At 69.4% G+C, this 56,612-nt stretch carries 53 protein-coding genes and 1 other RNA gene (1 of these 54 running past the window's edge); 29 read left to right on the forward strand and 25 right to left on the reverse strand.

The features are described from left to right. Nucleotides 1-136: 136 nt before the first annotated feature. On the reverse strand, nucleotides 137-916 hold the full coding sequence (locus ON31_RS09555) for a GTP-binding protein (RefSeq protein WP_039811748.1): 780 nt from the start codon (nucleotides 914-916) through the stop codon (nucleotides 137-139). Nucleotides 917-1,045: 129 nt separating this feature from the next. Between ON31_RS09555 and ON31_RS09560 the strand changes: the two genes are divergently transcribed. Both ON31_RS09560 and ON31_RS09565 read left to right on the forward strand, forming a co-directional pair. Beyond that, the gene (locus tag ON31_RS09560) at nucleotides 1,046-1,492 is read left to right on the forward strand and encodes a Zn-ribbon domain-containing OB-fold protein (protein ID WP_029932667.1); all 447 of its coding nucleotides are present in this window, start codon (nucleotides 1,046-1,048) and stop codon (nucleotides 1,490-1,492) included. Next, a complete protein-coding gene (locus tag ON31_RS09565) occupies nucleotides 1,485-2,684 on the forward strand; it encodes a lipid-transfer protein (protein WP_039811752.1) in 1,200 nt (399 codons plus the stop codon). The genes ON31_RS09560 and ON31_RS09565 overlap by 8 nt, the downstream gene beginning before the upstream one ends. A 263-nt stretch (nucleotides 2,685-2,947) precedes the next feature. Here the strand turns inward: ON31_RS09565 and ON31_RS09570 are convergent, their stop codons facing one another. From ON31_RS09570 to ON31_RS09590, 6 genes are all read right to left on the reverse strand, one after another. After that, on the reverse strand, nucleotides 2,948-4,651 hold the full coding sequence (locus tag ON31_RS09570) for an HNH endonuclease signature motif containing protein (protein WP_051037035.1): 1,704 nt from the start codon (nucleotides 4,649-4,651) through the stop codon (nucleotides 2,948-2,950). Between the two features lie 181 nt (nucleotides 4,652-4,832). Then, nucleotides 4,833-5,324 carry a hypothetical protein gene (locus ON31_RS36570; protein ID WP_147287174.1) on the reverse strand — a complete coding sequence of 164 codons (492 nt, stop codon included), beginning with the start codon at nucleotides 5,322-5,324 and terminating at the stop codon, nucleotides 4,833-4,835. After that, nucleotides 5,305-11,364, reverse strand: a complete 6,060-nt coding sequence (locus ON31_RS34575; RefSeq protein ID WP_051037036.1) for a putative T7SS-secreted protein — start codon at nucleotides 11,362-11,364, stop codon at nucleotides 5,305-5,307. Before ON31_RS34575 ends, ON31_RS36570 begins: the two co-directional genes overlap by 20 nt. 6 nt (nucleotides 11,365-11,370) lie before the next feature. Continuing rightward, nucleotides 11,371-12,045 carry a hypothetical protein gene (locus ON31_RS35205; RefSeq protein ID WP_039811755.1) on the reverse strand — a complete coding sequence of 225 codons (675 nt, stop codon included), beginning with the start codon at nucleotides 12,043-12,045 and terminating at the stop codon, nucleotides 11,371-11,373. 21 nt (nucleotides 12,046-12,066) lie between these two features. Then, nucleotides 12,067-12,405, reverse strand: a complete 339-nt coding sequence (locus tag ON31_RS34585) for a YbaB/EbfC family nucleoid-associated protein (RefSeq protein ID WP_147287173.1) — start codon at nucleotides 12,403-12,405, stop codon at nucleotides 12,067-12,069. 95 nt (nucleotides 12,406-12,500) lie between these two features. Then, on the reverse strand, nucleotides 12,501-12,887 hold the full coding sequence (locus ON31_RS09590) for a subtilase-type protease inhibitor (RefSeq protein ID WP_051037038.1): 387 nt from the start codon (nucleotides 12,885-12,887) through the stop codon (nucleotides 12,501-12,503). A gap of 81 nt (nucleotides 12,888-12,968) precedes the next feature. Between ON31_RS09590 and ON31_RS09595 the strand changes: the two genes are divergently transcribed. From ON31_RS09595 to ON31_RS37805, 4 genes are all read left to right on the forward strand, one after another. Then, the gene (locus ON31_RS09595) at nucleotides 12,969-14,060 is read left to right on the forward strand and encodes a serine hydrolase domain-containing protein (protein ID WP_051037039.1); all 1,092 of its coding nucleotides are present in this window, start codon (nucleotides 12,969-12,971) and stop codon (nucleotides 14,058-14,060) included. Nucleotides 14,061-14,150: 90 nt separating this feature from the next. After that, nucleotides 14,151-15,629, forward strand: coding sequence for a glyceraldehyde-3-phosphate dehydrogenase (locus tag ON31_RS09600; protein ID WP_051037056.1), 1,479 nt, complete (start codon nucleotides 14,151-14,153; stop codon nucleotides 15,627-15,629). Between the two features lie 67 nt (nucleotides 15,630-15,696). Continuing rightward, complete coding sequence (locus tag ON31_RS37800; RefSeq protein WP_255222037.1) at nucleotides 15,697-16,671, forward strand: MSMEG_1198 family transcriptional regulator; 975 nt, start codon at nucleotides 15,697-15,699, stop codon at nucleotides 16,669-16,671. A gap of 292 nt (nucleotides 16,672-16,963) precedes the next feature. Beyond that, nucleotides 16,964-17,461 carry a WD40 repeat domain-containing protein gene (locus tag ON31_RS37805; RefSeq protein ID WP_255222041.1) on the forward strand — a complete coding sequence of 166 codons (498 nt, stop codon included), beginning with the start codon at nucleotides 16,964-16,966 and terminating at the stop codon, nucleotides 17,459-17,461. A 208-nt stretch (nucleotides 17,462-17,669) separates the two neighbouring features. On the opposite strand, the gene ON31_RS09615 is transcribed toward ON31_RS37805, so the two are convergent. Then, nucleotides 17,670-18,608, reverse strand: a complete 939-nt coding sequence (locus ON31_RS09615) for an alpha/beta fold hydrolase (RefSeq protein ID WP_051037040.1) — start codon at nucleotides 18,606-18,608, stop codon at nucleotides 17,670-17,672. A gap of 63 nt (nucleotides 18,609-18,671) precedes the next feature. Between ON31_RS09615 and ON31_RS09620 the strand changes: the two genes are divergently transcribed. Beyond that, nucleotides 18,672-19,412, forward strand: a complete 741-nt coding sequence (locus tag ON31_RS09620; RefSeq protein WP_063821456.1) for an AraC family transcriptional regulator — start codon at nucleotides 18,672-18,674, stop codon at nucleotides 19,410-19,412. Between the two features lie 17 nt (nucleotides 19,413-19,429). Here the strand turns inward: ON31_RS09620 and ON31_RS09625 are convergent, their stop codons facing one another. Beyond that, complete coding sequence (locus ON31_RS09625; protein WP_051037042.1) at nucleotides 19,430-20,440, reverse strand: hypothetical protein; 1,011 nt, start codon at nucleotides 20,438-20,440, stop codon at nucleotides 19,430-19,432. A 128-nt stretch (nucleotides 20,441-20,568) separates the two neighbouring features. Between ON31_RS09625 and ON31_RS09630 the strand changes: the two genes are divergently transcribed. From ON31_RS09630 to ON31_RS09640, 3 genes are all read left to right on the forward strand, one after another. Next, the gene (locus ON31_RS09630) at nucleotides 20,569-20,961 is read left to right on the forward strand and encodes a YciI family protein (RefSeq protein ID WP_039811908.1); all 393 of its coding nucleotides are present in this window, start codon (nucleotides 20,569-20,571) and stop codon (nucleotides 20,959-20,961) included. A 2-nt stretch (nucleotides 20,962-20,963) separates the two neighbouring features. After that, the gene (locus ON31_RS09635) at nucleotides 20,964-22,190 is read left to right on the forward strand and encodes an RNA polymerase sigma factor (RefSeq protein ID WP_039811760.1); all 1,227 of its coding nucleotides are present in this window, start codon (nucleotides 20,964-20,966) and stop codon (nucleotides 22,188-22,190) included. Nucleotides 22,191-22,413: 223 nt separating this feature from the next. Beyond that, nucleotides 22,414-23,772, forward strand: a complete 1,359-nt coding sequence (locus ON31_RS09640) for a lipase family protein (RefSeq protein WP_081592332.1) — start codon at nucleotides 22,414-22,416, stop codon at nucleotides 23,770-23,772. Between the two features lie 2 nt (nucleotides 23,773-23,774). On the opposite strand, the gene ON31_RS09645 is transcribed toward ON31_RS09640, so the two are convergent. Next, on the reverse strand, nucleotides 23,775-25,016 hold the full coding sequence (locus ON31_RS09645) for a serine hydrolase domain-containing protein (protein WP_039811763.1): 1,242 nt from the start codon (nucleotides 25,014-25,016) through the stop codon (nucleotides 23,775-23,777). Between the two features lie 87 nt (nucleotides 25,017-25,103). Next, nucleotides 25,104-25,643, reverse strand: coding sequence for a helix-hairpin-helix domain-containing protein (locus ON31_RS37810; protein WP_039811766.1), 540 nt, complete (start codon nucleotides 25,641-25,643; stop codon nucleotides 25,104-25,106). Between the two features lie 217 nt (nucleotides 25,644-25,860). Between ON31_RS37810 and ON31_RS09655 the strand changes: the two genes are divergently transcribed. From ON31_RS09655 to ON31_RS09670, 4 genes are all read left to right on the forward strand, one after another. After that, nucleotides 25,861-27,639 carry a cutinase family protein gene (locus tag ON31_RS09655; RefSeq protein WP_039811913.1) on the forward strand — a complete coding sequence of 593 codons (1,779 nt, stop codon included), beginning with the start codon at nucleotides 25,861-25,863 and terminating at the stop codon, nucleotides 27,637-27,639. Nucleotides 27,640-27,753: 114 nt separating this feature from the next. Continuing rightward, complete coding sequence (locus ON31_RS09660; RefSeq protein ID WP_255222038.1) at nucleotides 27,754-28,590, forward strand: 1-acyl-sn-glycerol-3-phosphate acyltransferase; 837 nt, start codon at nucleotides 27,754-27,756, stop codon at nucleotides 28,588-28,590. 47 nt (nucleotides 28,591-28,637) lie between these two features. Beyond that, nucleotides 28,638-29,111 (forward strand): MarR family winged helix-turn-helix transcriptional regulator, encoded by a 474-nt coding sequence (locus ON31_RS09665; protein WP_039811768.1) that lies wholly within the window; start codon nucleotides 28,638-28,640, stop codon nucleotides 29,109-29,111. Further along, nucleotides 29,108-29,485, forward strand: coding sequence for a DUF5313 family protein (locus tag ON31_RS09670; protein ID WP_039811771.1), 378 nt, complete (start codon nucleotides 29,108-29,110; stop codon nucleotides 29,483-29,485). Before ON31_RS09665 ends, ON31_RS09670 begins: the two co-directional genes overlap by 4 nt. Before the next feature lie 10 nt (nucleotides 29,486-29,495). Here ON31_RS09670 and ON31_RS09675 read toward each other — a convergent pair whose 3' ends face one another. Then, entirely contained in the window at nucleotides 29,496-30,332 is an 837-nt protein-coding gene (locus ON31_RS09675; RefSeq protein ID WP_218007302.1) for an amidohydrolase family protein, read from the reverse strand. Between the two features lie 122 nt (nucleotides 30,333-30,454). Here ON31_RS09675 and gnd point away from each other — a divergent pair, with 122 nt between their 5' ends. After that, a complete protein-coding gene (gnd, locus tag ON31_RS09680) occupies nucleotides 30,455-31,897 on the forward strand; it encodes an NADP-dependent phosphogluconate dehydrogenase (RefSeq protein WP_039811776.1) in 1,443 nt (480 codons plus the stop codon). Nucleotides 31,898-31,932: 35 nt separating this feature from the next. Here gnd and ON31_RS09685 read toward each other — a convergent pair whose 3' ends face one another. Next, on the reverse strand, nucleotides 31,933-33,624 hold the full coding sequence (locus tag ON31_RS09685) for a hypothetical protein (RefSeq protein ID WP_039811779.1): 1,692 nt from the start codon (nucleotides 33,622-33,624) through the stop codon (nucleotides 31,933-31,935). A 204-nt stretch (nucleotides 33,625-33,828) separates the two neighbouring features. Between ON31_RS09685 and ON31_RS09690 the strand changes: the two genes are divergently transcribed. Genes ON31_RS09690 through ON31_RS09700 form a run of 3 tightly spaced genes read left to right on the forward strand, consistent with a single transcriptional unit; the run spans nucleotide 33,829 to nucleotide 36,353 of the window. Then, nucleotides 33,829-34,212 carry a hypothetical protein gene (locus ON31_RS09690; RefSeq protein ID WP_157533627.1) on the forward strand — a complete coding sequence of 128 codons (384 nt, stop codon included), beginning with the start codon at nucleotides 33,829-33,831 and terminating at the stop codon, nucleotides 34,210-34,212. A 12-nt stretch (nucleotides 34,213-34,224) separates the two neighbouring features. Next, nucleotides 34,225-35,130, forward strand: coding sequence for an SGNH/GDSL hydrolase family protein (locus tag ON31_RS09695; protein ID WP_039811784.1), 906 nt, complete (start codon nucleotides 34,225-34,227; stop codon nucleotides 35,128-35,130). Then, entirely contained in the window at nucleotides 35,130-36,353 is a 1,224-nt protein-coding gene (locus tag ON31_RS09700) for an acyltransferase family protein (protein ID WP_051037044.1), read from the forward strand. The genes ON31_RS09695 and ON31_RS09700 overlap by 1 nt, the downstream gene beginning before the upstream one ends. On the opposite strand, the gene ON31_RS09705 is transcribed toward ON31_RS09700, so the two are convergent. The 4 genes from ON31_RS09705 to ON31_RS09715 form a co-directional block, all read right to left on the reverse strand. Continuing rightward, nucleotides 36,322-36,960, reverse strand: coding sequence for a TetR/AcrR family transcriptional regulator (locus ON31_RS09705; protein WP_039811786.1), 639 nt, complete (start codon nucleotides 36,958-36,960; stop codon nucleotides 36,322-36,324). The two genes, ON31_RS09700 and ON31_RS09705, sit on opposite strands and share 32 nt — an antisense overlap. A gap of 120 nt (nucleotides 36,961-37,080) precedes the next feature. Next, complete coding sequence (locus tag ON31_RS37260; RefSeq protein WP_162836502.1) at nucleotides 37,081-37,254, reverse strand: hypothetical protein; 174 nt, start codon at nucleotides 37,252-37,254, stop codon at nucleotides 37,081-37,083. Nucleotides 37,255-37,396: 142 nt separating this feature from the next. Further along, a complete protein-coding gene (locus tag ON31_RS09710; RefSeq protein ID WP_029932607.1) occupies nucleotides 37,397-37,912 on the reverse strand; it encodes a gamma carbonic anhydrase family protein in 516 nt (171 codons plus the stop codon). Between the two features lie 21 nt (nucleotides 37,913-37,933). Beyond that, complete coding sequence (locus tag ON31_RS09715) at nucleotides 37,934-38,905, reverse strand: GlxA family transcriptional regulator (RefSeq protein WP_039811789.1); 972 nt, start codon at nucleotides 38,903-38,905, stop codon at nucleotides 37,934-37,936. Nucleotides 38,906-38,976: 71 nt separating this feature from the next. Between ON31_RS09715 and ON31_RS09720 the strand changes: the two genes are divergently transcribed. Both ON31_RS09720 and ald read left to right on the forward strand, forming a co-directional pair. Further along, on the forward strand, nucleotides 38,977-39,771 hold the full coding sequence (locus ON31_RS09720) for an MBL fold metallo-hydrolase (RefSeq protein WP_051037045.1): 795 nt from the start codon (nucleotides 38,977-38,979) through the stop codon (nucleotides 39,769-39,771). A gap of 109 nt (nucleotides 39,772-39,880) precedes the next feature. Then, complete coding sequence (gene ald / locus ON31_RS09725) at nucleotides 39,881-40,996, forward strand: alanine dehydrogenase (RefSeq protein WP_039811924.1); 1,116 nt, start codon at nucleotides 39,881-39,883, stop codon at nucleotides 40,994-40,996. Nucleotides 40,997-41,009: 13 nt separating this feature from the next. Here ald and sigJ read toward each other — a convergent pair whose 3' ends face one another. The 3 genes from sigJ to ON31_RS09740 all read right to left on the reverse strand — a co-directional run bounded on the left by sigJ (nucleotide 41,010) and on the right by ON31_RS09740 (nucleotide 44,222). Next, entirely contained in the window at nucleotides 41,010-41,945 is a 936-nt protein-coding gene (gene sigJ, locus ON31_RS09730) for an RNA polymerase sigma factor SigJ (protein ID WP_039811791.1), read from the reverse strand. A gap of 131 nt (nucleotides 41,946-42,076) precedes the next feature. Next, nucleotides 42,077-43,036 (reverse strand): cobalamin biosynthesis protein, encoded by a 960-nt coding sequence (locus tag ON31_RS09735; RefSeq protein ID WP_039811793.1) that lies wholly within the window; start codon nucleotides 43,034-43,036, stop codon nucleotides 42,077-42,079. Between the two features lie 58 nt (nucleotides 43,037-43,094). Beyond that, nucleotides 43,095-44,222, reverse strand: a complete 1,128-nt coding sequence (locus ON31_RS09740; protein ID WP_039811795.1) for an FG-GAP repeat domain-containing protein — start codon at nucleotides 44,220-44,222, stop codon at nucleotides 43,095-43,097. 257 nt (nucleotides 44,223-44,479) lie between these two features. Here ON31_RS09740 and ON31_RS09745 point away from each other — a divergent pair, with 257 nt between their 5' ends. Beyond that, nucleotides 44,480-44,800 (forward strand): GerW family sporulation protein, encoded by a 321-nt coding sequence (locus ON31_RS09745; protein ID WP_039811797.1) that lies wholly within the window; start codon nucleotides 44,480-44,482, stop codon nucleotides 44,798-44,800. A 70-nt stretch (nucleotides 44,801-44,870) separates the two neighbouring features. Here ON31_RS09745 and ON31_RS09750 read toward each other — a convergent pair whose 3' ends face one another. Both ON31_RS09750 and ON31_RS09755 read right to left on the reverse strand, forming a co-directional pair. Next, nucleotides 44,871-45,770, reverse strand: a complete 900-nt coding sequence (locus ON31_RS09750; protein WP_039811927.1) for an SURF1 family cytochrome oxidase biogenesis protein — start codon at nucleotides 45,768-45,770, stop codon at nucleotides 44,871-44,873. A gap of 14 nt (nucleotides 45,771-45,784) precedes the next feature. Continuing rightward, nucleotides 45,785-46,282, reverse strand: a complete 498-nt coding sequence (locus tag ON31_RS09755; RefSeq protein ID WP_039811799.1) for a low molecular weight protein-tyrosine-phosphatase — start codon at nucleotides 46,280-46,282, stop codon at nucleotides 45,785-45,787. 257 nt (nucleotides 46,283-46,539) lie between these two features. On the opposite strand from ON31_RS09755, the gene cobC reads away from it, so the two are divergent. After that, nucleotides 46,540-47,610, forward strand: coding sequence for an Rv2231c family histidinol phosphate aminotransferase CobC (gene cobC / locus ON31_RS09760; RefSeq protein ID WP_051037057.1), 1,071 nt, complete (start codon nucleotides 46,540-46,542; stop codon nucleotides 47,608-47,610). Nucleotides 47,611-47,664: 54 nt separating this feature from the next. Next, a complete protein-coding gene (locus ON31_RS09765) occupies nucleotides 47,665-48,795 on the forward strand; it encodes a Nif3-like dinuclear metal center hexameric protein (protein ID WP_039811933.1) in 1,131 nt (376 codons plus the stop codon). Nucleotides 48,796-48,833: 38 nt separating this feature from the next. Here ON31_RS09765 and ON31_RS09770 read toward each other — a convergent pair whose 3' ends face one another. Next, nucleotides 48,834-49,274 carry an OsmC family protein gene (locus ON31_RS09770; RefSeq protein WP_039811802.1) on the reverse strand — a complete coding sequence of 147 codons (441 nt, stop codon included), beginning with the start codon at nucleotides 49,272-49,274 and terminating at the stop codon, nucleotides 48,834-48,836. Between the two features lie 143 nt (nucleotides 49,275-49,417). Here ON31_RS09770 and ON31_RS09775 point away from each other — a divergent pair, with 143 nt between their 5' ends. The 3 genes from ON31_RS09775 to ON31_RS09785 all read left to right on the forward strand — a co-directional run bounded on the left by ON31_RS09775 (nucleotide 49,418) and on the right by ON31_RS09785 (nucleotide 52,522). After that, on the forward strand, nucleotides 49,418-50,155 hold the full coding sequence (locus ON31_RS09775; RefSeq protein WP_039811805.1) for a zinc ribbon domain-containing protein: 738 nt from the start codon (nucleotides 49,418-49,420) through the stop codon (nucleotides 50,153-50,155). Nucleotides 50,156-50,183: 28 nt separating this feature from the next. Continuing rightward, complete coding sequence (locus tag ON31_RS09780; protein ID WP_039811808.1) at nucleotides 50,184-51,464, forward strand: bifunctional RNase H/acid phosphatase; 1,281 nt, start codon at nucleotides 50,184-50,186, stop codon at nucleotides 51,462-51,464. Nucleotides 51,465-51,532: 68 nt separating this feature from the next. Beyond that, nucleotides 51,533-52,522: a YihY/virulence factor BrkB family protein gene (locus ON31_RS09785; protein ID WP_039811810.1), complete on the forward strand. Its 990-nt coding sequence runs from the start codon at nucleotides 51,533-51,535 to the stop codon at nucleotides 52,520-52,522. Between the two features lie 8 nt (nucleotides 52,523-52,530). Here the strand turns inward: ON31_RS09785 and ON31_RS09790 are convergent, their stop codons facing one another. Beyond that, complete coding sequence (locus ON31_RS09790; RefSeq protein WP_029932593.1) at nucleotides 52,531-53,418, reverse strand: alpha/beta hydrolase; 888 nt, start codon at nucleotides 53,416-53,418, stop codon at nucleotides 52,531-52,533. 29 nt (nucleotides 53,419-53,447) lie between these two features. Between ON31_RS09790 and rnpB the strand changes: the two genes are divergently transcribed. From rnpB to ON31_RS09800, 3 genes are all read left to right on the forward strand, one after another. Beyond that, an RNA gene (gene rnpB, locus ON31_RS34590) (RNase P RNA component class A) lies at nucleotides 53,448-53,860 on the forward strand. 471 nt (nucleotides 53,861-54,331) lie between these two features. Further along, the gene (locus tag ON31_RS09795; protein ID WP_029932592.1) at nucleotides 54,332-54,664 is read left to right on the forward strand and encodes a hypothetical protein; all 333 of its coding nucleotides are present in this window, start codon (nucleotides 54,332-54,334) and stop codon (nucleotides 54,662-54,664) included. Nucleotides 54,665-54,678: 14 nt separating this feature from the next. Then, the gene (locus ON31_RS09800; RefSeq protein WP_039811812.1) at nucleotides 54,679-56,112 is read left to right on the forward strand and encodes an RNB domain-containing ribonuclease; all 1,434 of its coding nucleotides are present in this window, start codon (nucleotides 54,679-54,681) and stop codon (nucleotides 56,110-56,112) included. Between the two features lie 14 nt (nucleotides 56,113-56,126). Here ON31_RS09800 and ON31_RS09805 read toward each other — a convergent pair whose 3' ends face one another. Next, on the reverse strand, nucleotides 56,127-56,612 hold the 3' portion of the coding sequence (locus ON31_RS09805) for an alpha/beta fold hydrolase (RefSeq protein ID WP_051037046.1). Its footprint extends 345 nt past the window's final position; the window shows 486 of its 831 coding nt (coding positions 346-831); the start codon falls outside the window, past its right edge; the stop codon is at nucleotides 56,127-56,129.

Consider the following 56,612-nt stretch of genomic DNA (forward strand, 5'->3'; position numbering starts at 1 on the left):
TGGCAGGGTCGATTGTTGGCGGTCGGTCTGATGATTGTGGGCACCACCGTTGTCGGCGTGGTTACCGCAGCCGTCGCATCGTGGTTCATCACCAACGTCCAGCACGAGACCGAATTCGATGATCGCTGACAGATCCTCAGTAATCGAGCACGTGTGTCGGCTGACAGACATCCATGGGTGATGGAAGGTAGCGGACCAGGGCGTCCAGGAGCGGGGCGACATCATCGATACGCCGCGGTGCCACACTGCACAGCATCGGGACGACGTCACCGATGCGAGTGCGGTACCGGATCAGGTGGTGCACTCTTTCGGTCGAGACCGTTCGGGGGTTCGGGAGGGCGGGCCGGCCGAGCACTGTAGCCAGGAGTCTGTGACGCTTCTGCTCGGCTAGTACCGCCTGGACTTCGTGAGGTTCGCGGTCTGCCGCTTCGTATGTCACCATCGCCACCAGGTCGATGGCACCTGCGAACTCGGTATCGATACCGATCGGCATCTGCAGCGGCAATGGCGCTGCGCCGCGTGTATCGGCGACCGCTCGCACGCAGCGATCGAAATCGGCGCCTGGCTGATCGAGTCCGATGACCAGGCACAACCGTGCGATCTGATGGTCGTCGGCGACCCGCAGCATCGTTTCGAGTCGTGCCGGTCGGTTCGAAGCAGCATTCACGACGGCCACAACGCCATCCGCCAGACGGATCGCCCGTTCCATTCCGGGGATGGGTGTGTGGCTCGATAGCTCCGCGAGGCGGATCGTGTGGTCGACCCCGTCGGCCGTCCATCGGAACGCGACCGGGGTCCCCGCACCGACCTTGTCGAGGTGGCAGGACAGCCGGTGAACCACCCGCGCTGTCTCGTCGGGATGCCCCATCACCGTGACATTGCGAATCGCCTGCGGGTCAATGGCTTTGGTGCCCATCGCGGTGCGGTACTCCAGATCGACGCGCGGATGCCCAGCATCCCAATCCGGCCCCACCGTACCCCCTGCCCCGCACCGCTGGGCGGGATTTCCGCGACAAAGTAGAACGTGTTCCTATACGGTCGGTCTGTGCAGAAAGAACAACGCCCCGCCGTGGCAGACTGGTTCACTGCGGAGGACGGTGCGGTACGTCTGAAGGGGAGCCGCTGCGAGGTGTGCGGCACGCCGTACTTCCCTCGGAACACCCTCGCCTGCCGCAATCCGCGGTGTTCGGCTCCGAAGGACGGCTCCGAGCTGGTCGAGTACCTGTTCTCCACGCGTGGCCGGATCTGGTCCTATGCCGATGCGCGATACAAACCGCCCGCGCCGTACGTCTCGCCGGATCCATTCGAGCCGTATGTCGTCGCGGCCGTGGAGCTCGAGGTCGAGCAGATGGTGATTCTCGGGCAGGTCGTGCGCGGGTTCACGGTGGACGACCTGGCTGTCGGCATGCCGGTCGAGCTGGCGCTCGGCACGTTGTACGAGGACGACGAGGCGGAGCGCACGGTGTGGATGTGGAGGCCGGTCAATGACTGACACGAATCGCGATATCGCCGTCCTCGGTGCGGGTATGCACCAGTGGGGCAAGTGGGGGCGGAACTTCGTCGAGTACGGACTGGTCGCGGCGCGTGCGGCGCTGGCCGATGCCGGGGTGGACCACAGCGAGGTCGGCTATATCGCCGGGGCGGACACCATCCGGAACGGCTATCCCGGCTTCGTCTCGGGCGCGACGTTCGCCCAGGCGCTGGGCTGGTCGGGTGCGCGGATCTCGAGCAGCTACGCCGCCTGCGCCTCCGGTGCCCAGGCGATCGCCAATGCTCGTGCCCAGATCCTGGCGGGACTGTGCGATGTGGCGCTGGTGGTCGGCGCGGATGCCACCCCGAAGGGCTTCTTCCAGCCGGTCGGCGGCGAGCGCCGCGACGACCCGGACTGGTTGCGCTTCCACCTGCTCGGTGCCACCAATCCGATCTATTTCGCGCTGTATGCCCGACGCCGGATGGCGATCCACGGTGCCACGCTTGACGATTTCGCCGCGGTCAAGGTGAAGAATGCCAAGCATGGGCTGAACAACCCGTATGCCCGCTACCGCAAAGAGGTGTCGGCCGAGGAGGTCGCTGCCTCGGCCATCGTGTCGGATCCGCTGCGGCTGCTCGATATCTGCGCGACCAGTGACGGCGGGGCCGCGCTGGTGCTGACGTCGATGGAGTACGCGCGCCGTCACGGTATCGCGGACCCGGTCCGCATCCGGGCGCTGTCGACGGTGACGCCGACATTCCCGAAAACCGTTCTCGATCTGCCGGATTTCGCGACGGATTCCGCTGTCGCGGTCGAGCCGCCGCCGCGCGTGTTTCGGTCTGCCATCGCGTACGCGGCATACGAGGAGGCTGGGATCGGGCCTGCGGACCTTTCTTTCGCGGAGGTCTACGACCTGTCCACCGCGCTGGAGCTGGACTGGTACGAGGATATCGGGCTCTGCGAAACGGGTGGCGCGGAAGATCTGCTGCGTAGCGGTGCAACGACATTGGGCGGACGTGTTCCCGTCAACCCCAGCGGTGGACTCGCCTGTTTCGGCGAGGCGATTCCCGCGCAGGCGATCGCGCAGATCTGCGAACTCACCTGGCAGTTGCGTGGGCAGGCCGATGGTCGTCAGGTGGACGGTGCCAGGGCCGGTATCGCGGTGAATCAAGGGCTGTTCGGACACGGATCGGCGATCATCGCTACGCGGTGAGGGTGAAACCCTCGACGACTGTCAGCGAAAACCCGGGCAGTGCCCGGGTTTTCGGGTGACCGTGCAGGACTCCATTCCTACTGATCGTCAATCCGAAATGCGGACCACCCGGCCGATGGAACCGCATCGATCGACTACCTCCTCGAGCGGCCGGGCATCGCCATCGTGAGTGATACGGACGACAAGCAGCTCGTCGTTGGCCGTGAAAATCCCCGGTCTGCCACCGCTCCAACGCTCATGACTGCGGCCGTTCACGAGCGGGTTCAGAACGGTGGGCGGTCTGCATCCCGATCGGAGCCGCTGACGCTGCACAGGGTGTCGCCGACAGTGACGGTGTGGTGGATGTCGCGGTGAGTGCGCAGGTATCGTCGCCCTGGCGGGATGTAGACGTGGAGTAGTTCGGCGAGTGCGTTGATCACCGGGCCGGGGTTCAGTAGTGGTGGATCGGGTTGCGGATCAACGGGTTCCACCCGTGTCGCGGCCACCGGCGTATGCGGGAAGAGGAATTTCGCGCCTTCGGGGCTGGTGGTGATCGAGTCGCCGGTGGGCGTGCGCCATTGGATGCGCCGGTGTGGGTGGTGGGTGACCGTCCAGCCGTTGAGTCCGTGGTCGGCGAGGGTTTTGAGGCGGTGGTGGCGGCGGCAGCGGCAGCCGAGGTTGTGCACGGTGGTGGGTCCGCCGGTGGTGGGGGAGTGGTGGTCGAAGGGCTGTTGGTGGTCGAGGTCGGTGGCCGCGGCCGGGACTGGGCAGCCGGGAGCCCGGCAGGTTCCATCGAAGGCCCGCACACGTGCCGCGACGGTGGCGCTGGGGCGGTATCGCCATTCTGGTGGGTTCGTCGGTGGCACCGGGGCAGTGGTGGTGTGCGCGTGTGTGTTTCGGGTGACCTCGATCGTGGAAGAACGATGGTCGCTGTCGGTGTCGATCACGGCTGATGCACCATTGTCGCCGGTGGTCTCCGGGGTCGGCGACTCCGCTGTGGTGAGTTCGGCGGTGTCACTCGTGTGGGGTGCGGGGGTGTCACTCGTGCGGGATGCGGCAGTGTCGCGACGCATCTCGTCGCTGGTTTCGGTGATGACATGGAAGCGGGCGTGGCGGGCGATCTGCCGCGCCAGATCGGCGTCGATCGCACCGAACCCGGCCAGCAACCCCGGATTGTCCTGCACCCCCGCCAGGGTCGCCGCGCTGACACCGACCTGCACCAACGCCCGCCGCGCGGCCGACACCGGCGTGGTCGGGTCCCGGCGAGCACACTCGGGCAGCGTGCAGCCGCAGGTCAGTCGCCCGCTCCCGTCGGCCAACGCCACCAGGGCATCAGCACGCCGCTGGTTCATCGTGCGCGGATCGGCGGCACAGCACTGACTGACCGCCATCTCCCGCAGGCGCTCGAACAACGTCCAACCCCCAGCCGCGGGCAACACCGCATCGACCAGCGCGGTCCCGTCGTCCGCCGCACGCACGGCCACGTACCGTTCGCGTTCGGCCTCACGACGCCGCCGCGCCTGCCCGGCGGGGTCGAGCTCGAGCAGCCGCTTGCGGATGGTGCGCCGCAACCGCGCGGGATCACACCGTTCGGCCCGGGCGACCACGTCCCCTTCCAACTCCACGACCGTCTCATCGGGGGTGTTGACCAAGCTGTCATGGATCGCGCGTACCCGCGCCAAGTCGATACGTCCCTGCGCGAACGCCCGCCGGGTCACCGGCAGCCGCCCCAACCCCATCCCGAGCGCGATCAGCCCGTCCGCGCTGCGCTGCGAGACCCGCACCGCCACACCGATTTCGGTCGCCGCCGACTCCCCGGCATACCGCGCCGCGACCCCGGCCTCGAGCTGCTGGGCGCGCCGCAGCCGATACAGCCGCGTCATCAACGCCACCTCTTCGGCCTGGGCGGCGGCGATCTGCGCGTGTACCGCCCGCAGTCGCGCGACCAGCTCGTAGCTGGTGGCCTCGACCGCGACGGTTTCGCTCATGTGTTCGAATCTACCGGCTGTGACGGCGACACGAAACCCCAGCTAAAGCGACATGCCGAAAGATTGAGGCCATGCGCAGTAGCGGCGCACATGGTTGGAATCTCTCGGTGTCAACCGTGCCTCAGCGAGTAGTGGGCGTTGCATCGGTCTCGAGCACGGTTGGAAGGTGGATGCTGGGGGGTCATGGCCGCGTCAGGGCGTCCTTCAATCCGGCTGCGTTGCACGCAGCGCCTAGCGCTCCTGTCCCCATGGCGTTCACATTTATCAGGATGCGGTGGATATTCTCGACCGAGGCGTGCGCCGAGTTGTATCTCTCGATCGCCTCTAAACTGGCGCGAAATATTTCGCTGATTCGGGCAATCGCCTTTTCATTCCCTTCATTCCAGTTGAGAATTGGGCCGTACAAAGGGGTGGAAACGATTAGGTCTGGACTGCCGTCGCCGCGGTTATTCTCCAAAACCTGTCCTTGGTGTTGATGTGGATTTCCTCCGTACCTATCGTGTGCGAGAAAAGCTGGAACAATCTGTGCATCGCATCCGAAACCGATTTCCGGGAGGGTGCCTACTCGAAATTCAATGTTCTTGGTCCCGGCGAATGCTTCACGCCATGGAATCAGTGTATCGGGCGATGGTCCAGCGAGTATGAAATGCATCCTAGCCTCCATGTATTCCATATGGCAATATCCGTGGTCTTCCGAGTTCTGGAAGCAAATCGCTCGGTAGCACTATGACGTCGCCAACGCCAGGGTCGGAAATATGCACAGCAGCTTCCTCTGGGATCAGGCCTTTGTCGATAGTTGTTCGCACAATAGTGTAGCTCCCCTCCGAGGGCCAGTTCTTGAAGGCCTCGCGCGCGTAGGCGCTCGCCGCCTCCTCGGAGCGAGCAAAGTATTTGGTCTCGATTCCGGTGGGGTTTGTAAAAGTCCTGGTATCCAGGATTTGTTCAAGCTCCTTATCCTGCACTGCTCGATATAGATAGACCTCGTTGTCTTTTAAGCAGCGGAGGCCTAGAGGGTCGCACCATACCGCAGGATTATGAGGATAGATGCTCGGATTGGGCGCCGGGATCAGGCCTAACGGGTCTGATGTCAGATATCTTCCACTATCAGGGTCGTATAGCCTGTGGAAATTGTAGTGTAACCTGGTCTCGGGGTCGAATATCTGGCCCTGGAAGCGTATTGGCGTATCGGAAGATCCGCACCATGTGGTTGCTCCCCAGAAATTAGTCTTCGCGGATGCAACAACAACGGCTGAGTAAGGATCTATCAGGTCACGAGGTGACCCCGACTTATCGGTGGCTATGATGTGAAATATTCGACGAGTTGTGTCGTTGTCGGTGCACTGAATAATCGGTATGTACGAGTTCGGAAAATACTCCCAGTGCTGTGTTTCCCAAGGTGTGGTCTGTTCGATGAGATTTGTGTCGTCCCAGAGGTAATCGTGCGTTTCTAGGATGGTACCGACCGTCGATAGACGCGTCTTCGTAGTTCTCCGCCCAAGAGCGTCATACGTGTAATGCCACCACTCCTGGCCCGGAGTCCACACATCCGTCAACTGATCGAAAGCGTCGTAGCGGAAGTGCCAGACCGCTGGCTTGCGTGACAACCGCGTGGTGGTTTTGCGGATCAGGCGGCCCGCTGCGTCATAGTGGTAGCGGGTGCGGCCGTCGCGGATGAGAAGGTTGTTGTGGTACTCGCGGCGGGTGCTGCCGGTGGGCGGTTGGTCGGGGGCTGTGGTGAGTGAGTCGGGTGTGGGTGGGGTCGGCTCGCTAGGTGTGTAGCTCTCGGTGATGTTGCTGAGAGAGTCGTAGCTGTACTGCTCGGCGAGCGCGCCGTTGCGGGTAAGTCTGTGGACTCGGCCGATTGGGTCGAGGGTGTAGTCGAGGCGGGACGTAGTGGTGTCGGTGTGTGTGGTGTGGGTGGTGATGTATCCGTCCGGCCGCCAGATGTATTCGTCGGTGCGGAGCTGCCGGGGTTCGGGGCGGGGGTTGCTGTCCAGGCCGAGGGTGGACAGGCGGGGCGGAAAGCCGGTGACGGTTTGTTGCTGGAGGCGGCCGAGGGGGTCGTAGGCGTTGGTGATGGCGAGTTCGCCGATGGTCCATTCGGTGAGTTGGCCCGCGAGGTCGTGGGTGAAGCCGATGGTGTGGCCGTCGGTGTCGAGGGCGGTGGGGCGGCCGGACCAGTCCCAGCGCCAGCGGGTTTCGGATCCGGTGGGGGTGATGCGGCGGGCGCGGCGGCCGAGGGGGTCGTATTCGAACCGCATGGGGGTGCCCGCGTCCAGGGTTTGGGTGGCGAGTTGGCCGTCGGGGGTGTGGGTGAAATCGAGGGTGTGGATGGGGGTTTCGGCTTCGCCGCTGATGGCGGTGAGGAGGCGGCCCAGGGGGTCGTGGGTGTAGCGGCGCCAGTGGCCGGAGTCGGTGGTGATTTCGGTGAGGCGGCCGAGGATGTCGTAGCGGTGGTGGCGGGTGATGCCGGTGGCGGGGGTGACGGTGGCTACTCGGCCGGCCGGGTCGTGGGTGTAGGTGGTGGTCGCGCCGTTGTAGTCGGTTTCGGAGATCAGGCGGCCGGCGGTGTCGTAGCGGTAGTGCCAGGTGTGGCCGAGGGGGTTGGTGACGGTGGTGAGGCGGCGTTCGGTGTCGTAGGTGTAGCGGGTGGTGGCGCCGTCGGGGTCGGTGCGGGAGATCGGGAGATCCCAACTGGCGTAGGTGAATCGGGTGATGCCGCCGGCGCGGCTGGTGTGCGAGAGGAGGTTGCCTTCGCCGTCGTAGGTCCAGGACTCGTGGTGGCCGTCGGGGTCGAGGCGGCGCAGGAGTTCGCCGTCGGGGGACCAGTGGTAGCGGGTGGTGTGGCCGAGGGGATCGGTGACGGCGGACGGGCGACCGAAGGCGTCGCGGGTGATGTGGGTGGTGGCACCCAAAGGGTCGGTGACGGTGACGGGGAGGCCGGCGGCGTCGACGGTGACGGTGGTGCGGGCCGTGTTGGGTTCGGTGACCGTCGCTACCGCGCCGTTGGGGTGGTAGGTGTAGGTGGTGCGGATTCCGCCGGGAGTGGTTGTGGCGGTGAGGTTTCCGTGGGCGTCCCAGTCGCGGCGAGCGGTGGTGCCGTCGGGGTGGGTGATGGTTTCGGGGCGGTTGCGCCAGGCGTAGGCGATATCGATGGAGCGGCCGTCGGGGCGGATGATACGGGTGACGTCGCCGTCGGGGGAGTAGGTGTAGCGGGTGACCGCGTTGTCGGGGGCGGTGACCTGGAGGGGGCGGCGGTCGGCGTTGTAGTCGATGCGGGTGTGGCCGCCCGCCGGGTCCATGATGTCGCGGACACGCAGGTCGTGGTCGAAACCCCGGGTGGTGACCGCACCCTGGGAGTTGATGTGGCGCGTGATGTGGCCGGTTCCGTCGGGGTAGTCGAGGTAGTCGAATCCGGCGTTGAGGACGCCGTCGGTGCCGTGCTGGAGGATCACGCGACCGGCACTGTCGTAGGTGTTGACCATGGTGGTGCCGCGCGAGTCGGTCCACGACAGCATGCGGTCGCGGTCATCGTAGGTGTAGCGGGTGGTGGCGCCGGAACCATTGGTGACCGCTGCCAGATTGCCTGCGGCATAGTCGAATCGGCGGACGGAGATCCTCGCCTCCGGACCGTCCTGGATCTTGGTGTCGACGACGGTCAGCCCGGTGACACGTCCGACGGCGGGATCGGTGGCGACCTCGACGTGGTAGCCGCCGGAATGGGTGATGGCCGTCGGGGTGCCGTCGGGGGCGTAGTGGAATCGGATGCGGTTGAGGTGGCGGTCGGTGATCGCCGAGATCGGGTACACCCCGAACAGCCCGTCGAGTTCGGGTTCCGGGGTGAAATGCCAGATGATTTCGCGCTCGGGGTCGGAGACGCGGTAGGTGCCGGTGTCGGTACGGGAACACGCGTACCGTGCGCCGCCGACCAGCGGCTCCACCGCGATGCCGGGGTCGGCGTGCGGGTAGGCCAGTAGCAGGCCGTCCTCGCCGAGGAAGGTCACCTGGTTTTCGTCGACGACCACGCGCATATCCAGGATCGACGACCAGGTGGGGCCGAACCAGCGGCCCCAGCGGTAGTTCGAGCGGTGTCGCCGGGTCAGGACCAGGGGGAGGATTCCGGGTAGCGTGAGATCGGTTTCGGGGAGCAGGAATTCGCCGGTCGCGGCATCGACGGGGTCGCCGCATTTGGCGACATCGGCGTCGGTCTGAGTGTGTGCGGGATCCTTGGCGGCGGTGGCTGCGTCGGGGTCCGACTGATCTGGATCCTCTTGTCTGTCTTGGTTATCGCGGTCGGGATCGGTATCGCGGTCGTCGGTGTCGTTGCGGTCGTCGGTGTCATGGTCCCGAGCACCGTCGTCGTTTCGTGTGTCCGGTTCGCGACCGTCGGCGGGGTTGCGGTCGGGTGTCGATCCCTGATCGGGCACCTGTCGCGTGTCCGGAGCGAGGTCGGAGCGCGGGGCATTCGGGCTGTCGGGCAGCGGGCGGGTCGAGGTTCCGGCATCCAGGTTGGTGTGCGGATTCGTATTTCCGGGTTGGGCGCGTGGACCGGCGGGGGTGTCCGGAGTGGGGCGTGGGCCGGGTGTCGGACTGGGCGGAGTGGTCGCCGCGGGGGACACCGGCCCGCGACCGGCCGGGGTGTCGGCGCGCGTCGGTCCGGGTACCGGATCGGTGCGCGGCGCGGGGGTGTCGCGGGGCGCTGTGGGGTGGGTGTTCGCGGGTGTCGACTGGGTGTGGGCGGGTGCGGTCGTGTCCGGCGTGCGGGTGCCGGGTGTGTCAGTCGGGCTCGTGCCGTCGGGACGGGCCGGTGTCTCTCCGGGCGTGCGTCCGCCGTTGTCGACGTGCGGGTTCTCCGGGGTCGTCGATGTGGGGCCGAGGGTGGAGTCCGGGCGGTCGCCGCCGGTGTCCGGATGCGGCTGGTTGCTTGGCTGATTTGCGGTCGGATCGGAATGTGGTTGATTCCCAGGCGGATTCGTACCGGCCGGGTCGTTGCCGCGCGGCGTGTCCGGGGCAGTGTCGCTGCGCGTGGTGGCCGGGTCGGTGTCGGGTCGCGTCGCACCCGGCGCATCGGAGATATCCGGATGCGTGGGCGGCGTGTAGGTATCGCGCAGCGGTCCGGGCGGATCGGAGTCCGGGCGGGTACCCGGCGTACCGGGGTCATCGACGCGCGCCGGTCCCGTCGAGGGATGGTCCGGGCGCTGCGCCGGTGCCTCCGGTGTCGGATCGGGGCGCGTCGCGGGCGAATCCGGTTCACCCCGTGGCTGATCGGCGGACACCTCGACCTGACCGTCGTCATCCGCGCGGTCGGCGGGCTGTTCGCGCGCCGGTGCGGGCTGATCGTGCTGGGCGGCTTGCACACTGGAGTCGGGGCGATCAGGTTCCGGTGCAGCGCCCGCGCCCCGGTCCTGCACCGGGGCGTCGGCGTCACGAGGCGGAGCGTCCGTGCCGGGCGTATCCCGTTGCGGCGCAGGAGTATCGATATCGGCACGCGGATTCGTGCCCGCCGGATCGGAGCGGGGACTGAACCCCTCGGGCGCGGCCCGATCGACGGGTGCGCGGGTCGGCACATCGGGTCTCGGCCGAACCGGCGGGGCTAGATTGTCGACCTTGTTCAGCAGCGACGGTGCTTTGGCGGCCAGTCCGGCACCGCCGGTCGGAACGGCGGTCGCGACATCGAAGGCCACGGTGCCGAGGGCTTCGAACGGATTGGCTCGCGCGTCGTCGATCAGCGCGTCCACCACCGGCCCCGGATCGGCCGCGGTGGTCACCAGACCCCCGGCCAGATTCGACATGTTCTCCAGGTACTCGCCCGGATGCGTGAGGTTGTAGGTGTCGGTGGGGTTGAGCTTGCGCACGAATTGCAGCAGTCCCGACGCCCCGCCGAGCACACCGTCGGTGAAGCTCAGATTCGCGTACTCGCCGATCTGCACCGCGTCTTCGAGGTTGGCCGCCATGCGGGAGACGAACGGCGGCTCTTCCGGCGCCGCGGCCTTGGCCGCCGACAGGGAGCTCACCGCCTGGTCGGCCGCGGTGTCGCGGTTGGTCCGCGCTCGCGACAGAATGTCGCGGGCAGCCTGGAAGTGCGGTGACCAGGTATCGGTCACCGTCGCCCGGTCCTTCTGCTCGTCGGTGAGCGAGTTCCACCAGGCCAGCACCCGCCGCCGCTCCCGCACGCCCGCCTTCCATTCGGCGATGGCGTCGGCGGCCAGACCCTGGGCCGCCGATACCGCCGAGGCCCATGCCTCGAGCGCGGTCTTGGCGTCGGTGAAGGCATCGGCGGCCTCGGTCCATTTGCCGGGCTGCGGCGAGAATCCCACCCGGTACCCGTCCGCGCCCAAGCCGTGCCAGTCGCTGATGTTGCCGACCGCGCGCAACCCCTCACCGGTCTGATCGGCCGCCTGCGACAGCTTCCCCAGACTGTTTCCGGCCTCCGTGATCGCCGACGGTTCGCCGCGGATCAATTCCTTGGGGTCCTCGGTCTCCCCGAGTTCCCGCTCCTCGACCGCCCCGCCCAGCGCCGAGGACACCTGGTCGCCGGCGTCGTCCAGCGCCTCGCCCACCCCGTCCCAGCCGACGGAGCGGGCGGCGTCCGCGCCGACGTCGAGTACGTCGTCGATCGCCTCGCCGACCGCCGCGGTGGCCGATTCGGCCGCGTTCTCGACGGCCTCCCCGATCTGATTGGCCTTGTCCTCCAGCCAGTCCCCGATACCCACCCCGGCTTACTCTCCCTGGCCGCCTTGCGGATTCAGCAGTGGCGCGTACTTCTGCTGAATCTGCTCGACCTGGGCGGCCGCGCCGGTATTCCAGCCCGGCGCGGGGAGTCCGTCCGGGGCACCGCCCGTGCCGATCGTGGCCGGATTGCTCAGCACGCCCAGGTTGGCGGCCGCCTGTGGGCCGACGGCCTGCACGATCTCCCAGTTCATCTGCGCGGCAAGGGCCGCGCGGTCGAAGGATTCGCGGCTGTAGTCGGGATTGCGGATGTGGTTGAACGAGTTGTCGGCGAGTGTCTCGCCCCAGTCGCGGGCGGCGATCTGGTCCTTGGTCAGGTGCGGGTTGCCCGCCATGCTGGTCCACAGCACCTTGAACATGGTGGAAGCCTTGTCCTCCATGGCCTGGTAGCGGCCCGCGCTCAGGCCCAGCGCCTGCGCGATCTGATTGCCCGCCTGCACCAGCGCCCGCACGCCCCAGGACCACCGCTCGGTGTAGGACTCGAATTCGGACTGCACCGACTGCTTGCCCGCCTCCAGCGCGGACAGGGTGAGCAGCGCCAACCCGCGCCCGGACGACGCGGTCTCCTTGATCCCCACCTCCGCCAGTGCGTCGATCATGCCGTTGATGCCCTTGGCGGTCTGCTCCAACGCCGCCGGATCGACCTGCAACCCGTCAACCGACACTGTCGCCCTCCCTCGTCATTCCTACAGCCGGTACGTGATCCGGACCGGGGCAGCGTCTTCCCACTGCTCGGTCGCCGTGGCGGGCGGCGCCGGACGGCCGTCCCGGGCGAGTTGCCCGAGCAGTTCGGCCGCGGCGGCTTCGGCTTCCTCCCTGGCGCGTTCATGGCACCGGGTGATGGCCGCGGCGAGTCGGGCGGGTTCGACGGTCATCGCGGCGGGCGAGATCTGCAGGTCGGTGATCGTTCCGTACGCATCGGATTCGACGATCACCAGGCCCCCGGACGCCTCGGCACGTCCGCGCACCGTCGACATGGCCCGGTCGATTCGCTGAGCGTGGGCACCCTGTTGTTCCGCGGCCACGCTCACCACCCCCTCTCGGCGTCGTGCCCGATGGTAATCCACGCCGGTGTCGATCAGGACCTCACGACGCTGTTCCGCGGATCACTGTCCCGAGCTCAGAAGTCGAAGACGCTCCCGGTCGCGCCCTTGCCGTGGCAGTCGTTCGGGAAGGTCTTGGTGAAGGCGACCGCGCGGCCGCGCCAGGTGCCGCTGGCGGCGTAGACGACCGGGTCGTACTCCTGGGTGCAGATGGCCTGGGGGTCGACGTTCAGTTCGTCGAAATCGCCGTCGACGGCCTCCAATTCGGCGCAGGCGCGGTCCGCGGCGGGGTGGTCGCCGCCCACATCGGGCGCACACCGCAGGGTCACCGTGCGGGCGGTGTCGCGATTGTCCGGAGCCGCGACGGTCAAGGTCAACTCGGTGCGTTCCGGATCGGAGTCGGCGCAACCGCTGACCGCCACGACCGCGACGGCCAGCACGCATATCGGGAACATGGCGCGCATGGGGGATGCTCCTTCGGTCGTTGGGGGTGTGTCGGGCGTGTTGACCGTACTCGATGCGGTCTGACTATTACTGTGCGCGAAATGCGTCGAGTTCTGCTCGTCTTCACCGCCGCTCTGCTGTGCGCGGGATCCGCGCACACGTCCGCAGTCGCCGAACCCGGCGGCTGGCAGCGGGCGCTGGAGGACATCGTCGCGCACGGGGCGGCGGGGGTGCAGGCGCAGGTGCGCACGCCCGCGGGGGTGTGGGACGGGTCGGCGGGTGTGGTGCGGTTGGGGCGGCCGGAACCGGTGCCGAGCGGTGGGCGGTTCCGCATCGGCAGTATCACCAAGACGTTCACCGCGACCGCGCTGTTGCAGCTCGTCGGCGAGGGCCGGATCGGGTTGGACGATCCCGTGAGCCGCTGGCTGCCCGAATTCGGGGTCGATCCGCGGATCACCGTGCGCATGGCCCTCGCGCAGACCAGCGGCCTGCTCGACTACCTCAACGGTGGCGGTGGCTACCCGCCGATGGTGGGTGACACGCTCGGCGATATCCGGCGCACCTGGCAGCCGCCCGATTTCGTGCGATGGGCGACGGAGAAGCCGCTGCAATTCGAGCCGGGCAGCGGGTGGGCCTACTCGAACACCAACTACATCGTGGCGGGCCTGCTCATCGAGCGGGCCTCTGGGCTGCCGTACCACGTGAACATCTACACCCGGATCACGCTGCCACTGCTCATGCTCGGCACCGGCGTGCCGCAGACCTTCGACGGCATTCTCGGCCCGCACGCCCACGGCTACTACGACTACGGCGGCGGCCTGACCGACGTCACCGACCAGAACCCCTCGTACGTGTGGGCGGCCGGCGGCATCGTCTCCTCCACCCAGGACCTGCACACCTTCCTCACCGGCCTGCTGGACGGCCGCCTGCTGCCCCCGCATCTGCTGGCCGAGATGCGCGCCTTCCGGCACGTGAACGGTTCCTACGGCTACGGCCTGGGCCTCTACGAATTCCGCCTCGCCCCCGGCTGCCACGGCCACGGCCACAACGGTTACGTCAACGGCTTCGGCTCCCTCGCCCTGCGCAGCCCCGACGGCAGCCACAGCGTCGCACTCTCGATCACCGACACCACCGGCTACGGCTTCACCGCCGCCGTGGACCGGTTCGTCCGGTCCACCATGTGCGCGGGCTGAACCTCACAAGGGGAAGGCGGGCCCGTGTGATACCGCGGGCCTGGCTAGAGTCGATTTTCGTACTGATCGAGGACACCCCTAGGACGTGTGTTGACTACCGAGCACCTTGACCGCTGGAACGCTCACGAGGCTTCCGCGGAGGCGATGATTCCGATTATCGGGAAGCTGTATCGGGAGAAGGGGGTGACCATTCTCCTGCACAGCCGATCGCTGGTGAACAAGTCGGTGATCAGCATTCTGCGGACGCATCGGTTCGCGCGGCAGATCGAGGGGGAGGAGCTGTCGATCGAGGAGACGCTGCCGTTCCTCGAGGTGCTCGGCGAGCTGGATCTGGGGGCGTGCAAGATCGACCTCGGGCGGCTGGCGATGGCGTATCGCGCCGAGGGGGGCGGGCGGTCGGTGGCCGAGTTCACCGCCGCGGTGCTGGCCGAGGTCACCGATGGCAACAAGGCCGAGGCGCAGGGGCCGCGGGATGTGGTGCTGTACGGCTTCGGGCGGATCGGGCGGCTGGTGGCGCGGCTGCTGATCGAGAAGACCGGCTCCGGCAACGGGCTGAATCTGCGGGCCGTGGTGGTGCGCAAGGGCGGCGAGGGTGATCTGGCCAAGCGCGCCTCGCTGCTGCGGCGGGATTCGGTGCACGGGCAGTTCAACGGGACGATCAAGGTCGACGCCAAGAACGATGCGATCATCGCGAACGGCAATGTGATCAGGTTCATCTACAGCGACGACCCGACCACCATCGACTACACCGCCCACGGCATCGACGAGGCGATCCTCATCGACAACACCGGCAGGTGGCGCGACCGGCAGGGACTGGCCCAGCATCTGCGCCCCGGCATCGCCAAGGTGCTGCTGACCGCACCGGGCAAGGGCGATGTGCCGAATATCGTGCACGGCGTCAACCACCGCGGGCTCGACCTGTCGGAGCGCGTCGTGTCCTGCGCCTCGTGCACGACCAATGCCATCGTCCCGCCGCTCAAGGCCATGGACGACGAATTCGGTATCGTCCGTGGCCACGTGGAGACCGTGCACTCGTTCACCAACGACCAGAACCTGCTGGACAACTTCCACAAGGCCGACCGCCGCGGCCGTTCCGCGCCGTTCAACCTGGTGCTCACCGAGACCGGTGCGGCGTCCGCGGTGGCCAAGGCGATGCCGGACTTCAAGGCCAAGATCACCGGCAATTCCATCCGTGTGCCCACCCCGGACGTCTCGGTCGCGATCCTGAACCTGCAGCTCCAGCGCGAGACCACGCGCGAGGAGGTGCTGGAGTACCTGCGCCGGGTGTCGCTGTCGGGTCCGCTGAGCCGCAATCTGGACTACACCGCCGCCACCGATGTGGTCTCCAGCGATTTCATCGGTTCGCGCGCGGCCTCCATCGTGGACGCCAACGCCACCATCATCGACGGTGACACCGCGATTCTGTACCTGTGGTACGACAACGAATTCGGTTACTCGTGCCAGGTGGTGCGCACGGTGCAGTACATCTCGGGCATCGAGTACCCGACCTACCCGCGCACGGGTGGTCACGACAGCGCCGCCGAGATTCCGGAACTGGTCGCCCAGTAGTCGGTTCGATCGCGAAAACCCGGGTACCGCCCGGGTTTTCGCGCCGGCCGCGGGATAGACTCGACGCGTGGGGACGGGGATGAGAATCCTGGTCGCCTCTCCGCTCGGGAAGGTCGTCGAGCCGATCCTGCGGCAGGCGCCGGGCGTGTCCAAGGTGGCGGTGGCCGCCGACCGGCGGCAGGTACTGGCGGCGATAACCGATACGGTCCGCTTCGATGTGGTTGTCGCCGACCTGATCTGGAACAAACCGGAACTCGAGTACACCTTCGACGGCCTCGATGTCGTCGATATGGTGGCACTGGTCGATCGGGATCCGCGAGTGCTGCTCGCGGCGCAGGGCCACACCATGGAGCAGGACCACCTGGACGAGGCGCGCCTGTCACCGGCCGTGGTGGGGGTCTTCGAGAAGTCGGCCGGGGTGGACGTCCTGCTGGCCATGATCCGCACGGCGGCCGTCGCCCCACGCCGCGGCGGATCGCCGACGCCGGGCGGACCGCGCTCGCTGTACGAATGCTTCCAGAGCAAACGCGGCGCGACCGCGGGCCGGATGGCCGGGGCCATCGCCGCGGGACGGGCCACCGACGCATCCAGTCTCGCCCACGCCGCCGGCGTGGGCCGCAATACCGCCAACAAGATCACCAACGTCTATCTGGGGCCGATCATCAGGGAGCGGGCCGAACACGATCCGGCGCTGCCGCTGACCCTCGGGGCCGTCTACCGGTGGTGCGGACTGCATTCCCGGCGGGATCGACGGTGCGGCCCGGGTGTGGCCGCTGCCTGGCCCGGTACTGCGCGGTGCACGGTCGGTGGTCTATCAGATGCCGATGGACCGCACCGGAACTCGGCTCCTGGTCGGCACCGGCGCGGCCGACAGCCATCCGCGCCTGTGGGATCTGAGCGAACCCGACGCACCCGTCGAGTACTCGACGCTGGGCGTCGGACCGGAGGAACAGACCACCGGTGCGGTCGCACTGGCCGCCGACGGGTCGGTGGCGGCGGTGGGGGCCCGCACCGGACGGGTCCACCTGTGGGATCTGGGTGATCCCCGGCAACCTCGGCGCCGAGCCGAAATCCCCGGTGTGCGTGGGCTCGTCGGCGCGCTCGCCTTCGATCCGGACGCGACCCTGCTCGTCGTGGCGGGCCAGGACGAACGGACCGTCACACTCTGGGACGTCGGCGATATCGCGCGGCCCGCGCCGCTCGGCACGCTGGACGTCGGGCCCGGTCTCCCCTCGATCGTCGCCATCGACCCGTCGGGCACCCTGCTGGCCGTCGCCACCTCGCACGAGTCGGTGCGGCTGTGGGATATCACCGACCGGCGTCGCCCGCGCGAAGTGCCGTCGCTCACCGGATTCGGCAATGACGTCGCCAGTGTCGCCTTCGGTCCGCGGAACGGACTGCTCGCGGCCGCCGGGGCCGATCGGACCGTCCGCCTGTTCGGCCTCGCCGACCCGGACGAGCCGCGGCGGCTGGCGGTGCTGCGCGGTCCGGCGGACGCGGTCATCACGCTCAACTTCAGCCCCGACGGCACCCGCGTCGCCGGAGGCGGTGGGGGCGGCGGCATCTGGGTGTGGGATATCACCGATCCGCGCGCACCGAGCCGGGCCGCGGTGCTGAACGGCTACGAGGGGCGGGTCAGCGAGGTGGTGTACGGCCACGGCGGTGCGCTGCTGGCGGCGGGCGGACCCGCCATGGCGGTGCAGCTGTGGGCGACCGATCCGGATCGGGTGGCGGCCGAATTGTGCGGCGGCGGAAGTACTCCGCTCACCGCCGAGGAGTGGGAGCGGTACCTCCCCGGCGTCCCCGCGGAAGACCTGTGCACCGGCTCGTGACGGCGCGCGGGTTTCGGCAAGATATTGCCTGCACCCGGACGTTCGTGGGGCCTCTGTGCCCGTGGTGCCGGTACCCGTGGTCAACCGCTGCCGGTTCACCGAACGCGGCCCGGATTCCTGATTCAATATGGCTGCGCCGTAACTGGTTTCGCCGCCGAAGACCAGCCACCGGGTATCGGAGGGGGGTATCCGGCGGCTGGTCGTCGATTCAGCGCCGCCCGGCGGACAGGGGGGCGCGGCAGGCGTCGACCATGATCTCGCGAGCCGCGCGGCCCTCCGGAGCGGGGAACAGGGCGTAGTTGTGCGGGAGGTTCGGGGCCTCGTGGTAGTCGATCGGCACGTGCGCGTCCGCCGCGCGGCGGGCGAGGGTGCGGGTGTCGGTGACGAAGATTTCGCGGGTACCGGCGAAGGCCGTGATCGGCGGGAGACCCTCGAGGCGGCCGAACAGCGGACTGACCCGGGGGTCCTCGGGGGCGAGCCGGTCCGCGTAGCGGCGGCCGATCTCGACCAGGCCGGGGCGCAGGTGCAGCGGATCGGTCGGTTCGATCTCCGCCTGGGCCGGGTCGGACATGGTCATATCGAGCCAGGGGGAGATCAGGACGAGGCGGGACGGCTGCGGGCCGCCCCGGTCGCGGAGGGTCTGCGCGGCCGCCAGCGCCAGCCCGCCACCGGCCGAATTGCCCATCACCACGGTCGATCCCGTACCGCGCCGCTCGATGGTGCGGGCCAGGATGGCGGCGGTGGTGGGCACCATCTCGGCGGCGCGGCCGTGCGGGACCAGCGGATAGATCGGGACCACGCATTCGGCCGGAACGGCGGCGGCCAGCCGGGCCGCGAATGCCCAATGTGCGCCGACGATCTCGCGGAAGAAACCGCCGCCGTGCAGGAAGACCACCGCGACGTCGGTGGTGACGTCGTTCGGCGTGATGCGGTAGACGGGCCAGCCGTCGAGGTCCTCCCGGGTGACGGTGGCCCGTTTACGCAGGGAAGCGGGCGGGCGCACCTCGGTGTCGCGCCGGTCGCGCTTCGCGATCTCCGCGTGCACCCCCTCCGGGGTGGCGAGCAGTTTCCGCTGGCCGCCCGCCCGCAACAGTGCGGTGACCGCTCGGGTCCGCCAACTGGGCTTCGCGTGTGGGTCGGTGGTCATGGCGCATCCCTCTGTCGTACTCGCCGACGCCGTATGCGCCGGATACCGATTAGCCTGGCCGATATGACCGGGGCCGCGCTTTCACAAACCTGCGCTGCCGCGCCCGTGGTGTGGATGCGGCCCCGGCACGCCGGATATCTCGGGCCGGATCTGGGCGTGGGCATGCATGCCACGGCCATCGCATGTCTCGGCCTGAGCCTGGACGGATCGTTCACGGTGGAGACCGAGGACTACGGGACGTTCGTCACCCGTAGTGTCTTCGTCCAGGCCCGGATTCGGCATCGGATCGTCTCGGCGGGCCGGATCGCGTTGGTGTTCGCCGAGCCGGGCAGCGCCGTGATCGCCGGGCTGCGCGACGCCGTCGAGCCGTGCGCCCTCGATCCCGCCGCGGAGGCCGCCTGCGTCGCCGCCGCCCGCGCGGGCGTGCCGAGCCTGGACGCGCTGCTCTCCCAGCCTGGTTCGCCGTCCGTCCTCGATCCGCGGATCGAGACGATCATGCGCGATATCCGTGCGGATCCGACCGCGCACCCGCGCGCCGACCGCGCGGCCGCCGATGTCGGCATGTCGGAGCACTACTTCCTGCGACTGTTCGCCGCACACACCGGAACCACCTTCCGCCGCTACCGGCAGTGGGCCAGGGTGCGAATCGTGCTGGCGGGCATGTCCGCCGGATACGACCTCACCCGCTGTGCCGCCGACGCCGGCTTCGCCTCCCCCTCCCACCTCAGCGAAACCATCCGCCGCACCTTCGGCGCCTCCCTGACCACCGCCCTCAACGCCCGGGTGACGCTGGATATCCGGTGATACCGGGCGCGCGATGGTCACGAATCGGGCCGTCGTTCGGCTCGGCGGCGGCGTTCCCGCTCGCGATGGCTGTAGGTGGCCTTGCGGACGGTGAGGTCGTCCTCCAGGCCGGAGCCCACCGCTCCGGCGATGGTGCCCAGGACGGTGGCCACCAGGGCGATGGCGAGGTAGTCGTGGATACGCACCGATCGCTGCGCGACCGCGACCGTGGCCACGGTTCCGGCATTGCGCAGCCGCCGGTCGGAATCCTTTGTCCGTCCGAACGATTCGTGGGTATCCCAGAGGCCGTGCCCGACAATGATCCAGAGGGTCAGGCTCGCGAGGGCGGCGACGGTGATTCCGGCGAGGCGGAGTCCGCTGAGCGAGATGGCGAGCGTCCAGATGGATGAGTACAGCACGCCGAACGCGGTGCCCGTCAACGCTCCCGCCAGGGCGGTCGACAGCCCGACGATCAACTGCCAGGGCCGATTGGCCCGCACCATGCCCGCCAGCAGGGTGGGCACCCCCGAGCGGCGACTGCGGACCACGGACGTGTCGGTGTCGGCGGGACCGCGGTGCACACGCAGCGGGGACGGCAGCCGCCGCGCCAGCTCCCGGTCCACGGATGCGTCCTCCGGCCGCCGCAGCAGCGCCCCGACCAGCGCCACCGCCAACTCGGTGAGCCGCCGTCGCAGCCGCACTCCGCCCAGGGCGGGCAGCGACACCACCGCCACCCGCCCCGGTGCGTCGATATTCGCCACCACGATGCCGCCGTCGTCGTACAGCGGCAGATCGGTGACACACAGCGCGATATCCCACGGAGTATCCCGCACGCGCTCATGCGCCTTGTCGATCAGATACTCGTGATCGGGGTACAGCGCCTCGAAGGGGTCCGCGAGCACCTCCGCCCGCCACTCGGTCCCACCACCGAGCGCACGCCCCAACTCGCCGGGCAGCTCGTCGCCCAGCCGCCGCGCGAGCCGACTCGGCAGATCCGGATCGGCGAGCAGTCCGATCACCATGCGATTCTCGCGCGCGCTGTCGACCATTCCGAGGCAGTGCCCGCAGATATTGTCGGCAAACACCCGGCACCGATGTCGACATCGTGGCTGCGGCTCCGACGTTTCTTGTGAGGATGGGTCGACCGGGCGCATCCGCGATGTCGAAGGAGTTCGTGATGAAGTACGTGATCCTTATTCACTCCAATCCGCAGCCGTGGGGACACCCGACCGGTGACTTCCTGCCCGAGGTTCAGGCGTTGCCGCAGGGCGAACGGGATCGGATCAACGGTGATTTCGAGCGGCTGCTCGGCGAGATGCAGGAGAAGGGGGAACTGGTGACGGGGGAGGCGCTGGGCGCACCCGAGTCCGCGCGGCTGTATCGCTGGGCGGATGGGAAGCCGCTTCCCACCGACGGGCCCTATTCCGAGGCCAAGGAACATCTGGCCGGGTTCTTCCTGATCGATGTCGAGAGCCGCGAACGTGCCGAGGAGATCGCCGCGCAGTTCGCCGGTCCGGGCGAGACCGTGGAGTTGCGCCCCACCATGTGGCCGGGCGGCGACGACCAGTGAACATGGTGGCGGACGTGTGGCGGCGGGAGTCGCCGCACGTCCTGGCCGCCCTGCTGCGCCGCCACGGTGACCTCGGGGACTGCGAGGACGCCGCTCAGGAGGCGGCCGAGGCGGCGGCGGTGCGGTGGAAGCACACCGGGGTGCCGGACAATCCGCGCGGCTGGCTGATCCGGGTGGCGTCGCGGCGGCTGATCGACCGGATGCGGTCCGACCGGGCACGCGCGGGGCGGGAGGAGGCGGTGGCCCTCGCCCAGCCGGGCGACGCGCACCTCGCGCCGTCGGCGGAGCGGATGCCGGAGGGGGACGACACCCTGCTGCTCCTGCTGCTGTGCTGTCACCCCGCGCTCAGCCGACCCTCGCAGGTCGCGCTGACCCTGCACGCCGTCGGCGGATTGAGTTCGGCCCAGATCGCCGCCGCCTACCTGGTGCCGGAACGCACGATGGCGCAGCGGCTTTCACGGGCGCGTGCGACGCTGCGGGCGGCCGGTGCGGTCTTCGAACTGCCCGACGCCGCGGCGCTGCCCGCACGGACGGCGGCCGTACTCGATGTCTGCCACCTCATGTTCACCGAGGGGCACACCCGTTCCGCCGGGAATTCGCTGCTGGATACGAGCCTGTCCGAGGAGGCGATTCGGCTCACCCGCCAGCTGCACGCGGCCATCCCCGACCACGACGAGGTCTCGGGGGCACTGGCGCTCATGCTGCTCACCCATGCCCGGGCGGCGGCCCGCGTCGCGGACGACCGCCTGATTCCGCTGGCCGAGCAGGATCGCTCGCGCTGGGATCGCGACGCCATCGCCGAGGGCGTCGCCATTCTGGAGCGGGTACTGCCCTGCGGCCACGTCGGCCGGTTCCAATTGCAGGCGGCCATCGCGGCCGTGCACGCGGAGTCGCCGACCTGGGCGGGCACCGACTGGCGGCAGATCAGCATCCTCTACGCCATGTTGGACCGGGTCGCGCCGAGTCCGGTGCTCACCCTCAACCGCGCGGTGGCGGTCGGGATGGCATTCGGCGCCGAACAGGGGCTGGCCCTGATCGCACCGCTGCTCGATGATCCGGTCATGCGGCGGCATCACCGCACCCACGCGGTGCGCGCCCACCTGCTGGAGATGGCCGGTGACGAGGACGCGGCGATCGACAGCTACCGGCGGGCCGCCCAGCTCAGCGCGAGCGTTCCCGAACAGCGCTACCTCAACGAGCGGGTTCGCCGCCTGACCGGAACGCGGTGACGACGCCGATGCGCGCTCGGCGCGTATCGGCCCCTAGAAATCCCCTATTCGGCGGGATTGCACGGCATTCGCGTCGCACCGCATCGCTTCGGCCGATCGGTGTCGATACCCGGTTGCTGTACGCAATGCCCTTGGGACTGTGCATGTTTCGGGTTACGGAGGCAGCCGATGGTTGTTGCTACGGTCCGGGAGCAATCGCCGGACGAAATGAGGAGGGGCGGCCATGAGCGTCGATATCACCAACTCCGCGGAGGCAACCGCATCGGAGGTCGTGCCGCTGCGCACGCCCGTCGAGGTCGACGCCACCGCGGGTGACACGACCGCCGAGGGGCCGCTGCCACCCCTGGACGACCCCTTCTACCTGCCGCCGCCGGATCTGGCGGCGCTCGCCCCGGGCACCGTCATCCGGTCCCGCGAGGTGGAGCTCGGACTGCTGGGCGTGGTGCCGCAGCGGATCTCGGCATGGCAGCTGCTGTATCGCACCACCTCCGTGCACGGCGCGCCGGAAGCGGTGGTGACCACGGTCCTGCTTCCCGAGCACGCCGAGCCGGGCGAGCGGCGGCCGCTGGTGTCGTATCAGTGCGCCATCGACGCCGTGGTGGCGAAGGGGCTGCCGTCCTACAACCTGCGGCAGGGTGCGCGGGCCTTCGGCTCGGTGCCGCAGCTCGAGATGTTCCTGTTCGCGAACGCGCTGGCGCGCGGCTGGGTGCTGTCGGTGCCCGATCACGTCGGTACGGACGGACATTTCGGGGTGCCCCGGGAACCCGGCTACCGCATTCTGGACGGGATTCGCGCGGCGCTCTCCTTCGAACCACTCGGTCTGACCGCACGGACACCGGTGGCGCTGTGGGGCTATTCGGGCGGTGGGCTGGCCACCACGTGGGCGGCCGAGATGGCGGGTGAGTACGCGCCGGAGCTCGATATCGTCGGGGCGTCGGCGGGTTCTCCGGTCGGTGATCCGCGCAGTGTCTTCGCCCGGCTCAACGGCACGGTGTACGCGGGACTCATCGTGCTGGTGCTGTCCGCGCTCTGCCGTGCCTACCCGGATCTGCGCGCCGCCGTGCGCTCGCACTTCGACGGTCCGTTCCACGAGTTGATCGCCCACGCCGAGTCGAGCACCATCCTGCCCATCGTCTTCCGCAGCCTGCGCCGCGATCTCGACCGGCACAGCGCGGTGACGGTCGCCGAGCTGATCACCCGGCCCGAATTCGAGGCCATCTTCGAGGCACTGCGCCCGGTCACCTCGGCACCGGCGTTTCCCATGCTGGTGGTGCAGGCCACCAATGACGCCGTCGTGGCCGTGGAGGATATGGACGAGCAGGTGTGGCGCTACCGGGCGGCGGGGGCGTCGGTGCAATATGTGCGCGACCGGCTCAGCGGCCATGTGACACTCGCCGTCATCGCGGCACCGCTGGTGACGGAGTGGCTGGCCGATCGACTGGCGGGCAAACCACTGCCGCCCTCGGCTCCGAAAACCGTGTGGTCACTGGCTTTTTCGAGCGGCGCGCTGGCGGGCTACCGGCGGCTGCTCGGTGTCGCCGGGCGGGTGCTGACCGGACGCCCGCTCAGCGACGGGCAGTAGCGTCACGCCACGTGGGTGGCCGCGTCGGCGGCCGCCGCGGTGGCCGTGCTGCCGCGGGCTCCCGCCAGGATCGCGGGAATCAGCCAGGCCAGCAGGGTCATATCCGCGGAGACCCAGCCGACGGACATGCGGTTGTGCACGAAGCCGATGGAGATGCCCGAGGCCGGATCCGCCCAGCCGCCGGAGCCGAACGCGCCGAGGTGGCCGTATCCGCGCGGGGCCCGCGGGGACGGGAAGATGTGGTAGCCGAGATGCCAACACGGCACGATGAGGGTGCGATCCGGCTGGATGGTCTGCACGATCTCCAGGGTGCGCACGGTGTCGGGCGACAGGTAGCGCTGTCCGTCGACCATGCCGTCGCAGGCGAGGGCGCTGTACATCTTGGCGAGCCCGTCGGCGGTGCAGACGGCATTGCCCGCGGGCAGCTGCGTGGTCAGAATCGGCGGCTCATCGCCCGCGAACGCGGCTTCCAGACCCGGGAAGTAGATCGACCGCAGCGGGGCGCGGAAGGGACCGGGCAGGCGGGCGGCCAGGCTGACGGTGGGGCGCGCATATGCGCTCTCGCACAGCGCTTTCGCCGAGCCGACCAGATCCGCGGTGACGGTGGGCGCGTCGGCGGGCGGTCGGCCGAGGTGGATGCCGTCCACGCCGAGCGGCTCGGCGACCTCGGTGCGGTACAGCTCCGCCATGGACAGGCCCGTGACGGCGCGGGCAACTCCGGCCAGCATCCAGCCCTGGGTGAGCGCGTGGTAGATCGGCTTGCCGCGCAAGCGATCCGGGGCGGCCGCGGCCAGCCGCCGTTCCATGAGTTCGTGGTCGAGGATCTCCTCCCAGGTGTTCGCCGGGAGTGCGGACAGTCCGGACCGGTGTGTCATCACGTCACGAATGGTGATGTCGCCCTTGCCGTTCGCGCCGAACTCGGGCCAGTACTCGGCGATCGGGGTGTGATAGTCGATGAGCCCTCGATCGGCCAGTCGGTGCATGACGGTGGCGGTGACGCCCTTCGACGCCGAGTACACCATCGCGCCGGTGTCGCGGGTCCACGGTGTCCCCGCGGCGTCGGCCGAACCCGCCCAGATGTTCAGCACCGGCGCACCGCGGTGGTACACGGCGAGCCCCGCGCCGTTGCCTCGCTTGCCCGCGAACATTCGTGCGAAAAGCCTTGCGGCGGAGGCATACCCGGCAGCGGCGCGGCCTTCGACTCCGGCGGGGAGTTCGACCTCGGATCGGAGATGTGCGTCCATGTGTCAACGGTAGCGGCAAGACCACACGGTGGACAAGGATTGTCTGAGACAGTTATCGTCTCGAGCTCTACGCCCGGAACCGCGCGATCAGGCGAGCGTGCGTCCGGTCGCGGCGAGTGTCTCGTCCAGAATGCGCACGGCCTTCGGTCCGACGCCGTGCAGAGCCGACAGTTCGGCGCGGCCCATGGCCGCGACCTGATCAAGGGTGGTGACCCCCGCCGAGACCAGTGCTCGGGTAGCCGGCCCGCCGATGGCCTTCGGAAGATCTCCCACCGTGCCGGGGGTGGCCCGATCCGCCTCGGCGGCTCGGGCGGCCAGCCGCGTCGGCGCGGCCGACAGCCAGGCTCGGCGCACCCAGTGGTTGAGCTGCTGGCCATTGATGTCGGCCAGCCGAATTCGGACGCCCACCGGTGTGGCGGCCCGGACCCACCGCTCGGCGGTGGGGTGCGCGGCCAGTACCTCCTCGGTGTCGGACGGGGTCAACAAGAGTTCCGCCAGTCCATCGGCGGTTGCTATGGCGAACCGTGTGTCGTCGACGGCGAATGCGATCGCTCGCGCACCGGCGTCCTGCTCGACGGTTTCGGGGAGCGACAATGCGGTCTTGCGGAGCTGCGCGCGAGAGGTCATGGCTTCACCATGGCATGCGGTGTGCCACCGGACGTGCGGTCGCCACACGGGCAGGTCGAATCACTGTGACCTGAACCACATTCGGTGCGCCGCGGAATTGCGGTCGGTTAGCGATCCGTAACGTTCCCGTGCCCCGCGACGACGTCTCCGGTGACATACGGCCCGTCCGGGGAGGGCCTTCCGTGTGCTCATCGGTACTGGAATGGGGATCAAGGGCATGGCCTTCGGTGATTTCTTCGTGCGGCACCGCACCGCGTCCGCGGCCGCGGCGCTGACGACATTGGGTGTGGCGGCCGCCGCCGCGGTGATCTGGGCTCCGGAATCGGAGCAGCCCGTGGTGGATACGCAGCTCAGGTCGTCGGTGACCGAATGCCACGACATGGTGACCATTTCGGTGGCCGGTCGTGGTGACACGCCGAAGGAGGGCACCACCGCGCTGCTGGTGGACGCCAACGGGAACCCGCTGCCCGCCGCACTGTCGGGTGATCACAAGAGCGAATGGCTCGACCCGGTGGTCAACGCGCCGTCCGATGATGTCGGGCAGGGCTCGTACGCCGCCGTGTACATCGCGTATCCGGCGAATATGGCCACCTACGAGGACGCCGTCAACACCGGTGTGGCCAATACCGAACAGGTGATGGGCGAGATCTCGGCGGCCTGCCCGGACACCAAATTCTCCATCGTGGGCTACAGCGAGGGCGCCGACGTGGTGCGCCGCGTCGCCATGAAGATCGGCAACGAGGAGTCCGGCGTCAATCCGGACGATGTGCTCGGCGTGGTCATCCTTGCCGACTCCGGCCGGCAGGCGGGTGAGGGCCCGTTCATCGGCGCCGAGGATCCGTTCAGCAATCCCGACGGCTTCGACCGCAAGTACCAGAACGGCGCCAACCCGATCTCCGGGCAGGGCGCGCTACCGGGAACCAGCGGTGATTTCGGCAAACTCAACGGCAAGATCGCCTCGTTCTGTTCCGAGGGCGACCTGACCTGCGCCGCACCGCAGAACATCTCGCTGCTGCAACTGGTGGTCAATGTGGGTCGGCAGGTCAATGCCGATCAGCTCGAACGCGAGGGGCTCACCCCCGCGACCGGACAGGATGTCGCGGTGGTGCTCGGCCGCATCGCCATGACCGCCTTCTCCGATATCGCGTCGCAGCCGAACTGGATGGCCAGCGACGAAACCTTCCTGGACGTGCTGCTGCGAGTGTCGGATCCGGCCTACAAGCCGGGTGCGCACCGGGCACCCGCGCAGGCGGAGAACGTCGCCGCCGAGGGACTCTCGCCGCTGGCCTATCTGCCGCAGAAGATCTTCAACGAGATCGTCGGTCTGATCGTGACCAACCAGAACACCATCCCGGTGATCCTCAGCGATCCGTACAACCTGACGCTCGGCCCCAATGGCAGCGGACACCACTTCGACTACTGGCGCGACGCCAAGCCCGAGGACGGCAAGGAGCTGACCTCCGCCGAGTACGCGGCGGCGTGGCTGACCGAACTGGCCAAGAAGGCGCAGGCGGGTGAGCCGGTCGAGCGGAAGGCCGAGCCGCTGCCCGCGGTGCAGGGGTACACCAACTCGGTGCAGGCGGCGGCGAGCAAGACGACGTCGACGACGACGGCTACGAGTTCCACCACCGGTACGACGGTGTCGAAGAGTGGGGCGACGTCATCGACGACGGCTCCGTCCACGACACCGGCCGAGTCGTCCACGACCTCGCCCGAGTCCACCACGACTACGCCGGAGTCGACCACGACTGCGCCCGAGTCGACCACGACCTCGCCCGAATCGTCTACGACCTCGCCGGAATCGTCCACCACCGCGCCGTCTACGTCGGTCGCGCCGTCGACCACCGCGATCACGTCGGCCGAGTCGACTACCGCGAACGCGCCGATCGCGAAGGAGTCGGAGGTTCCGACGACCGTGCCGTCGTCCACGACCACCGCGCCGTCGTCGTCCACGACCACGACCACGACCACGCCGAGTGTGACGCCGACGCCCTAGGTCTCGCGGTTCTGGTTATCGAAACCCGGTGCTCGTGCACCGGGTTTCGATTGTGTGCGGACGGGCACGTCTGTGGTGATGAACGCATGGTGGACCCGATCGCCGATCGACACGGTGAGCAGCTGGGTGCGCGGGCTGGTGCCGGACGCCGACCTCGGCGACCGCGACCCCGAGTTCATCTCGCGCACGGTCGATCTCGGCTGGCGGCTGGTGCGGGTGTATTTCCGGGCGGAGGTGCGCGGCATCGAGCGGGTACCCGCGACCGGGCCGGTGCTGTTGGTGGGCAATCACACCGGCGGCATCACCGCACCGGAGGTGCCGATCACGGCGCTGGCGTTCTTCCGGCACTTCGGAGCGGAGCGGCCGTTCTATCAGCTGGCCCACGACCTGCTGGTCACCCTGCCCGGCGTGGGTGACGTCGCGCGCAGGTACGGAACCCTCGCGGCCGCACCGGACAACGCGCGCGCGGCATTGCGGACGGGCGCGGCGGTGCTGGTGTATCCCGGCGGCGACTGGGAGGTGATGCGGCCCACTGCGGAGTCGGACCGCATCGACTTCGCGGGCCGCACGGGTTTCGTGCGGCTGGCGCTCGAGGAAGGGGTGCCGATCGTTCCGGTGGTGACCATCGGCGGTCAGGAGACCCTGTTCATCCTCACCCGCGGCGACCGCATCGCCCGCTTCCTGCGGCTGGACCGGTTGCTGCGGGTGAAGGTGTTCCCGATCTCGCTCGCGCTGCCGTGGGGCGTCAATATCAGCGACGCCCTCGGGCACATCCCGCTGCCCGCCAAGATCGTGGTGGATTTCCGCGAACCCATCGACCTGCCGGACGAACTCGCGAAGGGCGGCCACGAGGCCGACGACCTGGACGCCGCCTACGACATCGTCACCGGCGTCATGCAGCGCGAACTCTCCGCGCTCGCCGACGAGCGGGAGCTGCCCGTGCTGGGCTGACGGACATTAGTTTGTGCATTAACTATTAGCGCGTTAAGCTCACGACCGTGAGTGGACGCGACGCACCGGACGATCCCCTGCGCCTCGATCGGCAGGTGTGTTTCGCGCTGGCGGTCGCCAACCGCTCCGTGCTCGCGGTGTACCGGCCGCTGCTGGAACCGCTGGGGCTCACCCACCCGCAGTATCTGGTGATGCTGGCGCTGTGGGGTGAGTCGCCGATGTCGGTGAAGGCCATCGCCGAGGCCATCGAACTGGATTCGGCCACTCTCTCGCCGCTGCTGAAACGGCTCGAGACGGCCGGATTGATCACCCGCCGCCGCGATCGCCGCGACGAGCGGACGCTGTTGGTCGACCTGACCGAGCGGGGGCGGGCCATGCGGCGCGAGGCGGAGCGGATTCCGCCCGCCGTGGTGGAGCGACTGGGGGTGAGCCTGGCGGATCTCGAACAGTTGCGCGACGTGCTCACCCGCGTGAACAAGGCCGCGCGGCGAGCGGCACCGATGCACAGGGAGAACATGTGAGCGCCAGTAAGCCGAATCTCGTTCAACGCGTGCGCTATATCTGCGGTGCGACGCTGCCGCCCGATATGCGGGACTGGGTGCTCGCGGATCTGACCGGCCCGGGGGCGGCGCGCCGCTATCTGCTGCGCTTCCTGATTCCGGTGCTGCCGGTGCTCTGCCTGTTCCTGCTGGTGCCGGGACCGCTGTGGGTCGGCCTGTCCATGATGGCGCTGCTGTATCTGCCGCTGGTGTACTTCACCATCGCGCTCATGTACGTGTACCGCCGCCACCGGCTGCTCAAGCACGGCCTGGACCCGGAGCTCGCCGATATCGGCGAACGCCAGCGCCAGGCCGCCGAGCGCGCGGCCTACGAGGCACGACACGGGCGCGGCTGACCCGCGCGGCCTACTCCGGCAGTCCGAACACCCGTCGGGCATTGCCGGACAGGAACAGCTCCCGGGCCTCCGTGTCGAGGCCGAGGTCGTCGAGCCCGGCCAGGGCGTGCTCGGGGGTGATCATCGGGAAGTTGGTCCCGAACAGCACCTTCCGGCGGCCGTGGCCGCGCAGGTACCGCACCAGCTCCTCGGGGTAGCGGTGCACCGTGTAGGCAGAGGTGTCGATGTACACGTTCGGATACTTGGTGGCCAGCGCGATCATCTCGGTGGTCCACGGATAGCCGATATGCCCGCCCACGATGGTGAGTTCGGGAAACTCCAGCGCCACATCGTCGAGATAGGGGATGGGACGGCCGGTTTCGGAGGCGCGCAGCGGGCCGGTGTGCCCGACCTGTGTGCAGAACGGAATGCCCAGCTCCACACAGGTGGCGTAGAGCGGATAGTAGCGACGGTCGTTGGGCGGCAGCCCCCACAGCCACGGCACCACGCGCAGCGCCCGCAGGCCCAGTTCGGTGACCGCCCGGCGCAGCTCCCGCACCGCCGCCATGGGCCGCCGCAGATCCACCGACGCGACGCCGATCAGCCGCCCCTGCGACGCCGCCGCGAACTCGGCCACCTCGTCATTGGAGACGAGTACGCCCTCCGGTGCGTACCAGGCGCTGATCAGGGCGACATCCACGCTACCGGCCGCCATGGCGGCCACGGTCGCCGAGACCGGCAGCGGTTCGGTCGGCAGTGGTGCGCCCCAGCGCCGCAGTGAATCGAACATGTCGTGCTGGATGAGTCGTGGTGTGGGGTGCTGCGCCCACACGTCGATGATCGCCACCGTGGTTCTCCTCGTCTTCATCTCCAGTTGTGTCCCCCGGCTACCGTCGCATGCCGTGGAGTTCACCGCCCGGTGATCCGGCCGCGCCGTCCAGGTAGGGTTTGCCTCGCATTCACACCTGTCGAACGGAAAGAGGCTCTTTCATGGCGACCTCGGAAGCGCGTGCCCAGATCGGTGTCACCGGCCTGGCGGTCATGGGCAGCAATATCGCCCGCAACTTCGCGCGCAACGGCTACACCGTTGCCCTGCACAACCGCAGTGTCGCCAAGACCGACGCCCTGCTCGCCGCGCACGGTGACGAGGGCGATTTCGTGCGCACCGAGACCATCACCGAGTTCGTGGCCGCGCTCGAGCGCCCGCGCCGGGTGCTGATCATGGTCAAGGCCGGTGACGCCACCGACGCCGTGATCGCCGAACTCGCCGACGCCATGGAACCCGGCGACATCATCATCGACGGCGGCAACGCGCTCTACACCGACACCATCCGCCGCGAGAAGGCGATGGCCGCGCGCGGGCTCAACTTCGTCGGCGCGGGCATCTCCGGCGGTGAGGAGGGCGCGCTCAACGGCCCGGCGATCATGCCCGGCGGTCCGAAGGAGTCCTACGAATCCCTCGGCCCCATGCTGGAGTCCATCGCCGCGCAGGTCGACGGCACCCCGTGCTGCACCCACATCGGCCCCGACGGCTCCGGGCACTTCGTGAAGATGGTGCACAACGGCATCGAGTACGCCGATATGCAGCTCATCGGCGAGGCCTACCACCTGTTCCGCGACGCCCTCGGCTTCGACGCCAAGCAGATCGCCGACGTGTTCACCGACTGGAACTCCGGTGATCTGGAGTCCTACCTGGTCGAGATCACCGCCGAGGTACTGAACCAGGTCGACGCCACCACCGGCAAGCCCCTGGTCGATGTGATCGTCGATGCCGCCGAGCAGAAGGGCACCGGCCGCTGGACGGTCAAGTCCGCGCTCGATCTCGGCATCCCGGTCACCGGGATCGCCGAGGCGGTGTTCGCCCGCGCGCTGTCGGGGTCGCGTGCCCAGCGCAAGGCCGCGGTCGGGCTGGCCGCGGGCACCCTGGCCGAGCGGCCCACCGATACCGCGCGGTTCACCGAGGACATCCGCCAGGCCCTCTACGCCTCCAAGATCGTCGCCTACGCCCAGGGCTTCGACCAGATCGCGGCCGGGTCCGCCGAGTACGACTGGAATCTCAACCCCGGGGACATGGCCACCATCTGGCGCGGCGGCTGCATCATCCGTGCGCGGTTCCTCAACCGGATCAAGGAAGCATACGAGGCGAATCCGGAACTGCCGAGCCTGATCCTGGACCCCTACTTCCGCGCGGCCATCGAAACCGCCATCGATTCCTGGCGACGGGTGGTGTCCACGGCCACCCTGCTCGGCATCCCGGTCCCGGCGTTCGCGTCCTCGCTGTCCTACTACGACGCCCTGCGCGCCGAACGCCTCCCCGCCGCCCTCACCCAGGGACAGCGCGACTTCTTCGGCGCACACACCTACGAACGCGTCGACGCCGAGGGCAAGTTCCACACCCTCTGGAGCGGAGACCGCAGCGAAGTGCGGGCGTGAAGCGAGGCGGCCGCGGGCGCGCCGCCCGCGGTCGCTCAGTCGATCCGTCGGATCAACACCGCCTTGAACAGGAAAACCGCCGCGTGGGAACAGATTCGGTAGATTCCGGCGCCGTCGGCACTGAGGTCGGAGATGCCGAGACCCTTGGCCGCCGTGCGGTAGAGCTCCGAATCCGCCGGGGTGGCCGCCCCCGCCACCCGGTCGGTCTGCACCACCAGTTCGTCGGTATGGCCCAGCGGTGGGATCCGCGCCTGCTCGACGAACACCGCCAGCACGCTGGCGAGCACGCGCAGCGCGGTGGGGTTGCGGGCGGGAATGCCCAGTAGATAGGCGAGTCGGCGGGCGGCCAGCGCGGGTTCGCGGTACACGCTCTCGGCCTCCGCGAGACCCAGCAGGGCGGCGACCACCTCGGCCTTGGACCCGGCCGGGGCGGCGGCGCGTGGACACCGCTGGCCGTCCAGATCGCCGCGCCGCACGACGGCCGCGCCGATGAGCAGGCGGGCGGCCCGGCGAATCTCGAGAATCGCATCGTCGGCGGTCGGATGCGGTACGCCGAATATCACCGCGCTGCCGTCGGATTCGCCGATCTCGGACCGCAGCACCGAGGTCAGCGCGACCGTCGCCGCCGCCATCGCGTCGGCGTCGTCCACCGGCGGCACCGGGGGACCGGTCACGAAGGCCGTGATCAGGCGGCGCACCTGGAGCAGCGGGTACAGGTCGTTGGTCGGGAAGTTCAGCAGATAGGCCAGGCGGGTGGGCGCGGCCACCAGATCGCGCAGCGCCTCTTCACCGGTGGGGTAGCCGAGCAGGGCGGCCACGGCACGGCCGTTCTCCGGTGATTCGGGAACACACCACCACGAGCTGTGCCGGACGAAGGCCGCCCCGCCGGGATGGGTGTCGGCGGGCCAGAGTTCGGACTGCCGGGCGAAGTCGTGCAGTTGTTGGTCGCGTTCCCGGATCGTGAGACTGGCGGCGGTGTGGAACTGGATCTCGAAACGCGCCGGGTCGTCCGGGGCGGTCCACACCGCGCGACGGACGCGATAGCGCGGATTCTCCCGGGAGTCCGCCGATGAGCCGGGGACCGGAGTGCATCCGCGCGCCGCCAGCAGGGCGGTGATCCGCGCGACGGCCTCGGGGTAGGCGTCGGCGTCGAGCACCACGGTGAAGCGGATGATGTCGTTGATCACGCGCAGGGCGGTGGGCAGCGCGACGCCCTCCGAACACAGCACCGCGACCTGGCGGCGCACCGACTCGGGTGATTTCACGGGGGCGAGGTCGACCCGGCGTGCGGCCCAGGACGCGGGCAGTTCGTCCAGCAGCTCGTCGAGCGTCTTCGCCGTCGCGGCGGCGACCCGGGTGAGGTGGTCCCATTGGGCGCGCAGCGAATCCGCTTCCGCCGCAGGCAGTTCCGGGGTCTCGATCACCGACTCCGCCTGTCCGGTCGCGCCGATCACGCCGAATCGGTCACCCAGTAGCAGATCGGCGTCGGCGGCACTGATCTCCACCAGATGCGGCACCGTCGAGGGGCGTGGGTCGTCGATGTCGTAGAGGGTCGCGGTGGGAGCCCAGCCGCCCCAGGTGCGAAACGATTCGTCGTAGACGCGGTCGGGCAGTATCCGGCGTCGCACGACCGTGGTGGCCTTCCCGCCCGCTGCCCAGCCGTGCCGGTCGGGATAGCGGGCCCAGTACCGCGCCGTCTCGGCGGGGGTGGCGTGCGATCTCGTCATGGCGGCAGCTTACGAAGGATGGCGGATTTACGCCGGGTGGGCGCGCTGCGCAGGGCATTCGGCCACGCCGCCCACGGAATTCGGGGATTTGCAGCGGGCGCCGGGTGGGAAATGATCGCGGAACCGGTCCGGGTTGTGTGTCGGCGCGCTTACACTCTCGGCCTAGTGAACTGTAGTTGTTTCAGATCTATGTACGAGGTTCATATGAAGTCTTGGATCCGAGGTCGGCTCGCGGTGACGCGGGGCGCGGTGGCGGTGATCGGCGGCATCGCACTGCTGTCGGGTGCGGTGGCATGTTCCGGGGGTGATGACGAGCGGGCCCCGGCGCCGTCCAGCAGTGTGCTGCCCTCGACCGTAGCCGAACCGACCTCGGAGCCGACCTCGGAGCCGTCGCCGGTGCCGCCGCCCGCGGAGGCCCCCGCGCCGACGACCACCGTCGTGCCGCAGGCGCCGGCCGCGCAGACGCCGCAGGACCCCGCCCCGCCCGCCGCGCCGACCGTGCCCGCGGTGCAGCAGCCCGCACCAGAACCGCCGAAACCCGCTCCGACGCTGCCGGATCCGGGATTCGAGCCGCGAGCCGGATACTGAGCGGGGGCACGGGTGGGAAAGTGGATCGGTGCCCGCTGGGTAGCGGCGGCGGTACTGGCGCTCGCCGCGTCCGGGACGGGGGCGGGGGTCGGCACCGCCGCGCCCGTCGAGGGTAAAACTCTTGTCGTACTCGGTGATTCGTTCAGCTCCAATGCCTGGATACTGGAGTCCGAGACGATCGACTGCTGGCACGGCGAGACCTCCTGGCCCACCCAGCTGAGTCAGCGCATGGGCGTGGCGGGCACCTCGGACTTCCTCGATATGTCCTGTCCCGGAGCCTCACTCGACACACCGCCGAACTACACCGCCGCCTGGGAGGCCAAACAGGCCGACAAGCAGGGCGCGTTCGGTCCGCGCACCGAACTGGTGACCCTGCAATTCGGACTCAACGACCGCTGGGGCGCGCACGAGACCACCATGTGGTTCGCGCTGCAACAATGCGTGCTCAATCTCATCCAGGGCTGTGGGCCCGATGCCGCCGAACAGGGCCGCATCCCCGACTACCGGGAGGTCACCGGCGCCGCCTACGCTGCCCGGATTCGCCCGGTGGTGGAGTACGTGAAGTATTACGCACCCCATGCCCGCATTCTCCTGGTCGGCTATCCCGAACTGTTCGGCTCGGGACCGGAATCGGTGTGCTTCAACGCCTTCGGCGTCGCACGCTTCGTGCAGCCGCGCGGGCGGGCGGCGATCGAATTCGTGAACCGGCTCGACACCGCGCAACGGGAGGCGGCGCGGCTGCTCGAGATCGACTTCTACGACACCCGGGCGGCGACGGCCGGGCACGGGCTGTGCTCACCGGAGCCGTGGATCAACGACTTCCAGGATCCGCGCGACCCCGACGCCATTCCGTTCCATCCCTCCGAACAGGGTGACGCGGTGGTGGCCGACGGGATCCATGCCCAGGTCGGGCGCTGATGGTCGAGGTCGCACCCGCCGCCGCGGGTGGCGCGATCGCGTCGGTGGCGGGGCGGCGGCCGGCGTTGCCGTCGTTGACGGGGGCGCGCTGGTGGGCGGCGTTCGCGGTGTTCGCGCTGCACGCCCTGGTGTTCCTGCCGGTGTATCCGTTCCAGAAGTCGGAGTTGTTCCGGCAGTTGCACAATCTGGTGCCGATGCAGTTGGGGGCGGCGGGGGTGACGTTCTTCTTCGTGTTGTCGGGGTTCATCATCTACTGGTCGTATCGCCCGGGGATGTCGGTGTGGGGTTTCTATCGGCGGCGGGTATTGAAGATCTATCCCACGCATGTGCTGGCGGGGGTGGTGTTCGTGGTGGCGGCGAGTGTGCCGTTGTCGCGGCTGGTGGTGTGGGTGCCGAATCTGCTGCTGGTGCACACCTGGGTGCCGAAGTGGACCACGGTGGGCGGGTTGAATGTGCCCGCATGGTCGCTGGCCTCGGAAATGTTGTTCTATTTGTGCTTTCCGCTGGTGTTCCCGCTGATTCGGCGGATTCCGACCCGGCGGCTGCTGGTGGCCGCCGGGCTGTTGGTGCTGTTCATCGTCGCGCTGCACACGGCCTACTACCTGTGGGTGCCGGGGCCGAAGGGGATCGCGAACGCCTTCGCGCCGCGGCTGCTGCCCGGGGACGCCTCCCCGTTCTTCGAGTTGCATGCCGATCCGCGCTGGTTCGCGCAGCCGGACATCCCCGTCTCGCCGTCGTACTGGCTGAGCTACAACTTCCCGCTGTCGCGGCTGCCGGAGTTCTTCCTCGGGGTGCTGGCCGCCCGCATGGTGATCGAAGGACATTGGCGCAGTACGCGTCTCGGTCCGCCGCTGCTGGGTTTGGCGGTGGCCTATGCCGCCACCTGGGTGGTGCCGGTGAACTACAAGATGTCGGCGCTGCTGCTGGTGCCCATGACCGCGGTCGTGGCGACCCTCGCCACGCGGGATCTGGCGGGTATCCGCGGAGTGAATGCCCATCCGCGCATGGTGTTGCTGGGCAATGTGTCGTACGCGTTCTATCTGATCCAGTTCCCGGTGATGGTGGTGATCACGCGACATCTCATCGGCGGCAACCAGTTCGGCGTTCTCGGCTGGGCCGGGTTCGCGGCCCTGAGCCTGGTGCTGTCACTGGTGGCGGCCGCCGCCCTGTATCACTGGGCGGATGTGCCGATCATGAAGCGCTTCGCCGGACGGCGGGCTTGACACCCACCATGGGCAGCAGGGTGCGGCGGGCGAAGTCCCGGGCCGCCTGCGCGTCACCGAGCGGGATGAGACCGTCCGGCGTCAGGGCCAGCGACAGCGCCAACCTCGCCATGATCTCCGCGACCAGGTCGGCGTCGAAGTCGGTGGTGTCCTGGGCGGACTGGAGTTCGCGCAACTTGCCCGCCAGATAGACGCGGCCGACCTCGAGAATCGGCCCGGCCTCGGTGGTGAGGCGGGGCAGCACCAGATCGGGTTCGGTGCGCAGTAGCCGCCGCAGCAGCTCATTGCGCGCCAGCGCCGTGATGAAGGCGACGAAGGTCTCCACCAACTGGTCCTCGGTCGAGTCGAATGCCTGCGCCCCCTTGTCGATCTCGGCGACGAAGCGCTGAGCCTCGCGCACGCTGACGGCCTCGACCAGCTCGTTCTTGGATTCGAAGCGACGGTAGAGCGTGGCCGGGCTGATACCCGCACGACGCGCGATCTCACCCATGCTGGTCCGCTTGATCCCGAAATCCAGGAAGGCGGACAGTGCGCTCTCGAGCAGTTGCTCGCCGTCCTGGCGCGGCTTGTCGAGAATGCGCTGCAGCATGCTGGGCACGGAAGGCATCGAATCTCCAGTCGATCGGTTGGGGTGACCGCGTCGATGCGGTAAGGCGTGCGTCATTATTTCATCGCATCGCCATCGCGTGGCGCGGACTCCTCGCTCCACCGATTCGGGTCGGGAGGGTCAGCGCACGTTCAGCGCGGCCATTTCCCGCTCGATCGCATTCGCCGCGAAATCGATTCCATTGGTGCGTAATTCGTGAACCCGGCGCTGTAGCGCCTCCATGCCCCCCGGCTGGGCCGCGATATCGGCCACACTGATCCGCCGTCGGTGCATACCGTCCTGCTCGTACGACACCGTTGCAACCTCCTGCTAGCCCCGTGCGCGCACCCGACAGGCGACGGCAGAGCCCGGTCCGCCGGGAGCGCTGCGCACGATGCTAGCAGCGGACTTATATGGTCGCTTGATCAGTGTGTGGAGTCTCACACACTCGGTCGAGTCACGCCTCTTGACCGTCGCGATGCAGGTTCGTGTTGTGCAGGTACACCGCGGCATTGAGCTTGATCCGCTCCAACTCCTGCTCGCCCAGTTCCCGGCGCACCTTGCCCGGCACACCCGCCACCAGCGAATTCGGCGGGATCTGCGCACCCTCCGGAATCAGGGCATTGGCCGCGATCAGACTGCCCGACCCGATCACCGCGCCGTTGAGCACCGTCGCGCCCATGCCGACGAGCACATCGTCGCCGACCGTGCAGCCGTGCAGGATCGCATTGTGGCCCACCGAGACTCCCGCACCCACGGTGCACGGGAAACCCGGATCGGCGTGCAGGACGCAGCCGTCCTGGATATTGGTCCGCTCGCCGACGCTGATGTCGTCCATATCGCCGCGCAGCACCGCCGAATACCAGACGCTCACCTCCGCGCCCAGTTTCACCCGACCGGCCACGGTGGCGTTCGGCGCGATCCACGCGCTCTCGTCGATCTGCGGTTCGTGCTCGCCCAAACGAATCTTCATGAGCCTGAACCTAGAGCACGGTCAACCGGCCGCGCGGTCCGGTCCGCCCGCACGGAAGGCGGCGCGATGCGCGGCGGGCGAGATGCCGAGCATCCGGTGGAAGTGGTGGCGCAGATTGACCGCCGTGCCCAGCCCGGATTCGGCGGCGACACGGTCCATGGTGGCGTCGGTGGTCTCGAGCAGCAGGCGGGCGCGGTCGACCCGCTGCTGGAGCAGCCACCGCTGTGGACTGGAACCGGTGCGCTCGCGGAAGCGGCGGGTGAAGGTGCGCCGGGCCATGAGAGCGGTACGTGCCCAAACGTCCAGGTCGATGACGTCGTCGAGATGGGTGCGCGCCCAGACCATGGCGTGCTCGAGCGGATCGTCGTCGAGCGGTTCGGGCACCGCCACCGGAATGTACTGGGCCTGGGAGCCGCTGCGGTGCGGAGCCAGCACCAGGGCGCGGGCGAGTTCGGTGGCCCGGCGGCTGCCGAGGTCGGCGCGCACCAGGTGCAGGCAGCAGTCCAGGGCGGCCGCCACCCCCGCTGAGGTGATGACGTCGCCGTGATCGGACCAGAGGGTGTCGGCGCGCACCCGCACCGCCGGATGGGCGCGTTGCAGTTCGGCCGCGGCGGACCAGTGCGTGGTCACCTCGCGGCCGTCCGCGAGGCCGCTGGCGGCCACCGCCCACGAGCCGAGGCACAGGCCCACCAGGCGGGCGCCGCGATCGTGGGCGCGGTGCAGGGCGGCGCGCAACGCGTCGGACAGTTCCGCGTGTGGTCGCCAACTCGGCACGATCACCGTCTGCGCGCGATCGATCGCCTCCAGGCCGTGTGTGATGGCGATGTCGAAACCCGCTGGGGTGGAGAGGGTTCCGGGTTGCTCGGCGCACACCTGCACGCGATAGGGCGGATCGGTGTCCGCGTCTACCCCGGCCCGGGCGAACACCAGGCTCGGCACCGAGAGATGGAACGGGCTGATGCCGTCGTAGGCGAGTGTGGCCACGGTGTGCATGGCCCGATCTTATCGATGCGCGGCCTCCGGGCCACTTCTCGATCTTGGTTCGCCGGACGAGACTCGTCGATATGACGAACGCCATCGACCCCGCCGCCACCGACCCCGCCGCCACCGTCGAACTGCTCCATATCGGCGGTCCCACCGTCCGTTTCCGCTACGGCGGCCACACCTGGCTGACCGACCCCACCTTCGACGAGCCGGGCGTCTACCCGGGACCGGTGACCCTGCGCAAGCTGACCGGTCCCGCCGTGAGCGCCGACCGGATCGGGCCGGTGGACGTGGTGCTGCTTTCGCACGATCAGCATCCCGACAATCTCGACCGCACCGGTCGGGACTTCCTGTCCCGTGTCGAGACCACGCTGTCCACGCCCGATGCCGCCGAGCGCATCGAGGGCGTTCGGGGACTGGAGAATTGGGAATCGGTTCGGCTGGGCGAGGTGACCGTCACCGGCGTGCCCGCGCTGCACGGCCCGGAGGGCTGCGAGCCGGTGACCGGTGTGGTCACCGGTTTCGTGCTGCGGGCCGAGGGGCTGCCCACCGTCTATGTCTCCGGCGACAACGCCAGCGTCGAGCGGGTGGAGCGAATCGTCGAGCGGATGGGCCGCATCGACGTGGCGATCCTCAATGTGGGCGCGGCGAATCCCGGCCGCTTCGGCGACACCGACGTCACCCTGAACGGCCGCAGCGCGGTGCGGGCCGCCGAGGCGCTCGGCGACGCCGTGATCGTGCCCGTCCACGCGGAGGGCTGGGCGCACTTCTCCGAAACCCTCGACTACCTGGCGCGCAACTTCGAGTACGCCGGCCGCGGTGAGCAGCTGCGCATTCCGGTGCCGGGCGAGTCGCTGACGGTGACCGCGCCGTAGCCGAGCAGTCCGACCGGAATCTCGCACGATTCCCGTCCGCTGATTACCACCCGGCGACTCGGGCGCGGCGGTGATGGCGGGGGCGGGTCGGGTGGGCCACGATGACGGTATGAGGATCGGGGTACCGCGGGAGGTCAAGCAGCAGGAGTATCGGGTGGCGCTCACCCCGGCCGGGGCCGGGGAGCTGGTGCGCCACGGGCACGAGGTGGTGATCGAGGCCGGGGCGGGGGTCGGCTCGGGCTTCGGCGACGACGACTACACCGCGGTCGGAGTGCGGACGCTGCCGACGGCGGACGAGGTGTGGCGCGCGGCCGAACTCGTAGTGAAGGTGAAAGAGCCCATCGCCGAGGAGTATTCGCGCATGCGCGCCGGACAGGTGCTGTTCACCTATCTGCATCTGGCCGCCTCGCGGGAGTGCACCGAGGCGATCCTGCGGTCCGGGATCACCGCCATCGCCTACGAGACGGTCCGTGCCGCCGACGGCTCGCTGCCGCTGCTCGCGCCCATGAGCGAGGTGGCGGGCAAGCTCGGCACCCAAGTCGGGGCGTATCACCTGATGTCGCCGCAGGGCGGCGGCGGGGTGCTGCTCGGCGGGGTGCCGGGCGTTCGCCGCGCCAATGTGGTGGTGCTCGGCGGCGGGGTGGCGGGCACCAATGCCGTCGGCGTCGCGGTGGGGATGGGGGCGCGTGTCACCGTGCTGGACACCAACCTGCGGCGGCTGCGCGAACTCGACGCCCGGTTCTCCGGCCGCATCACCACCATCGGCTCCAATACCGCCGAGGTCGAGCGGGCGGTGCTGAGCGCGGATCTGGTGATCGGCTCGGTGCTGGTGCCGGGTGCGCGCGCCCCGAAACTGGTGACCGACGCTCTGGTCGCGCGCATGCGGCCCGGCTCGGTCCTGGTCGACATCGCCATCGACCAGGGCGGCTGCTTCGAGAGTTCACATCCGACCACGCACGCGAACCCCACCTTCCGGGTGGCGGATTCGCTGTTCTACTGCGTGGCCAATATGCCCGGCGCGGTACCGCACACCTCCACCACCGCGCTCACCAACGCCACCCTGCCGTACGCGAAGGCCATCGCCGATCTGGGCTGGCGTGCCGCCTGCGACGCCGATCCGGGTCTGGCGCAGGGGCTCACGGCCGATGCGGGCGAACTCTACGCCGTGGAGGTGGCCCAGGCGCACGGCCTGGGCTCCGTCGGCGGTGCCGCCACGCGGCCGTAGCGGCGGCGGTGTACTAGCGTCCGAGGGTCCAATCCGGGTCGCCGTCCATCGGCAGGTCGCGCAGCTTGTCCGGGTTGCGCACCGCGTCGATGGCCGTGATCCGGCCGTTGTCGACGGTGAAGGAGAAGACGCCGATGTGCTTGCCGTCGAACACGATCAGGCCCGGCCGACCGGTGACGGTGACCTTGCGCAGCCACGCGTTCTCGACCTCGCTCGCCGCACGCAGGAAGGACATGAGGGTGTCGGCCACCGTCCGCGCGCCGCGCAGCGGTTCCAGGAACGCCAGTACCTTGCCGCCGCCGTCGGCGGTGAAGGTGACGTCCTTGTCGAGGATGCCCACCAGGGCGTTCAGATCGCCCGAGCGCCACGCCACCGCGAAGGCCGACACCACCTTGGCGTGCTCGTCGCGGCTGGCCGGGAAGCGCGGGGTGCCCTCCTGCACATGTTTGCGGGCACGGGAGGCCAACTGCCGCACCGCCGCCGGCGTGCGGCCCACCACCTCGGCGACCTCCGGGCCGGTCATGCCGAACACCTCCTGGAGGACGAAGGCGGTGCGCTCGGCGGGGGAGAGCGACTCCAGCACCACCAGTAGGGCGGTGGTGACCCGGTCGTCCTGGGTGACCCGGTCGGCCGGATCGTCCTCCCAGGCGCTCACCTCCGGTTCGGGCAGCCATTCACCCACGTACTGTTCGCGGCGGGCGCGCGCCGAACCCAGGTGGTCGAGCGCCAGGCGGCCGGTGACCGTGGTCAGCCAGGCGCGCAGATTCTCGATCTCCGCGCCCGGATTGCCCTCGTGATATCGCTGCAAGCGCAGCCACGCCTCCTGCACCACGTCGTCGGCGTCGCTGAGGCTGCCGAGCGTGCTGTACGCGACCCGGCGCAGATAGGGACGATGCTCCTCGAACTGCCGGGCCAGGTCGGTCGGGTCGGGGGTGCTGTCGGTCGCCACTGTTTCGCCGTTCGTTCGGGTCGCCCGGGGGCGACGTACTTCCTGTGCATCAGGAGGACGACACGGGACGGGCGGATGTGACATCCCGCTGCGGGACGCGGCCACCGGTCGTTCGGGTCGTCGGGATATATCTACACGAACCGGTCGGTCGTCTGCTTCTTTCGATGGCCACGAGCCGCCGCGAAACCCGCCGCGGTGAGGGCCGCCGCGAGTTGCACCGCCTCGGAGAGAACGACCGCGCGGCGCAGGTCCGGGACCCGGGGCGCGGGACCGTCGCCGAGCGTGGGTCGCATCTCGACACCGTGCCGGTACTCGGTGCGGCCGCCGAGGCCGACGCCCAGCGCCCCGGCCACGGTGGCTTCGGCCACACCCGCATTGGGGCTCGGATGGCCGGCCGCATCGCGTCGCCAGGCCCGCCAGGCGTCGGCGGGACGGCCGCCGACCAGCGGGGCCAGCGCGGTGGTGAGGGCTCCCGCGAGGCGGGCGGGCACCAGATTGGCCACGTCGTCGGTGCGGGCGGCGGCCCAGCCGAAATGTCGATAGCGCTGGTTCCGGTAGCCGATCATGGCGTCGAGGGTGTTGATCGCGCGGTAGGCCAGCAGGCCGGGAATACCGGCCACCGCACCCCAGAACAGCGGGGCGACCGTCGCGTCCGAGGTGTTCTCGGCAATGGATTCCAGTGCGGCCCGGGCCAATCCGTCGGCGTCGAGGACCGCGGGGTCGCGACCGCACAGCGACGGCAGCAGCTCCCGCGCCCCGGCCAGGTCGTCGGCCTCCAGTCGGTCGGCCATGGCGCGGCCGGTGCGGGCCAGGCTGCGGCCGCCGAGCACGGTCCAGGTGGCGGCGGCGGTGAGCGGTACCCGGCCCGATCCCGCCCGGTGTGCCGCCACCCCGACAGCGGTCACGGCACCCACCAGCACCACTTCGTGCAGCACGCCCGCCGCCCGGCTGTCCCGATAGGTCCTGGTCTCCAATGCCATTGCCGCCGAACCGAATCCGGCCACCGGATGGCAGCGGCGCGGGTCGCCGAACAGGCGGTCCAGCGCGAATCCGAGCAGCAGTCCCGCTGCGGTCGATGTCCCGGTACGCACTCGGCGAGGGTAGTCGACCCGCCGCCGCGCCCCCGGCGGGTGGGGCGCGGCGGGGTGGTCAGGACTGGTTCTTCAGGAAGGAGAGCTCATTGGCGCTGCCCGCCACCACCACATCCAGCTTGCCGTCGCCGTCGTAGTCGGCCAGTGCCGGAGTCTGCGGCTGCGAGGTGACGTCGTGGTCACCGGCGCGGCCGATGGTGCCGTCCCCGTTCCCGCTGAATACCATGATCTTGGAATTCAGTACGGCGGACATGACGGCGTCGAGATTGCCGTCGCGGTCGAAATCGCCCACCGCGATACTGGTGGGGCCGAGTCCGGACAGCGGTACCCGGTTGGTCTTCGAGAAGTCACCCTTGCCGTCGGAGACGAGCACCGTGGTGCTGAAGGAGAACGAATCGGCGGTGATCACGTCGTCGATTCCGTCACCGGTGAAATCACCGGCACGGATATCCTCGGTGACCAGTCCGGAGGTGCTGCCGCCGCGCAGGTCGAAACTGCCGTCGCCGCGGTTGGTCGCCACGTGCACCCGTTGCAGCACAGTATTGTTGACAGCGATATCGGGTTTCCCGTCACCATCGAAATTCCCGACGGTGAAGGCCGTGGGGGCACCCGGAATGGTCACCGAACCCTTGCCGTCGAGTTCGCCGTTGCCCTTGCCCAGCCAGGTCTTCACTCCGGCGGGCACCAGGCTCAGCACATCCTGTTTGCCGTCACCGTTCACATCCGCGACGATGACCTCCTGCTGCGCCCCCTCCAGCGTCGGATAGGTCCTGGCGTCGGCGAAGGTGCCGTCGCCGTTGTTGATGAAGGTCGCGACGAACGTCCACGCCTGGGCCACCACATCGGGACGGCCGTCGCCATTGAGATCACCGGCGGCGACCGCGCCGTACCCGTTGCCGGGCGTGCCGACCCGCGTCCCCGGGTCGAAGGTGCCGTCCCCCCTGCCGGTCATGAGCACCGGACCCGGACCGCCGAAATCGGCGCTGACGATATCGGCCTTGCCGTCGCCGTTGAAATCGGCGGTGACCACGCCGATCGGGGCCGGGCCGGGACCCCAGGACGGGAAATTACCGCCCGTCGGGGAATTCACCGCCGGGGCGAAGGAAATGGTTCCCGCCGACGCCGTGCCGGTGGCGAACAGGCAGCAGGCGGTGGTGGCGGCGAGAAGGGTGAGACGTTGGCGCATAGGTATTCCTGGGGTAGAGCGTGACGAGGTGAAGCGGCTCGGAATCTATGGCGTGGATCACAGCGATAGCGACGCATTCTCGCGAATTTGTGGAATTGCCTTGGAATCCGGGATCGGCTGTGCAATGCGCCCAAAGCGGCTCGGGGAGTGGATATCGCGTCGACCGCCCACGGGCGAAACATGTCCCGGCCTACCCTGGTTCATGCGTCGTTGTCGAAACACGATGTGGCGCAGGGACTCACGATTGAGGTGGCGAGATGAGCGTGCGGGATCGACTGGCCGAGTGGCCGACGGCGGACGGGGGAGAGGCGTTCGGAACGCCGTATCAGACGCCGGACGGGACGACGATCGTCCCGGTCAGCCGGACGGGGTACTTCCGGAAGGCGCTTCGTCCGGTCGGGATGTATGTGATCCGCGAGGGGGCGGTACGGTTCGAACCCGCCTTCGATCACACCCGGATCGCCCTGCTGGCCGAATTGGTCGGGTTGGTCGCGGCCGGTCTCGTCACCGGCGCGATCCTGCGTCGGCCGCCGTGGCCGGATCTGCGAATCACGCAGCGCGTCACCCGTGCCGGCTGAGTCGAACGGGTCGCCGCGGCCGTGCCCCGGATCGTCGCCCGGGGTGCGGTCGCTCGCGTGACCTCGGCCCTCAGCGGCGGGTGCCGCCGTAGCGGTCGGCCAACCGGGCCTCGGTGGTCTGTGCCTGGCGCGGCGGAGCCGGGGTGGCGGCGTCCGCGTCCATGTCCGGCGGGGTGATCGGTTCGGCCGGGTTCGGGTCGTCGGAGCCGGTCGCGGTGTTCTCGCGGCGGCGGGCGCGGAGTTCGGCGTAGACGAAATAGCCGAGGCCGAGCGGGGCCATGATGCCGAACGCCAACCATTGCAGGCCGTAGGAGAGATACGGTCCGGCGTCCAGCTGCGGCAGCGGGACCGGGGTGAAGACGCCCGGCTGACCCTCCGACAGTTGCAGGTAGCCGCCGCGGCCGTCGGTGGGGATCGCGGTGATCGGCAGGTCGAGCACCTGCGCCGCCTGCGTGGTGTCGATGGAGTACACCTGACGCAGGCCGTTCTCGGTCATCGGCAGCTTGTCCTCGGGAACGCCCTCGGAGTTGCGCACCCGCGCCTCCAGGCGCTGCGGCCCGGCGGGCGGATCCGCGATGGCGGGGGGTCGCGTGCCGTCGACGGCGGCCACCATGCCGCGGTCGACCAGCACCGTGCGGCCGTCGTCGAGCCGGAAGGCGGCCAGCACCGCGAAGGCGGGTGCGCCGTCGAGATGTCGCAAACGCACCAGCAGCGTGGAGTCGGGCACGTAGCCGCCGTTCGCGGTGACGCGCTGCCACTCACTGTCGGTGTCGGTGCCGTCGAGCAGGGCGGTGACGTCGACCGGCGCGGCCCGCACCGAATCGGCGATCCGCTGATTGCGATGCTCGGTGGCGGAGTTCTTGCCCAGCTGCCAGGGGGCGAGCACGGTGAAGCACATATAGGCGAAACCGGCCACCACCACGGCCAGGATCAGCCAGCTGGGTCGCAGCAGGAAGCCGAGGCGCCGCAGCGCCGACCGGCCGCTCATGCCGTGCCCCGCCGCGGCTCACCGAGTTGGTCGCGCACCCAGTCCAGCAGGCCGGGGACGGCGGCCTCGATCTGCTGGCGCACCAGTTCGAAATCGCGCCGATCGCCGTAGTACGGATCGGCGATATCGGGACCGTCGGCCTCCGGGTCGAAGCTGCGCAGCAGCCGCCGCGCCTCCGACGGCACCCCCAGCCGCGCCAGCGCCCGCTCGTGCGAGGTGTCGAGTGCGATCAGCAGATCGGCGTCGCGGTGGTCGTCGCCGATCACCGCCGCCACATGGCCGACCGGGTATCCGTGTCGCCGCAGTTCGTCGGTGGTACGCGGATCGGCGTCGTCGCCGACGTGCCAGCTGCCGGTGCCCGCGCTGCTCACCCGCACCCGGTCCGCCAGACCGGCGCGCTCGAGATGCGCGGCGAAGATCTTCTCGGCCATCGGCGACCGACAGATATTGCCGGTGCAGATGAAGGTCACATGCAGCTCGCCCACAACAGCCATTGTGTCGGGTCCACCTACGGGGCTGCCACGTAGGGTGTTGAGCTGTGCCGGAGGACACCACGGCGAGCCGTGAATCAGGAGTAGCGGCGGGCGATGTGTCGGGAGCAACGGTGAGTCGTGGATCGGGAGGTGCGGTGAGACGCGAATTCGACGCGGCGGGTGATCGCGCGGCGGTCGAGCGATCGGCCGAGAGCGCGGGAGTCGACCGTCGCGGGGGATCCGTCGGGGTGCGGCCCGCCGATCGGCACACGGTGGATGTGCCCGCCGCCGATCCGGCTCGTGCGGCAACCGAGCCGCCCGGCTTTGTCGATCACCAGCGGTTGCGCCACCACGGGGATGTCGACGCGCGGCCGGGGATGGTCGACTTCGCGGTGAACGTGCAGGGGACCGCGCCGCCGGAGTGGTTGCGGCAACGGTTGGCCGGGCGGCTGGGGGAGCTGGGGCGGTATCCGGACAGTGGCGAGGAGGCGGCCGCGCGGGCGGCGGTGGCGGCGCGGCACGGGCGGCGGGCCGAGGACGTGCTGTTGCTGGCCGGGGCGGCGGAGGGGTTCGCCATGCTGCCGCGGCTGGGGGCACGGCTGGCGGCGGTGATCCATCCGTCGTTCACCGAACCGGAGTTGGCGCTGCGAGAGGCCGGGGTGCCGGTGACGCGGGTGGTGTTGGAGCCGCCGTACACGCTCGACGCCGGGCTGGTGCCCGAGCAGGCCGACCTCGTGGTGGTGGGCAATCCGACCAATCCCACGTCGGTGCTGCATCCGGCCGAGGCGCTGCTGGCGCTGCGCCGTCCCGGGCGGATCGTGGTGGTGGACGAAGCCTTCGCCGACGCCGTGCCGGGTGAGCCGGAAACCCTGTCCGGCATGGACTTTCCCGATGTGCTGGTGCTGCGCAGCCTCACCAAGACCTGGGCGCTGGCAGGGCTGCGCTGCGGCTACGTCCTCGGCGCGCCCCCGGTGCTGGCGCGGCTGAACCACGGCCGTCCGCACTGGCCGCTGGGCTCCCTGCAATTGGAGGCCATCGCCGCGACCAGCGCGCCGGCCGCCGTGGTCGAGACGCGCCGCAAGGCGGAGGTCATTGCCGCCGACCGCGCCGCCATGATTCCCCGGCTGCGTACGCTCGGCATCGCCGTGCACGAGCCCGCGGCGGGACCATTTCTGCTGATTCGCGTCCCGGATGCGGAATTGTTGCGGAAGCGGCTGGCCGACAAGGGAATTGCCGTGCGCCGGGGTGATACGTTTCCGGGGCTGGCGGCCGGTTTCCTGCGGGTGGCGGTGCGTCCTCCGGCCGAGGTGGACCGCCTGGTCGCGGCCATCGAAGACGTCGGACTGTGAACCGGCGCGCAGACGGATGAGTGCGGTTCGTTCGGGCAGTGGAGGAGGTTGATCGTGACGGCGGTGCGGTTGGCGGATGTCATCGGGGTGCTGGACGCGGCGTATCCGCCGCGGCTGGCGGAATCCTGGGACTCGGTGGGTCTGGTCTGCGGCGATCCCGACGAGGCGGTGACCCGGGTGCTGTTCGCCGTGGACGCGACCGCCGCGGTGGTGGACGAGGCCGTCGAGTGGGGTGCGCAGGCCCTGGTGGTGCACCATCCGCTGCTGCTGCGCGGTGTGGACACGGTGGCGGCGAGTACGCCGAAGGGCGCGCTGCTGCACCGGCTGATCCGCTCGGGCTGCGCGCTGTTCACGGCGCATACCAATGCCGATTCCGCGGACCCGGGGGTGTCGGATGCGTTGGCGCACGCCATCGGGCTGACGGTCACCGGTCCGCTGGATCCCAAACCGGTTGCGGCGCAGGATGAGTGGGAGGTGCTGGTGCCGAGCACGCATACCGACGCGGTGCGCGCGGCGCTGTTCGCGGCCGGTGCGGGGGCGGTCGGGAACTATCGGGAGGCGAGCTGGTCGGTCACCGGCACGGGACAGTTCCGGCCCCTCGACGGAGCCGCCCCCGCCATCGGGGCGGTGGGGGAGTTGCAGCTCGTGCCCGAGGACCGCATCGAGGTGGTGGCACCGCCAGCGGCGCGGCGGGCGGTGCTGACCGCACTGCGGGCGGCGCACCCGTACGAGGAACCGGCCTTCCACGTGACCGAACGAGCGCCGCTGCCGTCCGGGCTGGGCATCGGCCGGGTCGGCGAGCTGGCGCAGCCGCAGACGCTGCGGAAATTCACGGCCCGCGTCCGCGCGACGCTGCCCGCCACCACCTGGGGCGTACGCGCCGCCGGAGATCCCGAACGCGTTATCCGCACGGTGGCGGTGTGCGGCGGAGCGGGCGACTCCTTCCTGTCGACGGTGTCCCGCCTCGGCGTGGACGCCTACGTCACCTCGGACCTGCGCCACCACCCCGCCGACGAGCACCTGCGCTCCGGCGGTCCGGCCCTCATCGACGCCGCGCACTGGGCCACCGAATTCCCCTGGTGCGCACAGGCCGAGGGGTTCGTGCGGGCGGCGCTGCCGGGCGTCGAGACGCGCGTCTCCACGCAGCGCACCGACCCGTGGACCATCGGCGCGGCCGACTGCTGACCGGGCGCACCCCGGCGCGACATCCGCTGCGGTGCGCGCTATTCCGCCACGATCGTCGCTTCGTGCGTTACCGGGAAGTTCACCGAGTTGGCGATGAAGCATCGCCGGTGCGCTTCGGCGTGCAGGCCGTGCGCCTTGTCGATCATGGCCGCGTCGGTGACCGTGATGTGCGGCCGCAGCGTGACCGTCCGGAAGCGTTCGTCGTCCATCACCCCCAGCGCCGTGTCGCGGTACGAGGTGACCACCACCCCGGCCGTGGCGCACAGGTGCAGATACCAGAGCATGTGGCAGTCCGAGAGGGAGGCGACCAGCAACTGCTCCGGATTCCAGCGTTCGGGGTCGCCCCGGAACTGGGGGTCGGAGGTGGCGAGGATGGGTGGCCGCCCGGCGGTCAGCAGTTGGTGATTGCGGCTGTAGGAACGGTAGTCCGTCGTCGCCCCGGACCACACCACCTCGACCTCGTACCGATGTTCGCTCATACCGAGAGTGTGTCGGATATGAGCCCTGTCGCCCACCGTCGTGAACATCCGCCCAGCTGGCGGGCGGGTTGGAAAAATCGGTGCTGTCGACGGAGTACGGTGGGGGTCTTGAACTGTCCACAGCGTCCAGGAGAGCCTCCGCGTTGAATGTCGAACCATCGATCCAAGCCAAGCTGCTCGACCTCGCCGCAGTCGACGCCGAGCTGACGCGGATCGAGCACCGCCGCAAGGTGCTGCCCGAGGAGCAGGAGGTGCGGCAGCTCGAGTCGGAGCGGACGGCACGCAAGGACGCGGCGGTCAAGGTGGAGATCCTCATCGACGACCTGGATCGCGATATCCGCAAGCTCGAGGGTGAGATCGACGCCGTGCGCAAGCGCGAGGAGCGCGACCGCGGCATGCTGACCGCCGGATCGGTCGGGGCCAAGCAGCTCTCGGAACTCCAGCACGAGCTGACCAGCCTGGAACGCCGCCGCACGGTGCTCGAGGACGATCTCATCGAGGTGATGGAGCGTCGCGAGGCCGCGGCCGCCGACCACGATCACGCCGGGGCCAATCTGGACCACGCCGAACAGCTGCTCGCCGAGGCCCAGCGCAAGCGCGACGAGGCATTGCGGGATCTGGAGGCCGCCGCGCAGCGCTGCGCATCCGACCGCGCCGCCCTGGCCGGTCGCTTCCCCGCCGAGCTGACCGCGATCTACGACAAGCAGCGCGCCGGCTACGGCGTGGGCGCCGCCCTGCTCCAGGCCCGCCGTTGCGGCGCCTGCCGGATCGAACTCGATCGCGGCGAGATCGCCCGCATCGTCAAGACCGCCCCCGAGGTGGTGGTGCGCTGCTCGGAATGCGGCGCGATCCTGGTGCGCACCAAGCAATCGGGACTGTGAGCGGCCGCGCCGGGGAGGGCGAACAACGGTGAAGGTGATCGTCGAAGCCGACGGTGGCTCGCGCGGCAACCCGGGACCGGCCGGTTACGGCGCGGTGGTCTGGGACGCCGACCATGCGCGGGTGCTCGCCGAGCGCTGGGAGTACCTCGGTGTGGCCACCAACAATGTGGCCGAATACCGCGGCCTCATCGCCGGTCTGGAGGCCGCCGCCGAACTCGGGGCCACCGAGGTGGCGGTCCGCATGGACTCCAAGCTCGTGGTCGAGCAGATGTCGGGTCGCTGGAAGGTCAAGCACGCGGCCATGATTCCGCTGGCCGACCGCGCCCGGCAGTTGGTCGCGGGCTTCGACGGAGTGCGCTTCGACTGGATTCCGCGCGCGGCGAACTCGCACGCCGACCGCCTGGCCAATCAGGCCATGGACGACGGCGACCTGGTGGGGGAGGTGCGCACCGCGCTGGCCGACAACGCCGCCGATCCGGTGCGCTCGGCGGGCGCACCCGCTGCGGATTCGCATCTCGAAGAGAGCACACCCGACCGGGGTGCCGGGAGCGAATCCAGCGGTGAGATCGCCCCGCGCGGAGGCATATCCGCGGCGTCGCCCGACGGCACCTCGGGACCGTCGGGTGTTTCGGCGGCACTGGGTGACGTCTCGTCGAGCAGCGGCGCACCCGCCGCGCCCGGGTGGACCGGCGCTGTCGGGCGACCCACACGGTTGTTGCTGCTGCGCCACGGGCAGACGGAACTGTCCGTGCAGCGGCGGTATTCGGGGCGCGGGAATCCGCCGCTGACGGCGCTGGGGCGGGAGCAGGCGGCGGGTGCCGCGAAAATGCTTGCGGGCAAAGGCAATATCGGGGCGATCGTCTCCTCGCCGCTGGATCGGGCGCGGGAGACCGCGGAGGCCGCCGGGCACGCGCTGGGAGTGCCGGTGCGGGTGCTGGACGGGCTCATCGAAACCGATTTCGGTGTGTGGGAGGGGATGACGTTCGGCGAGGCGCGCGAACACGATCCGGAACTGCACACCCGCTGGCTGGGCGATCCGTCGCTGCCCGCGCCGGGCGGTGAGAGTTTCGACCAGGTGCGCGAGCGCGTCGAGGCGGTGCGCCGCGACCTGGTGGCGCTGCATCCCGGTGAGAACGTGCTCGTGGTCAGCCATGTGACGCCCATCAAGACCCTGCTCCAACTGGCGCTCGGGGTCGGGCCGTCACTGCTCTACCGCCTGCATCTGGACCTGGCCTCGCTCTCCATCGCCGAGTTCTACGCCGACGGCGGCTCCTCGGTCCGTCTGGTCAACGACACCTCCTACCTGTAGGGCCCACCCGGCGCGGGCGTTTGCCGGGTACGACGCGGGGTACTTCGGCGGCGTCTGGAGGTGGACGAATGGCCGAGGCGGCGGTGGGCGTGGGCGCGCCGGTGGGACCGACGAAACTGAGTCGGCGAGCGTGGCGGGGTGTGCTGCGTCGGACGGTGCGCGAATTCCAGGACGACAGTGTGCTGGATCTCGCCGCGGCACTGACGTTCTACAGCGTGCTGTCGATCTTTCCCGGGCTGCTGGTGCTCACCTCCGGGCTGGCGCTGCTGGGACCCGAGCCCACCCAGTCGCTGATCGACACCGTGCGCCAGATCGGGCCGGGCAGCGGCACCGAACTGCTGGTGGACGCCATCGAGGAGCTGCGTGGCTCACGGCCGTTCGCCGGGCAGCTCGCCATCATCGGTGTGCTGGTGGCGCTGTGGACCGCGTCGGCGTACATCGGGGCGTTCATGCGGGCGACCAACGCGATTCTGGAGATGCGCGAGGGGCGTCCGCTGTGGAAGCAACTGCCGGTGCGGGTCGGGCTGACGGCGTTGATGCTGGTGCTGCTGGCCGTGGTGATCACCGGTGTGGTGGTGACGGGCGCGGTGGCCGACCGGGTGGGCGGCTGGCTGGGACTGGCCGAGCAGGCGGTGGTCGTCTGGGATATCGCCAAATGGCCGGTGCTGGCGCTGCTGATGAGTCTGGTGTTCGCCCTGCTGTACTGGGCCGCGCCCAATGCCGTACAGCCGGGTTTCCGGTGGCTGAGTCCGGGCAGCGTGCTCGCCGTACTGCTGTGGGTGCTCGCCTCGGCCGGATTCACCATCTACGTAGCCAATTTCGGCTCCTACAACAAGACCTACGGCTCGCTCGCGGGTGTGGTGGTGTTCCTGGTGTGGCTGTGGCTGTCCAATGCCGCGGTACTGCTCGGCGCGGAGTTCAACGCCGAGCTGACCCGGGCGCGCAGTATCGCGCAGGGACTGCCGCCGGATGTGGAGCCGTTCCTGCCGCACCGTGACTCACCGGACGATAGCGACCCGTCCGAATCGCCCACCGGCACCTCGCCGGACCGTGACTGACCACCGCGTTACGGACGCAGCACCGCGGTGAGGAATTCGGTCTGGTCGTAGACCGCCTTCTCGAACCAGTCGTCGAAGTAGATGTCGAAATGGCCGATCGGATACTGCTTGACGACTGCGTGTTTGGTGCGGGCGGCGGCCTCCAGGGTGGGGCCGGGCGGGGCGACGCTGTCGTGCTCGCAGACCGCGTAGAGCACCGGGACCTTGATGTCCTTGACGCGCTTGACCGGTTTGTCGAACAGTACCGAGAGTCCGACGCGGGCAGCGACTTTCGGGCGGTAGGCCGTGCTCTCCTCGGCGAGACGGCCGAACCCCTCGGGGACGTCGGCGGCGCTCATCAGCGCCGCGGTGCGTCGGCGTCCGGCCAGCCGCACCCCGACGGGTTTGCGGCGCAGCGGTCCGACGACCAGGTCGGTGAGCGCCAGCGTGCCGGTTTTGGTGAGGCTGATCGGCCCCTTCGCCATGGCCGAGGACCAGCCGCTGGTGAACGGGCACTGCGCCACCACACCGGCGAGGTAGTCGTCCTCCGGCGCCACCGCCAGCACATGCCCGCCGCCGAAGGAACTGCCCCACAGCGCGATCCGGGTGGCGTCGAAGCCGCGCAGGGTGCGCCCGTAGGCGATGGCGGCCCGCCAGTCCGCCCGCTGGCGGGCGATATTGATCACCTGCCGCGGCTCACCCTCCGAACCGCCGAAATGTCGATAGTCGAAGGCCAGCACACCCATTCCGGCCGCCGCGAACCGCCGGGCATAGCGGTCCAGCCCCATTTCCCGATCCGCCCCCAGCCCGTGCCCCATGATGACCAGCGGGCGCGGTTTCGGCGGTCCGTCCGGTAGATACAGCCACCCCGCACAGCGGTGACCCTCCGATTCGAACCCCACCTCGACACGCTCCATGAGCCATTACCGTACCCTGGTTGCGCGGACGAGTCGGTCGGGCGGCCGCGGCGATGGGAACGGGCACGGCTGTGCCGCCGCCCGTCGCCGAGGAAAGTCCGGACTCCACAGAGCAGGGCGGTTGCTAACGGCAACCCGGGGCGACCCGCGGGACAGTGCCACAGAAAACAAACCGCCCACACGACATGTGTGGGTAAGGGTGAAACGGTGCGGTAAGAGCGCACCAGCGCGCCGGGTGACCGGCGCGGCTCGGTAAACCCCGCCCGGAGCAAGGTCGAAGGCCGCACTCTCGGCGAGAGTGCGGCTGCGCAGGCGTTCGAGGGCTGCTCGCCCGAGCCTGCGGGTGGACTGCTCGAGGCACCCGGCAACGGTGTGTCCAGATGGATGGCCGCCCCCCGGTGCGAACCGGGGACAGGATCCGGCTTACAGACCGACTCGTCCGCCCGGTGCATAGCCGACAGCTATCGCTATCCCCGTGTGGGATTTCTCGTTTCGGCGCTCGACGCGACAGCGGCGGCAACCCCGGTAGGGGGCCACCGCCGCTGTGCGCCGCTGTTCGGTCAGTTCGGTTGTACGACGAGCAACTGAGCCCAGTAGCTGGCCTGCTCCGGGCCGAGTAGGGGCAGCAGGTGGTCGAAGAGGATCATCGACATGCGGTAAGGAACTCCTCGGATCGCTCGGTCTCGGAAGAACGCGTCCACCCGCGGTACGCGGCGGATGCGACGGCAACCCTACAGCTCGGGTGGAGCGAGCCGGAGGCGGCGCGGCACGGCGTGTCGACCGGTCGTTCTGCCCGGAACTAGCCGGGAGCGTGACTGATCTCATACAGTGTTGCGCGTTGGAAGGTTCCGTTGCGGGTGATAGCAACGGGGCGAAGGGCATCAACGAACGTCGGAAAGCAGGTTTCGTCTATATGCGAATTGCTCGCAAGCTGGTCACCGGTGGGCTGCTCGCCGGTACCGCTGCCGTGCTGGCCGTGATGGGTTCCGGGTCCGCCTCGGCGGTCGCCGTGACTCCGCTGCCGGGTGGGGTGCAGGTGGATCTCACTCCCGCCGATACGCGCTGGGTGGCCGACACCCACTTCGGGCAGACCCTCGCCGGTCTGCCGCATCCGTCCGCCGCCTCCTTCGGGCAGGCGCTGGATTCCGCGGCGAAGCTGTCGTCGCAGTATCCGGAGGGGCGGGTCGTGTTCACCGTCTTCGGGCCGTTCGACCAGTTGAACGGCACCATGCTGGCCCTGCAGTAGGACCAGTCCCCCCGGTGGAACTACATCAGCGGATCGTTTCGGCGCCGGTCGACTTCGGCGCCGTCCGAACCGAATTCGGGTTGGCCTCGGCGTATCCCGCCGAGGCCGTCTCGGAGGCCCGCGACGCGGTGGACGCGTTCGCGGGCGACCGGGTCGATCGCACCGACATCCCCTTCGTCACCATCGACCCGCCCGGCGCACTGGATCTGGATCAGGCGCTGCATCTCGAACGGACCCCGACGGGATTCCGACTCCACTACGCCATCGCCGATGTCGCGGCCGTCGTCGCGCCGGACGGGGCGCTCGCCCGCGAATCCCTGGTGCGCGGCCAGACCTTCTATCTGCCCGACGGCACGGTGCCGCTGCATCCGCGCGTGCTGTCGGAGGACCGCTCCAGCCTGCTGCCCGACCTCGACCGTCCCGCCGCGCTGTGGACCATCGAACTGGATGCCGACGCCGAGCCGACGAACTGGTCGGTAACCCGCGCCCTGGTCCGCTCCCGCGCCCGCCTCGACTACGCCGGGGTGCAGGCCGACGCCGACGCGGGTCGCTTGCCCGCCGCCATCGCCGCACTGCCCGACTTCGGCCGCCTGCGCATCGAGGCCGGGCTGGCGCGTGGCGCCATCTCGCTGCGCCTGCCCTCGCAGAGCGTGATCCGCGTGGACAATACCGACGACCACTGGCAGTTGGTGGTGGAGCCGCGTACCGCCGCCGACGACTGGAACGAGCAGGTATCGCTGCTCACCGGTATGTGCGCCGCCCGGATCATGCTGGACGGCAACGGCTCCCACCGCCTCGGCCTGCTGCGCACCATGCCGCCCGCGCCGTCGTCCGCCGCCGAGTCCATGCGCCGCACCGCCGCGGCCGTCGGAATCGACTGGCCCGCCGACGAACCGGTGGGCCGCATGCTCGCCCGCCTGGACCCCAACACCCCGGCCGCGCTGGTCCTCATGTCCGAGGCCACCAGCCTGCTGCGCGGCGCGTCCTACACCGTGCTGGACGGTGAGAACCCGGACACCCTGCAGCACAGCGCCATCGGCGCGGCGTACGCTCATGTGACCGCACCCCTGCGTCGCCTCTCCGACCGCTACGCCACCGAGATCTGCCTGGCGCGCTGCGCGGGCACCGAGATTCCGCTCTGGGTCCGGGAGGGTCTGGACGCCGCCGCGGAGTCCATGCGCCGGACCGATGCCGTGGCGGGCAAGCTGGAGCGCGCCTGTATCGACCTCACCGAGTCCACGGTGCTGAAATCCCGGGTGGGTACGGAATTCGAGGCCGTCGTGCTGCGCGAGGCCAATGGCACCCGCCCGGCGGAGATCTTCGTCGCCGATCCGCCCGTGCTGTCGAAATGCACCGGGGGACCGCCGGAGGGGAAGCGGGTGACGGTCCGGCTCACCGAGGCCGATCCGGCCGCGCGCACGGTCATGTTCGACTACCCGGCCTCCTGAGCCGGGGCCGACCGTCAGCTGGCGATGGCGGAGGCGGTGGCGGAGCGGATCGCGGCGGTGATGGTGTCGGGGTCCTCGAGCATGAGCAGGTGGCCGCAGTCGGGTAGCAGCAGTGACCGGGTGGGGGAGAGCGTGCGGTTGAGCGCCGATCCGGCGGTCGCGGAGAGAATGCGGTTCTTCGCACCCCAGATGGTGGTGATGGGCGGGAAGGCGAGGGTGGGTCGGAAGTCGTCCAGGGCGGCCAGGCGGTCGAAGTCACGGGCGATGGCGGCGGGGGCCAGCAGGCGGCGGGGTTCGGTCCAGCGGTCGCGGAAGGCGGCGAAGGCGGTGGCGTCCATGTGGCGGCCGCGCGGGCCGAGTTGTTCGCGCACCACCCAGGTGGCCGCCAGGGTGGGCACCTTGGTCGCCGAAGCCAGTGCGTCGAGGCGGATGTGCCGGGCGGCCTTCGCGGTCCAACCGGTCGGTGTCGGACGCAGGGTGGCGGCGGTCAGCGGACTGCA

The organism is Nocardia otitidiscaviarum NBRC 14405, assembly GCF_000308635.1.
GTDB classification, from domain to species: domain Bacteria; phylum Actinomycetota; class Actinomycetes; order Mycobacteriales; family Mycobacteriaceae; genus Nocardia; species Nocardia otitidiscaviarum.

Excerpts from the sequence above, each read along its gene's own strand:
- ON31_RS09795 (WP_029932592.1), top strand. The coding sequence starts at position 54,332 with ATGCGAATTGCTCGCAAGCTGGTCACCGGTGGGCTGCTCGCCGGTACC.
- ON31_RS09720 (WP_051037045.1), top strand. The coding sequence starts at position 38,977 with ATGACGAACGCCATCGACCCCGCCGCCACCGACCCCGCCGCCACCGTC.
- ON31_RS09565 (WP_039811752.1), top strand. The coding sequence starts at position 1,485 with ATGACTGACACGAATCGCGATATCGCCGTCCTCGGTGCGGGTATGCAC.
- ON31_RS09645 (WP_039811763.1), bottom strand. The coding sequence starts at position 25,016 with ATGGACGCACATCTCCGATCCGAGGTCGAACTCCCCGCCGGAGTCGAA.
- ON31_RS09555 (WP_039811748.1), bottom strand. The coding sequence starts at position 916 with ATGGGCACCAAAGCCATTGACCCGCAGGCGATTCGCAATGTCACGGTG.
- ON31_RS09620 (WP_063821456.1), top strand. The coding sequence starts at position 18,672 with ATGACCGGGGCCGCGCTTTCACAAACCTGCGCTGCCGCGCCCGTGGTG.
- ON31_RS09745 (WP_039811797.1), top strand. The coding sequence starts at position 44,480 with ATGAGCGTGCGGGATCGACTGGCCGAGTGGCCGACGGCGGACGGGGGA.
- ON31_RS09790 (WP_029932593.1), bottom strand. The coding sequence starts at position 53,418 with ATGGAGCGTGTCGAGGTGGGGTTCGAATCGGAGGGTCACCGCTGTGCG.
- ON31_RS09770 (WP_039811802.1), bottom strand. The coding sequence starts at position 49,274 with ATGAGCGAACATCGGTACGAGGTCGAGGTGGTGTGGTCCGGGGCGACG.
- gnd (WP_039811776.1), top strand. The coding sequence starts at position 30,455 with ATGGCGACCTCGGAAGCGCGTGCCCAGATCGGTGTCACCGGCCTGGCG.
- ON31_RS36570 (WP_147287174.1), bottom strand. The coding sequence starts at position 5,324 with ATGGAATACATGGAGGCTAGGATGCATTTCATACTCGCTGGACCATCG.
- ON31_RS09785 (WP_039811810.1), top strand. The coding sequence starts at position 51,533 with ATGGCCGAGGCGGCGGTGGGCGTGGGCGCGCCGGTGGGACCGACGAAA.
- ON31_RS09710 (WP_029932607.1), bottom strand. The coding sequence starts at position 37,912 with ATGAAGATTCGTTTGGGCGAGCACGAACCGCAGATCGACGAGAGCGCG.
- ON31_RS09685 (WP_039811779.1), bottom strand. The coding sequence starts at position 33,624 with ATGACGAGATCGCACGCCACCCCCGCCGAGACGGCGCGGTACTGGGCC.
- ON31_RS09740 (WP_039811795.1), bottom strand. The coding sequence starts at position 44,222 with ATGCGCCAACGTCTCACCCTTCTCGCCGCCACCACCGCCTGCTGCCTG.
- ON31_RS09715 (WP_039811789.1), bottom strand. The coding sequence starts at position 38,905 with ATGCACACCGTGGCCACACTCGCCTACGACGGCATCAGCCCGTTCCAT.
- ON31_RS09570 (WP_051037035.1), bottom strand. The coding sequence starts at position 4,651 with ATGAGCGAAACCGTCGCGGTCGAGGCCACCAGCTACGAGCTGGTCGCG.
- ON31_RS09595 (WP_051037039.1), top strand. The coding sequence starts at position 12,969 with ATGCGTCGAGTTCTGCTCGTCTTCACCGCCGCTCTGCTGTGCGCGGGA.
- ON31_RS09615 (WP_051037040.1), bottom strand. The coding sequence starts at position 18,608 with ATGACCACCGACCCACACGCGAAGCCCAGTTGGCGGACCCGAGCGGTC.
- ON31_RS37810 (WP_039811766.1), bottom strand. The coding sequence starts at position 25,643 with ATGACCTCTCGCGCGCAGCTCCGCAAGACCGCATTGTCGCTCCCCGAA.
- ON31_RS09655 (WP_039811913.1), top strand. The coding sequence starts at position 25,861 with ATGGCCTTCGGTGATTTCTTCGTGCGGCACCGCACCGCGTCCGCGGCC.
- ald (WP_039811924.1), top strand. The coding sequence starts at position 39,881 with ATGAGGATCGGGGTACCGCGGGAGGTCAAGCAGCAGGAGTATCGGGTG.
- ON31_RS09590 (WP_051037038.1), bottom strand. The coding sequence starts at position 12,887 with ATGCGCGCCATGTTCCCGATATGCGTGCTGGCCGTCGCGGTCGTGGCG.
- ON31_RS09640 (WP_081592332.1), top strand. The coding sequence starts at position 22,414 with ATGAGCGTCGATATCACCAACTCCGCGGAGGCAACCGCATCGGAGGTC.
- ON31_RS09755 (WP_039811799.1), bottom strand. The coding sequence starts at position 46,282 with ATGGCTGTTGTGGGCGAGCTGCATGTGACCTTCATCTGCACCGGCAAT.
- ON31_RS09635 (WP_039811760.1), top strand. The coding sequence starts at position 20,964 with ATGGTGGCGGACGTGTGGCGGCGGGAGTCGCCGCACGTCCTGGCCGCC.
- ON31_RS09630 (WP_039811908.1), top strand. The coding sequence starts at position 20,569 with ATGAAGTACGTGATCCTTATTCACTCCAATCCGCAGCCGTGGGGACAC.
- ON31_RS09705 (WP_039811786.1), bottom strand. The coding sequence starts at position 36,960 with ATGCCTTCCGTGCCCAGCATGCTGCAGCGCATTCTCGACAAGCCGCGC.
- ON31_RS09700 (WP_051037044.1), top strand. The coding sequence starts at position 35,130 with ATGGTCGAGGTCGCACCCGCCGCCGCGGGTGGCGCGATCGCGTCGGTG.
- ON31_RS09625 (WP_051037042.1), bottom strand. The coding sequence starts at position 20,440 with ATGGTCGACAGCGCGCGCGAGAATCGCATGGTGATCGGACTGCTCGCC.
- ON31_RS09690 (WP_157533627.1), top strand. The coding sequence starts at position 33,829 with ATGAAGTCTTGGATCCGAGGTCGGCTCGCGGTGACGCGGGGCGCGGTG.
- ON31_RS09675 (WP_218007302.1), bottom strand. The coding sequence starts at position 30,332 with ATGAAGACGAGGAGAACCACGGTGGCGATCATCGACGTGTGGGCGCAG.